This is a genomic window from Microcoleus sp. D2_18a_D3, from assembly GCF_036702455.1.
In the GTDB taxonomy this organism is placed as follows: domain Bacteria; phylum Cyanobacteriota; class Cyanobacteriia; order Cyanobacteriales; family Microcoleaceae; genus Microcoleus.
Window position 1 is genome coordinate 115,344 of sequence record NZ_JAUBTK010000002.1, and the last position, 57,671, is coordinate 173,014.

Annotated in this window: 53 protein-coding genes (1 of these 53 only partly in view); 18 read left to right on the forward strand and 35 right to left on the reverse strand. The window is 43.8% G+C overall.

What is annotated here, in order from left to right; translation table 11 throughout:
• Positions 1–143: 143 nt before the first annotated feature.
• From QUB06_RS01985 to QUB06_RS02005, 5 genes are all read left to right on the forward strand, one after another.
• A complete protein-coding gene (locus QUB06_RS01985; protein ID WP_333151679.1) occupies positions 144–704 on the forward strand; it encodes a hypothetical protein in 561 nt (186 codons plus the stop codon).
• Positions 701–1,372, forward strand: a complete 672-nt coding sequence (locus QUB06_RS01990) for a hypothetical protein (protein WP_333151677.1) — start codon at positions 701–703, stop codon at positions 1,370–1,372. Before QUB06_RS01985 ends, QUB06_RS01990 begins: the two co-directional genes overlap by 4 nt.
• Positions 1,373–1,664: 292 nt before the next feature.
• Entirely contained in the window at positions 1,665–1,886 is a 222-nt protein-coding gene (locus tag QUB06_RS01995; RefSeq protein ID WP_194008911.1) for a hypothetical protein, read from the forward strand.
• A 336-nt stretch (positions 1,887–2,222) separates the two neighbouring features.
• Entirely contained in the window at positions 2,223–4,310 is a 2,088-nt protein-coding gene (locus tag QUB06_RS02000) for a hypothetical protein (protein WP_333151675.1), read from the forward strand.
• 396 nt (positions 4,311–4,706) lie between these two features.
• Positions 4,707–5,342, forward strand: a complete 636-nt coding sequence (locus tag QUB06_RS02005; RefSeq protein ID WP_333151673.1) for a hypothetical protein — start codon at positions 4,707–4,709, stop codon at positions 5,340–5,342.
• A gap of 3 nt (positions 5,343–5,345) precedes the next feature.
• Here QUB06_RS02005 and QUB06_RS02010 read toward each other — a convergent pair whose 3' ends face one another.
• Positions 5,346–6,410 carry a DUF5895 domain-containing protein gene (locus QUB06_RS02010; RefSeq protein WP_333151671.1) on the reverse strand — a complete coding sequence of 355 codons (1,065 nt, stop codon included), beginning with the start codon at positions 6,408–6,410 and terminating at the stop codon, positions 5,346–5,348.
• Between the two features lie 82 nt (positions 6,411–6,492).
• Between QUB06_RS02010 and QUB06_RS02015 the strand changes: the two genes are divergently transcribed.
• Both QUB06_RS02015 and QUB06_RS02020 read left to right on the forward strand, forming a co-directional pair.
• On the forward strand, positions 6,493–8,427 hold the full coding sequence (locus tag QUB06_RS02015) for a type IV secretion system DNA-binding domain-containing protein (protein WP_333433933.1): 1,935 nt from the start codon (positions 6,493–6,495) through the stop codon (positions 8,425–8,427).
• A complete protein-coding gene (locus QUB06_RS02020) occupies positions 8,424–9,587 on the forward strand; it encodes a hybrid sensor histidine kinase/response regulator (RefSeq protein ID WP_333433934.1) in 1,164 nt (387 codons plus the stop codon). Before QUB06_RS02015 ends, QUB06_RS02020 begins: the two co-directional genes overlap by 4 nt.
• Positions 9,588–9,668: 81 nt before the next feature.
• Here QUB06_RS02020 and QUB06_RS02025 read toward each other — a convergent pair whose 3' ends face one another.
• The 3 genes from QUB06_RS02025 to QUB06_RS02035 form a co-directional block, all read right to left on the reverse strand.
• A complete protein-coding gene (locus QUB06_RS02025; RefSeq protein ID WP_333151665.1) occupies positions 9,669–10,346 on the reverse strand; it encodes a response regulator transcription factor in 678 nt (225 codons plus the stop codon).
• A gap of 273 nt (positions 10,347–10,619) precedes the next feature.
• Positions 10,620–11,330 carry a hypothetical protein gene (locus QUB06_RS02030; RefSeq protein WP_333433935.1) on the reverse strand — a complete coding sequence of 237 codons (711 nt, stop codon included), beginning with the start codon at positions 11,328–11,330 and terminating at the stop codon, positions 10,620–10,622.
• 128 nt (positions 11,331–11,458) lie between these two features.
• Entirely contained in the window at positions 11,459–11,890 is a 432-nt protein-coding gene (locus tag QUB06_RS02035) for a helix-turn-helix domain-containing protein (RefSeq protein WP_193975537.1), read from the reverse strand.
• Positions 11,891–12,244: 354 nt separating this feature from the next.
• On the opposite strand from QUB06_RS02035, the gene QUB06_RS02040 reads away from it, so the two are divergent.
• Positions 12,245–13,312: a hypothetical protein gene (locus QUB06_RS02040; protein WP_333433936.1), complete on the forward strand. Its 1,068-nt coding sequence runs from the start codon at positions 12,245–12,247 to the stop codon at positions 13,310–13,312.
• Positions 13,313–13,324: 12 nt separating this feature from the next.
• Here QUB06_RS02040 and QUB06_RS02045 read toward each other — a convergent pair whose 3' ends face one another.
• The 3 genes from QUB06_RS02045 to QUB06_RS02055 all read right to left on the reverse strand — a co-directional run bounded on the left by QUB06_RS02045 (position 13,325) and on the right by QUB06_RS02055 (position 19,025).
• On the reverse strand, positions 13,325–14,506 hold the full coding sequence (locus QUB06_RS02045) for a hypothetical protein (RefSeq protein ID WP_333433937.1): 1,182 nt from the start codon (positions 14,504–14,506) through the stop codon (positions 13,325–13,327).
• Between the two features lie 47 nt (positions 14,507–14,553).
• The gene (gene iscB, locus QUB06_RS02050; RefSeq protein ID WP_333151655.1) at positions 14,554–15,846 is read right to left on the reverse strand and encodes an RNA-guided endonuclease IscB; all 1,293 of its coding nucleotides are present in this window, start codon (positions 15,844–15,846) and stop codon (positions 14,554–14,556) included.
• Between the two features lie 554 nt (positions 15,847–16,400).
• On the reverse strand, positions 16,401–19,025 hold the full coding sequence (locus tag QUB06_RS02055) for a DEAD/DEAH box helicase (RefSeq protein ID WP_333151653.1): 2,625 nt from the start codon (positions 19,023–19,025) through the stop codon (positions 16,401–16,403).
• Between the two features lie 277 nt (positions 19,026–19,302).
• Here QUB06_RS02055 and QUB06_RS02060 point away from each other — a divergent pair, with 277 nt between their 5' ends.
• Together QUB06_RS02060 and QUB06_RS02065 are read left to right on the forward strand one after the other, a co-directional pair.
• A complete protein-coding gene (locus QUB06_RS02060) occupies positions 19,303–19,602 on the forward strand; it encodes a nucleotidyltransferase domain-containing protein (RefSeq protein ID WP_333151651.1) in 300 nt (99 codons plus the stop codon).
• The gene (locus QUB06_RS02065; protein ID WP_333151648.1) at positions 19,583–19,792 is read left to right on the forward strand and encodes a HEPN domain-containing protein; all 210 of its coding nucleotides are present in this window, start codon (positions 19,583–19,585) and stop codon (positions 19,790–19,792) included. The genes QUB06_RS02060 and QUB06_RS02065 overlap by 20 nt, the downstream gene beginning before the upstream one ends.
• Here QUB06_RS02065 and QUB06_RS02070 read toward each other — a convergent pair.
• Positions 19,767–20,030, reverse strand: a complete 264-nt coding sequence (locus QUB06_RS02070; protein ID WP_333151646.1) for an antitoxin — start codon at positions 20,028–20,030, stop codon at positions 19,767–19,769. The two genes, QUB06_RS02065 and QUB06_RS02070, sit on opposite strands and share 26 nt — an antisense overlap.
• Before the next feature lie 230 nt (positions 20,031–20,260).
• Between QUB06_RS02070 and QUB06_RS02075 the strand changes: the two genes are divergently transcribed.
• Positions 20,261–20,860: an alpha-ketoglutarate-dependent dioxygenase AlkB gene (locus QUB06_RS02075; protein ID WP_333151644.1), complete on the forward strand. Its 600-nt coding sequence runs from the start codon at positions 20,261–20,263 to the stop codon at positions 20,858–20,860.
• Positions 20,861–20,887: 27 nt separating this feature from the next.
• Here QUB06_RS02075 and QUB06_RS02080 read toward each other — a convergent pair whose 3' ends face one another.
• The 9 genes from QUB06_RS02080 to QUB06_RS02120 form a co-directional block, all read right to left on the reverse strand.
• Positions 20,888–21,301 carry an NACHT C-terminal alpha/beta 1 domain-containing protein gene (locus QUB06_RS02080; RefSeq protein ID WP_333151643.1) on the reverse strand — a complete coding sequence of 138 codons (414 nt, stop codon included), beginning with the start codon at positions 21,299–21,301 and terminating at the stop codon, positions 20,888–20,890.
• A complete protein-coding gene (locus QUB06_RS02085; protein WP_333433938.1) occupies positions 21,271–24,561 on the reverse strand; it encodes a HEAT repeat domain-containing protein in 3,291 nt (1,096 codons plus the stop codon). The genes QUB06_RS02080 and QUB06_RS02085 overlap by 31 nt, the downstream gene beginning before the upstream one ends.
• Positions 24,562–24,855: 294 nt before the next feature.
• Positions 24,856–25,284 carry a hypothetical protein gene (locus QUB06_RS02090; protein WP_333151831.1) on the reverse strand — a complete coding sequence of 143 codons (429 nt, stop codon included), beginning with the start codon at positions 25,282–25,284 and terminating at the stop codon, positions 24,856–24,858.
• A gap of 340 nt (positions 25,285–25,624) precedes the next feature.
• A complete protein-coding gene (gene holA / locus QUB06_RS02095) occupies positions 25,625–26,581 on the reverse strand; it encodes a DNA polymerase III subunit delta (protein WP_333151828.1) in 957 nt (318 codons plus the stop codon).
• Entirely contained in the window at positions 26,578–27,993 is a 1,416-nt protein-coding gene (dnaX, locus tag QUB06_RS02100) for a DNA polymerase III subunit gamma/tau (RefSeq protein ID WP_333151826.1), read from the reverse strand. Before dnaX ends, holA begins: the two co-directional genes overlap by 4 nt.
• A gap of 364 nt (positions 27,994–28,357) precedes the next feature.
• Entirely contained in the window at positions 28,358–29,863 is a 1,506-nt protein-coding gene (gene dnaN / locus QUB06_RS02105) for a DNA polymerase III subunit beta (RefSeq protein ID WP_333373201.1), read from the reverse strand.
• Positions 29,864–30,268: 405 nt separating this feature from the next.
• Positions 30,269–31,696 (reverse strand): AAA family ATPase, encoded by a 1,428-nt coding sequence (locus QUB06_RS02110; protein ID WP_333151822.1) that lies wholly within the window; start codon positions 31,694–31,696, stop codon positions 30,269–30,271.
• A 173-nt stretch (positions 31,697–31,869) separates the two neighbouring features.
• Positions 31,870–32,250, reverse strand: coding sequence for a hypothetical protein (locus QUB06_RS02115; RefSeq protein ID WP_172186651.1), 381 nt, complete (start codon positions 32,248–32,250; stop codon positions 31,870–31,872).
• Positions 32,251–32,451: 201 nt separating this feature from the next.
• Positions 32,452–33,687, reverse strand: coding sequence for a hypothetical protein (locus tag QUB06_RS02120; protein ID WP_333151819.1), 1,236 nt, complete (start codon positions 33,685–33,687; stop codon positions 32,452–32,454).
• A 206-nt stretch (positions 33,688–33,893) separates the two neighbouring features.
• Between QUB06_RS02120 and QUB06_RS02125 the strand changes: the two genes are divergently transcribed.
• Both QUB06_RS02125 and QUB06_RS02130 read left to right on the forward strand, forming a co-directional pair.
• A complete protein-coding gene (locus tag QUB06_RS02125) occupies positions 33,894–34,487 on the forward strand; it encodes a hypothetical protein (RefSeq protein ID WP_333121257.1) in 594 nt (197 codons plus the stop codon).
• Between the two features lie 23 nt (positions 34,488–34,510).
• Positions 34,511–34,657 carry a hypothetical protein gene (locus tag QUB06_RS02130; RefSeq protein WP_333339930.1) on the forward strand — a complete coding sequence of 49 codons (147 nt, stop codon included), beginning with the start codon at positions 34,511–34,513 and terminating at the stop codon, positions 34,655–34,657.
• A 192-nt stretch (positions 34,658–34,849) separates the two neighbouring features.
• On the opposite strand, the gene QUB06_RS02135 is transcribed toward QUB06_RS02130, so the two are convergent.
• The 7 genes from QUB06_RS02135 to QUB06_RS02165 all read right to left on the reverse strand — a co-directional run bounded on the left by QUB06_RS02135 (position 34,850) and on the right by QUB06_RS02165 (position 39,318).
• Positions 34,850–35,704, reverse strand: a complete 855-nt coding sequence (locus QUB06_RS02135; protein ID WP_333151816.1) for a PRTRC system ThiF family protein — start codon at positions 35,702–35,704, stop codon at positions 34,850–34,852.
• On the reverse strand, positions 35,670–36,308 hold the full coding sequence (locus QUB06_RS02140; RefSeq protein WP_333151815.1) for a hypothetical protein: 639 nt from the start codon (positions 36,306–36,308) through the stop codon (positions 35,670–35,672). The genes QUB06_RS02135 and QUB06_RS02140 overlap by 35 nt, the downstream gene beginning before the upstream one ends.
• 61 nt (positions 36,309–36,369) lie before the next feature.
• Positions 36,370–37,077 (reverse strand): prokaryotic E2 ligase family D protein, encoded by a 708-nt coding sequence (locus QUB06_RS02145; protein WP_216670293.1) that lies wholly within the window; start codon positions 37,075–37,077, stop codon positions 36,370–36,372.
• Positions 37,078–37,143: 66 nt separating this feature from the next.
• The gene (locus QUB06_RS02150; protein ID WP_332946642.1) at positions 37,144–37,500 is read right to left on the reverse strand and encodes a DUF3768 domain-containing protein; all 357 of its coding nucleotides are present in this window, start codon (positions 37,498–37,500) and stop codon (positions 37,144–37,146) included.
• Positions 37,501–37,581: 81 nt separating this feature from the next.
• Complete coding sequence (locus QUB06_RS02155; protein ID WP_332946641.1) at positions 37,582–38,373, reverse strand: hypothetical protein; 792 nt, start codon at positions 38,371–38,373, stop codon at positions 37,582–37,584.
• Positions 38,373–38,837, reverse strand: a complete 465-nt coding sequence (locus QUB06_RS02160) for a hypothetical protein (RefSeq protein ID WP_172186658.1) — start codon at positions 38,835–38,837, stop codon at positions 38,373–38,375. Before QUB06_RS02160 ends, QUB06_RS02155 begins: the two co-directional genes overlap by 1 nt.
• Positions 38,838–38,847: 10 nt before the next feature.
• A complete protein-coding gene (locus tag QUB06_RS02165; RefSeq protein ID WP_172186659.1) occupies positions 38,848–39,318 on the reverse strand; it encodes a hypothetical protein in 471 nt (156 codons plus the stop codon).
• A 243-nt stretch (positions 39,319–39,561) separates the two neighbouring features.
• On the opposite strand from QUB06_RS02165, the gene QUB06_RS02170 reads away from it, so the two are divergent.
• On the forward strand, positions 39,562–39,873 hold the full coding sequence (locus QUB06_RS02170; protein ID WP_332946638.1) for a hypothetical protein: 312 nt from the start codon (positions 39,562–39,564) through the stop codon (positions 39,871–39,873).
• Between the two features lie 624 nt (positions 39,874–40,497).
• Here the strand turns inward: QUB06_RS02170 and QUB06_RS02175 are convergent.
• Positions 40,498–40,815 carry a helix-turn-helix domain-containing protein gene (locus tag QUB06_RS02175; protein WP_333121269.1) on the reverse strand — a complete coding sequence of 106 codons (318 nt, stop codon included), beginning with the start codon at positions 40,813–40,815 and terminating at the stop codon, positions 40,498–40,500.
• Positions 40,784–41,134 (reverse strand): hypothetical protein, encoded by a 351-nt coding sequence (locus tag QUB06_RS02180; protein ID WP_333151808.1) that lies wholly within the window; start codon positions 41,132–41,134, stop codon positions 40,784–40,786. Before QUB06_RS02180 ends, QUB06_RS02175 begins: the two co-directional genes overlap by 32 nt.
• Positions 41,135–41,558: 424 nt before the next feature.
• Here QUB06_RS02180 and QUB06_RS02185 point away from each other — a divergent pair, with 424 nt between their 5' ends.
• Together QUB06_RS02185 and QUB06_RS02190 are read left to right on the forward strand one after the other, a co-directional pair.
• Positions 41,559–41,741, forward strand: coding sequence for a hypothetical protein (locus tag QUB06_RS02185; protein ID WP_333151806.1), 183 nt, complete (start codon positions 41,559–41,561; stop codon positions 41,739–41,741).
• Between the two features lie 74 nt (positions 41,742–41,815).
• The gene (locus QUB06_RS02190; protein WP_333085761.1) at positions 41,816–42,361 is read left to right on the forward strand and encodes a site-specific integrase; all 546 of its coding nucleotides are present in this window, start codon (positions 41,816–41,818) and stop codon (positions 42,359–42,361) included.
• 35 nt (positions 42,362–42,396) lie between these two features.
• Here the strand turns inward: QUB06_RS02190 and dnaB are convergent, their stop codons facing one another.
• A complete protein-coding gene (dnaB, locus tag QUB06_RS02195; protein ID WP_333151803.1) occupies positions 42,397–43,752 on the reverse strand; it encodes a replicative DNA helicase in 1,356 nt (451 codons plus the stop codon).
• A 116-nt stretch (positions 43,753–43,868) separates the two neighbouring features.
• On the reverse strand, positions 43,869–45,575 hold the full coding sequence (locus QUB06_RS02200) for a hypothetical protein (protein ID WP_333033767.1): 1,707 nt from the start codon (positions 45,573–45,575) through the stop codon (positions 43,869–43,871).
• A gap of 18 nt (positions 45,576–45,593) precedes the next feature.
• On the opposite strand from QUB06_RS02200, the gene QUB06_RS02205 reads away from it, so the two are divergent.
• Positions 45,594–45,884, forward strand: a complete 291-nt coding sequence (locus QUB06_RS02205) for a hypothetical protein (RefSeq protein ID WP_333033766.1) — start codon at positions 45,594–45,596, stop codon at positions 45,882–45,884.
• Positions 45,885–46,712: 828 nt separating this feature from the next.
• Here QUB06_RS02205 and QUB06_RS02210 read toward each other — a convergent pair.
• Positions 46,713–48,470 carry a helix-turn-helix transcriptional regulator gene (locus tag QUB06_RS02210; RefSeq protein ID WP_333033765.1) on the reverse strand — a complete coding sequence of 586 codons (1,758 nt, stop codon included), beginning with the start codon at positions 48,468–48,470 and terminating at the stop codon, positions 46,713–46,715.
• A gap of 20 nt (positions 48,471–48,490) precedes the next feature.
• Between QUB06_RS02210 and QUB06_RS02215 the strand changes: the two genes are divergently transcribed.
• Positions 48,491–48,673 (forward strand): hypothetical protein, encoded by a 183-nt coding sequence (locus tag QUB06_RS02215; RefSeq protein WP_333151800.1) that lies wholly within the window; start codon positions 48,491–48,493, stop codon positions 48,671–48,673.
• A 233-nt stretch (positions 48,674–48,906) separates the two neighbouring features.
• Here QUB06_RS02215 and QUB06_RS02220 read toward each other — a convergent pair whose 3' ends face one another.
• The 6 genes from QUB06_RS02220 to QUB06_RS02245 form a co-directional block, all read right to left on the reverse strand.
• Entirely contained in the window at positions 48,907–50,052 is a 1,146-nt protein-coding gene (locus tag QUB06_RS02220) for a ParB/RepB/Spo0J family partition protein (protein WP_333151798.1), read from the reverse strand.
• Positions 50,053–50,160: 108 nt separating this feature from the next.
• Positions 50,161–50,991, reverse strand: a complete 831-nt coding sequence (locus QUB06_RS02225) for a ParA family protein (RefSeq protein ID WP_333151796.1) — start codon at positions 50,989–50,991, stop codon at positions 50,161–50,163.
• Between the two features lie 307 nt (positions 50,992–51,298).
• Positions 51,299–51,922, reverse strand: coding sequence for a hypothetical protein (locus tag QUB06_RS02230; RefSeq protein ID WP_333151794.1), 624 nt, complete (start codon positions 51,920–51,922; stop codon positions 51,299–51,301).
• Positions 51,923–52,753: 831 nt separating this feature from the next.
• A complete protein-coding gene (locus tag QUB06_RS02235; RefSeq protein ID WP_333151791.1) occupies positions 52,754–55,141 on the reverse strand; it encodes an ATP-binding protein in 2,388 nt (795 codons plus the stop codon).
• 590 nt (positions 55,142–55,731) lie between these two features.
• Positions 55,732–56,535, reverse strand: coding sequence for a hypothetical protein (locus QUB06_RS02240; protein ID WP_333151789.1), 804 nt, complete (start codon positions 56,533–56,535; stop codon positions 55,732–55,734).
• Between the two features lie 109 nt (positions 56,536–56,644).
• A protein-coding gene (locus tag QUB06_RS02245; RefSeq protein WP_333151787.1) for a hypothetical protein crosses the window boundary here: on the reverse strand, positions 56,645–57,671 show its 3' portion. Its footprint extends 998 nt past the window's final position; 1,027 of the gene's 2,025 nt are visible here — the last part of the coding sequence; its start codon lies beyond the right edge, outside the window; its stop codon occupies positions 56,645–56,647.

Below are 57,671 nucleotides of genomic sequence, written 5' to 3' on the forward strand. Positions count from 1 at the left end.
TTTTACAAACGGCTGCGTTAGCGTCTGTACGATTAGCTTTTGAAAAAGATTTTTAGAGGGAGGTGAGTTGGAAAATATTGCTTGAATTGAAATTTTAAAATTATGACATATAATGTAGTTGTCACAATAATTAGGTTTGGCAATTGAATCGCCCTATCCAGCTTCTTCGAGTTCGAGATCGACAGGTAGTTAATGCTATCCTGACATCCGTTACTGAGAAGCATTTAGAAGATGCGACAACCCTGTGGCAACCAACGCTTCGAGGGAGTGGAGAAGAAGATGAATACTGGAATTGGGTTAGTAAAAGCTATAGAACTCAGTTTTTACCAGGAGATGAACTATATGCCATTGAGTGTGATGGCATAACTCAGGGTTTAATGACTATCGATATTTTAAAAAAACGCTGCTATATTGAGTCTCAATTGAGACGAAGATTGGTGTACGTCAAAGCCTTAGCAACGGCTCCCTGGAATCGACCAGCTATTAGCAATCCTCCCACTTATAAAGGAGTAGGTGGAACTCTAATAGATTTTGCGATTGCTCGTAGTGAGGAACTAGAATACCAAGGAAGGATAGGCTTCCACGCACTGCCTGGTGCGCTAGTATTTTATAGAAAGTTGAAAGTGGGGCTGCTAGACTGCGGTCCAGATCCTGAAGAACCCGACAATCTTAATTACTTTGAAACATTAAGGAAAGACAAATGAGTAACTCAATCCCCTCCCAGCCCCAATCCACAATAGATGATACAACCAGTTATCCGCGCTTGATGGAACTGATAGAAGCAGAAGATGCAGCTAATGGAGAAGTTGGCTGCGGTCGGAATTTGGGTAATAAACCTTCACTTTATCTAAAAACCTGCGGTATCAATATCTCTGATGAAAAGCTAAGAAATTTGTTAAGGGAGTATTTAGGTCATTTATTGATGGAGCTAGATTTTGACTCAATCATCAAGCAGGTGAGTCACTTCGTAGAGTCATTAGTCGTGCAGGAACACACTCAATTAGAGCAGACAAGACCAGCATTAATGCTCTTAGAATCAGTTGTTGAGCAAATCCCTGCGAAAGAACTCAAACAATGTATTGAGTCAGAATTGGGTGAGTTTTGTTCGGAAACTGCGATCGAGCAAATTGTTCAGTACACTGGTCAAGTGATTCACTATTCAATTCTCCAACCTCGACATAAGTGGCCCAAACCTATTTGGGTACTAAGTGCTCTTGAGAAGGTGTATATTGCTCAGGCATCTAGTTTAGATGCAGCAATTGCCCAAGTTAAAGCACAATATCCAGACGAAAGCGGAGAGCTGCAAGTAATAAAAGTCGGAGGTGTTCTCGCACCAAACCAAGTGATTTGCTTGGAGTTATTGAACAATTAATAAAAAATGCGGAAGTAATTTGGTAGCTTTGAACGCACCCCAACCTGCATCATATCCCCTCTCTTAAGCATGGGTATTCTTTAGCTTTTAGTTCCTACTTTCTCTTAAAAAACATTTTTCTCGACTTCGTATAATTGCCCAGTGCTGAGAGCCGTTAGGCAACCTTCCTAAAGCCGCCCCCTCCATTTAGAGGGGGTAATTTTTACTGAACGAAATCGCTCACAGGAATGAAGTTGCACGAACTCGATGCGATTTAAATTGGAATTGTTGACCACATAAACTAAGAAAAACCATGCACAATGCTTCGATCGAACCTAATTCCGGCTATAACAACTCCGGTTACGAATCAGCACCCGATTTGACTGTCGGTTACTCGTCATCTAAAGAAGTTCGCCAAGGTAATTTTGACAACGGTTACCAAGAAAATGTCTATGACTTGTCCAACCTAGCAGATACTCCTTGGACAGATTCAGCAGTCCGCCCGAATCCACAGCTTGAGCTGGAGCTTGATTAAAGAAAAAAGCGAAGATGGAGAAATGCAGTCCAGGACGCACTATCAACCTAAAAAAAACAGTTTCTCGTTCTCATCCTCAACCTAAAATGACGGAATTACATTCAAAAACCGGGTTTTTGGGTAATTCCTAAAATGGAGAGGGAGAGAGGAAGAGGGGGAGAAAGGGAGAGAGGGAGAGGGCGAGAGAGGGGGAGAGGGAGATTTAGCTGATGGCTAATTTCTGCAATACTGCTCTATTTTTCGTAATGTTTTAAAAACCATTTAACGTTTTTCCAAACTAGAGAGAATAGAGCAGCTTTTTTTACCCGCATTTGAGTTAACATCAATAGGATTCCCATGAACAGTCCAAAGCAGTTAATAAAATTAAGCCAGGTAGGATCTGCTTTAATAGCTGCCAGTACACTCTGCCTAATTTTTGCTTTCATCTGCATTACTTTCTTAAGCTTTCCATTAATTGCTAGCGCCAGTCCCTTACCTACTAAAATTTGGGAAAAAGAACAATCTAGAGTTTTGCTGCCAGATTGGAACCAGATTACCTTTAGTTCCCTGCCCGCCGTTGCTAGTTCTGGAAGTTCAGGCGGTCGAAGCTGGCAAGCCGGCACTTCTGTTGACAACATCTTGAAGCTGGGGGACATCAACGATGTAAAACCTGAAATTCTGTCTTTGCAAGCAATTGAACAATTGGCACTAGGGGATATCAATTTAGAAAATATCAGCTTGTCAGCATTTCCCTTAGCTGGTAAGCAAACTGTCGGTCACTTGGTTGAAATTGTTCCGAATCTGGGTCAATTTCAATTGAGCGATGTTCCTCCAATTGCTTCTTTATCTTCTCAAATAGCCGGAGTGAACCCTAACATCAACCAATTACCAATTGGTCAAGCTGTAAAACAAGTACCGCAACTAGCGCAGGCAAAACTCAACCAAATTGACCTATCTGAGTTTGCGATCGCCCAAATTCCCAATCTTAATAGCGTAAATTTAGAACAGTTCTCTGGCTGGTCAGAGGAACTCATCAGCAATATTCCGCTGCTGAGTCAAGTCCCGCTTTCTACTTTTCCTGTTCCTATTGCGTCTATTGGCAGCACAATCATGCGAATTGACACGATCTACAGTCGGTACGAGAACAAGCGCAATAACACACTTTCCGGTTCTAATGTAGAAGGATTTGCGGTAGCGTGCGAGAAAGATTGCGCTTATATCGAACTCGACGACATGGAAAACGCCGGTCGCCGCGCCACAGGGCCGCTAGAAGGCAAGCAGTGGATTAGCGGCAAATACCAGGAAGTGCGAGGCGGTTCTGGCTGTTTGACCGGTTGGGAACCGACGGGCCGGCATCCTTTTGGGGAAGTGTTTAAAGTAGTGGTAATGGAACCGTCAGAAACCAGCGATACTGTTGACACGGCTCTGTACTTCAGGTTTAGTTTGCCCTGCGGCAAATCGCCTTACATTATTGGTCCGGTTCCGTTTCTCAGTTACAGCGTTAATTCGCCTATGTTTGTCGGTCGATTGGAGGGCGGTTCTTCTAACAGTATTTCGCGTTCAAAAGGCGTCGCATCCGAAACAAAACCTTCAAAGCCACTGAGTTCCAATCAAGCTAAAGAAAACACTTTACCAACTCAGCCTCTACCTGAATCAAAGCGAGAGTGCGCGGGCCCCGCAACTTACGTTAACGGTGTGGATGTAGCTTCATTAGGGGAGGCGTTAGCAAAGCTTTCCGAAGGAATCGCCAATTTGGAAAATGCAGCCAGTGGCGATTACGAAGCTATTGGCGAGATGGTTTGTACCGAAGGATCTCGCAACTGCGGGCGGGCGATCGGTCGCTATCAGTTGATGAGTTACCGGGAAGAGGTGCAGCGTGCTGTCAGCTCAATTCCAGGGGGGGCTAACTTTATCCTGAACGTCAACAAAGGCCAAAAACCTACAAGAGACGAACTCTTCCAATATTTTCCTCCTGCTGTTCAGGATAAAGTCTTGCAAAATTCTCTAGCTGAGAACTTAGTCAGCAGCCAACAGGAAATTGACCCTAAAACTGGGCAGGTCTTCAAGGGCGATCGCTTAATTGAGCGAGTAGCGCAAAAACACTTTGGGGGTTCTGGCAGTAAAATTGATGCCAGCTATTCCAACATTTTAGGCGGCTACTCTCTCAAACAGTACGGGGAAAAAGTTCGAGAGCTTTATAACCACAATACCAGCGACAATTGCCAAGCTAATTCTGGTGACAGCAATGGCATCAGCAACTCTGTCGGCTCCGGCATTACTTTAAATGCTAGTGGGAGTATTAAGGTTGCGCTGTTCATTAGCTCTTTTTTGATGGGAATGTGGTTCTTAATTCGACTTTTTTACAAGCGAAAGCAGCAATTTTTTATGATTCTAATCGGTTTGGGACTAGCAATTAGTTTTGGCACGGCTGCACTCTCCCATTGAACCAGGGGAAAGAGGAGGTGGAAAAGCAAGTTATTAACAAGTCTAACAACCTTCTCTACAACCAGGACGTTTTTAATTGCTGAAACCATTAATTTCATGGCATTGATATCAAAATTGGTGGTATCGGAATGATTAAACCACAGAGGGCACAGAGGACACAGAGAAAGAGAAGAGAGAGATAATAATTCCGATGTCAACTGATTAGATATGACTTCTAAGCTGTTCAGGATATAAATTGTAGACTCGTTTTGTATTCCCCGAAGTCAGTCATAAAAATTGACTTTAAGATTTAGACATACAACAGCTTAGTTCAGCAAAACAATCTCTCTTTTATTGTCTTTTTTTTCGGCTTTAGTGTCCTGTTTTTTCTTGTATTTTGTAGGAGTGGAGTAACAAATGGTTAAACAAAATAGAGTTAAGCAACAAACAGCAGGCACCCAAAAGATTGTCAACCCCCCGGTTTGGTTAAATCAACTTGGTTACTGGTTTCGCATTGGTTTGACAGTTTTTACCGCCCTGTCGCTATTATTGGGGACAGTTGCTTGCACGAATTCTAGTTCAGCAACAACCGCACCAGCTTCTTGGCAACAAGCTTTGCGAGTCACTCCAAAAGAAACTTTAACCCTAATCGTAAAGGAACACAGCAGCCTTCCAGAACTCAAAGTAGTGGCTGGGCAAAGTGCAGCGGCGGAAGCGATTAAGAGAATGCGAGTGTGGCAAGTTAATGGCTCGGTAGGACGGCTGAACCTTTATGATTTCAATAATTCCGCTCTGTGCGGCACAAAAGGCTGCCTTTATGTTGGCTACTTAATTCCTAATGATTCAAGTCAAATGCCAACAGAAGTATTTGCAGCTTATCTCGATCCCCATAAACCGCCGAAAACTCCTTTGTTTGAGGCTGACAGTTCCTCGCACGAGGGTTTGCCTTGTCTAGGAGTGAATCAGCTTTCCAAAGAAGGCCGCCGCCAGCTTCAATTTTGCTACGACGGCCTTACCTATCAACTTGCTGACAGCCAGCTTTTCAGTAGTTAGTGTTTAGTAGTCTGCGGGTTCATCGAAGTCAAAATCTTCTTCTGAATCAACCTCAACTTCAACCTCAGCAGCCTCGGAAAATTCATCTAATTCCTCTAATTCTGAGTCTGTTCCTCCTTCAACTTGTGCAATTTTGCGAGGGGGTGACAATTTACCTCGATTTTTGCGGTTAGTTACGCTTTCTGGCAATGCCTGGACTTCAGGTTCCGCACCAGCAGCTATAGCTGGCAACCCGGCATCGCTAGCCTCAATGAAACCAGCAATGTTATTGTGCAGTCCCCAAATCAATTTTTTTTGTGGTTTTTGACCGAGAAATAGCTTGTGAAAATTAGCATCAGTTGGCTGAGTAATGCTGTGAGTTTTGCAGCAAAACGATTTATTTTTGCCTTCCCCTTCTTTAAGAGCTCTAAACTCGACATTCAACACTCCCAAAGAGCGCCACTTGTCATTTTTACCGCTGTAATCTCTCCCAAAGCAATCAGCAAATGCCCGTTCCAAATTGCGGTAAAATTCTTCTCTAGCGCTCTTAAAGCTCCAGAGGGCTACATTCTTGAAGCGGACGACAATCGGTACCTGATGCAGGGGTTGGTTTTTGGCATTTAGAAAGATGAGAGCGTGTTCGGAACACACTTCCTGCGTCTTTTTATCGAGGGAATCGCGATATTCGTCGTAAAGCCCAATAAAAGTACCTGCTAATTCTCCATTTTCTTCAATATCTTTGTAGCGGATGTACTCAGGCACAAAAGCTAATACCAACATTCTCGCTTTTGGGAGCAGCAAGCCTGTCACTTCTTCGCTTAGTTCGACCGTTGTCAATTCCTCAACATTAGGTATTACGTGCCATTCCGCTTTGACAAGCTGGTCGTTCGGGAGCAAAATACCTGCTGGGTTATCGTTAATCACGATTCCATAGGGCAAAGAGGGCTTGCGAGTTTGGTTGTAATCACTGTTGAATAGCTCCGGATCTATCTCGTAATAATCAGCACTCTTGTTCTTTTGCGTGTGGGACTTTCCACTAGAATTCTGTACTGTCTTACTGGGAGATTTCGCGTTATTGCTTCTTACCATTGTTTACCTATTTTTGTCATGGTTTCCCCCTTGAGGCGATAGCCGCTAGCTGAAACATTTAGTTTTTTAAGAGCTCAAAAAAATGAACAATTTGCAATTCTTGCCTAAAATTAACAAAGCTACCTTGGTACCAATGGCAGTTCAAGCTCCTAAACGTTCGTTAACTAGCATAGATTTTGGCGGCTTGTTGGGTCAGTTTATGAAGCCAGAGGGACTGGCAATGTTAGGGCTAATGGCAGGCTTACTTATTGCTTCCAAATTAGTTGGAAATGGGAAGGGTAAAATTACCTCCGGGCGGCTGTGCGGGACGGCTGAAAAATTGGCAGCCACAGGCTCTGCCCTCAAACAAATGAAAGAAAAAAAACGGCAGCCCGTCACTTTGTGGAGCGGTACGCCGACTTATTGGTTTAAAGGTTGTCAGGGATTGAGCGCTAGATTGCAAACGCTATTAGGTGCATCTCCTACAGTTTGGTTTCCCCACGCAGAACGCGGAACTTTAGTCATTGGCGCTCCGGGCTCTGGCAAAACATTCAGCGTCATTGACCGGATGGTTGAAAGTGCATTTCAGCAAGGGTTTCCTGTCATTATTTACGACAAAAAAGGAGACCAAATGAAACTGCTTGCACCCCTTGCAGTGCGCTACGGCTACGATGTGCAAGTGTTTGCACCGGGGGAAGCTTACAGCGGCACTATCAATCCTCTGGATTTTATGAGAGATGCACAAGATGCAGTAATGGCAGCAGAAATTGGACAAGTTATTGCTCGAAATGCTAGTCCGGGGGAGAGCAAAGGCAATGAGTTTTTCGAGAAAGCAGGCGAGTTGATGGCGAAGGGTTTAGTGCAGTTGGCAAAAAGCAGTCCTTACCCGGATTTAGCTTTTGTGTACGCAATTATTCAACTCCCAGATTTGGTCAAGCGCATCGACCACGCCGTTCATCGGCCCGACGGTCATCCCCTCAAAATGGACAGGTGGATTGCCTCTAGTTTTTCGCAGTTATTAAGTTCAAAAGATGCTGAAAAAACTGTGGCGGGCATTAAGGCAACCGCAGAGGCAACCTACTCCAGTTTCATTCAAAAAGATTTGTTGCGGGCATTTATTGGTCGCAGCACGATTCCAATTGCTTTAGAAGGCAAAAAGTGCGTTATTTTCAAATTAGATGACCAAAGGCGCACTGTAGTGGGGCCGCTGTTAGCTGCTGCTATTCACTTATGTGTGGTGTCTAATTTGAGTCGGGTACGTTCTGACCCATTTTTGTACTGCTTAGACGAGTTTCCATCTCTCAAGTTCGACAGAATGGATCAGTGGGCTAACGAATATCGTTCTGCTGGTGGCGTGCCGATTGTTGGGATTCAATCGCTCAATCAACTCTATAATTTATATGGGGATAAAAAAGGAGCTGCGATCGCCAGTGCTTTGTCAACTCATGTCCTCTTCAACCCCGGCGATTTTGAGACAGCCGAGAAATATTCTAAGCGGTACGGGGAAGTGGAAGTGCTGGTAAAAAATCGATCGACCGGCAGCTCGACGGGGCAGCAAACGAGCCGTTCTGTCAACTGGAGCGAACAGTTGCAAAAGAAACCGCTGATTAGTCCTGACGAAATTCTGAGGTTTCCTCAAGGCAAGTGCGTCATCACTTCACCGGCCTACGCAACGGGGACGGAAGCTTTATTTCCCTACCCTCTCAAGATTCCGGTGCGACCCGGCGACATAAAGCGAGCTAAAGAGTCTGAAGAACTGTGGGACAGCAGCATCAGACCGCAGCTTGAAAAGCGGGCAAAAGCTTTGTCAGTCGAGCAGCAGACGGGTAAACTGCTCAATATAGATGAAGAGCTGGATCAGCGGATTCGATTCGCTTACCAATTGCTGCCACATCCGAACGATCCAGAAGAACCCGTGACTGTGGCTGATGTTAAGTCGCCTGTTAATGCTGCTGGTGCGAACAGCGCGGCTGGGAAAATAGCGGTTGGCAATATTCGGAAAAAACTCAAAACTCTGTCCTTTGGTGGCGATAGATGATGGAGCAAACTAAACAATTTTTGGCTGATATTTTGATTGTTGACGATATTCCCGCTAACATTCAACTACTCTCTCAATTGCTAATTGAAAACGGTTACAAAGTCAGGAAGTTGATTAGTGGAGAGCGAGCTTTAAAAGCAGTAGAGTTGCAAGCGCCCGACTTGATTTTGCTAGACATAAAAATGCCCGGTATGGATGGTTATGAAGTCTGTCGTCAACTTAAAGCATCTGAAGCTACTTGTGATATCCCTATAATTTTTATCAGCGCTTTAGATGACGTATTTGACAAAGTAAAAGGGTTTGAGGCGGGCGGTGCTGACTACATTATAAAACCTTTTGAGCCTGTTGAAGTGTTAGCGCGGGTATCTGCCCAACTTAAAATGCAGCGTTTGCAGCAGCAACTTCGCTGCGCTAACGTGCAATTGGCTACACAAAATGTTCAGCTCAGCCAGGAAATTCAAGAAAGACAGCAAGCAGAAGCCAATTTAAGAATGCTGTTGCACGCTGTTTCGCACGATTTGCGATCGCCTCTATCGGGAATGTCGCTGCTGCTGCGAAGTCGCCTCAATGATGCTGGCAGTAACATTGCTATTGATAGGCGGACTATGGAGGTTATGGTGCAAAGTTGTTCGCGCCAACTCCAGTTGATTGAGTCACTAACAGCAACACAACAGTTTGATGTGAAAAGTGCTTCTTTAGCCATGAAGCCGCTGTCGCTGCCCGCTTTAGTCCAAAATATTCTTATTGAAAGATTACCAATTCTCAACCAGCATCGAGTCAAGGTTAAACAGCTTTTTGCAGCAGATTTGCCTTTAGTCAATGCTGATGCCCAGCAGCTATGGCGGGTGTTTGGCAATCTGATCGACAATGCTGTTAAATACAATCAGTCTGGGTTTATTTTGACGGTAGAAGCTAAAAAGGAAGGTGAGATGGTTCGCTGTACGGTTGCAGACAATGGGGCAGGAATTTCTCCTCAGCAATGTGCAAGATTATTCGAGCCTTATACGAGGGGAGTTGGAGTTAGTTTAAGGCAAGGATTGGGATTGGGACTTTACATTTGCCGGCAAATTGTTGAGGCTCACGGCGGAGATATTGGCGTTGATAGCGAATTGGGAAAAGGAGCGAGGTTTTGGTTGACATTGCCAAAGTTTGAAGATTGACAAGCTGTCATAATTTGCTACGCGATAGCTACGCCTCAAAAACCACTTTTTTTAGAACAATTAGAAGCTGCATTCCAACGGCTAAACCAGCCCCAAACGCAGTGCTTTAACGGCAGCCTGGGTGCGATCGCTCGCTTCAAATTTAGCTATAATCATCTCTACATGACCTTTGGCGGTGTGGACGCTCATTCCTAGTTGAGCGGCGATTTGTTTATTGCTTTTACCCTCAACTAGCTGCTGCAAAACCTGCATTTCCCGTTCTGTCAGCTTGATGTCGTCATTCGCATAGCTTTCGGGCAGTGGCGTTTTGAGATTTTGCAGCACGCAGTCGGCAATCTTAGGGTCTAGGTAACTGCCACCTTCTTGCACAGTCGTAATCGCTGCTAGAAGTTGTTCTGCGTTAGTGCCTTTAACGCAGTAGCCGTGAGCGCCGCTTGACAAAGCCGCCATTACCTGAGTTGGATTGCTGTGGTGGGTGAGCATCAGGATGCGAGTATGCGGCAGTGCGGCTCTGATTTGCTGCGCGGCTGCAATACCGTCGATTCCGGGTAAGTCAATGTCCATCAGCACGATGTCTGGTTGGTGTTGCAGTGCAGCACTGACGGCTTCGTTGCCGTTAACAGCTTGTGCGACAACTGTTAAATGGGGTTGGTTATTGAGGATATGCTGTAGACCGAGCTGCATCATCGGGTCATCTTCAACTATCAGGATGGTTTTTAGTTGGCTTGTTTTTGGTTGCGTGGCGGTAGTTGCAGTCACGGCTAAGATTCCTACTACATTTTATCCATAGTCTATTGTTTTTCCTCATATTAAAGAGTGTCATCCTCCTATGGAGAGAAGAAAAGTATTGATTTTTGGGCAATTTCGTCGGAAGGTGGATGTCTCTCGATAGGAGGATGGTAATAAAGTCGATTCTCCCGAGTTTTAGGTGATCAGAAAAATTCTAGTGATACGGCCCGAAAAGCCCGCGCGAGAGGCTCACACTACCGTTCCCTCCACAAATCCAGAAGAGCTATACACAGTCTGAACAGATTATATCGACACTTCGTTGACTTCATCCAAATTGATTTCATCCAAATTGACTTCATCCAAATTGATAGCTGTTGCTACTTCCTTCGGTTGAGGTGTTAGATGACCATTGAGCTTGATAACTGTTTGTTCTCTCTCTCGTTCAATGGTAGTCAAAAGCCAATTTTGAGTGTGTCGGTGTTGCTTGCTGTCCCAGGCAAACAGAACTTTTTCTGCAGGTTGAGTCGGGTGCAGTGCCAAAATAATCAGTTGTAGCTTGTGAGGCTCGATCTCGAAGAATTCGGCAGCTACCCATAACTTAACTCGGTCTTGCCAAGTCAGTACAGGATGGCGAATCGCCCACTCAAATAGTTTGGGCGTCCCTTTGACTAGACCCACATTTGTACGGACTTGTATCACTTTAAATGGAGGAGAAGGGGAAGAATTTTCTTCTGTCACTCCCCTTTTTGTTCGGTCTAGTTTTGTTTGAAGTGGAATGTCAACAAACAGTTTTCGCTGGGGTAAAAACAGTGATGGCGATAGTTCTTTGAGCTGGAAAACCCACTGCTGGAACTGGGGGTGACTGTTGAGAATTGGCTCGACAGGTAATCCCATTAAAATTTGCTTGACAAGCAGTTGCAAGCGTTCTTGCAGATAGGAAGGAACAAGAGGTGGCTCTTGTAGTGGGCTAGTATGAATAGTTTGATTGAGGTCTGATAGAGTAAGGAGGTACATTGCTCAGAGCATAAAAGACTGAGCAATAGCGGCGATCGCCAGAAGTCAGGGGGGAATGGAGAATGAGACGCTGACTTTTCCGGCTTCTCAACCGAAAACCGTGAGGGTGTAGGCTGCTTGTTACCTAATTATACAAGTTTGGCTAAAAATGCTACTGATGAAGAAATGATATCGGCAATATCATCTGGATCGAGGGAATAAATCTTTGCTAAAACTTCTTTTTTAATTTTTTCAGAGCCTATCCTCTTGCTGCCACTCACTTGACCGATCGCCACCTCATCCAAACCGCGTTGATAAACTGATAAGGATATTTCTCCATCCAAATAAAGTTGCAGAGTCTTGGTACTGCCACCGCTTAACTTTGCCAGTTGCCGAAAGTTCTTAGAATCGGATTCGGGTATCGTTTTCCCTTTTAACCACCGATATACGGTTGAAAAATCTACTCCGATAGCGGACGCTAAAGCACTTTGAGTCCAGCCTTCTTTCAGCAGCAGCTCGATCAACTGAGTCAGCCGCTTTTGGCGATCGAGTATAAGAGAAGATACAGAGCTAACAGTCACAATTGCTTACCGAAAATTTAGGTTTAAAGTCCTGGGGCACACGGGAACTAACGCCCTTGCGAGACACCGACAAGAGTTTGGCTGAGGATACTCCTCCGAGTGTAAGCCGAGTAGTGGAAAGAGGAAGCCCAAAGAGTGGTCTTGGGAATCCCCGCGCACGAACGCACCCGGAGGATGTCAACTAACGCTTTTACCGTACACTATTTTACTTTCTGCTGCGTTGAAGCCGATACTTTTTCGCTATTTTACGCCCTTTCTACAAAATTTGAGCAATCACAGCCTTAATCGATTACGCAACTACCCTTGCAGTATGCAATACTTAATCTTGCACCGCGCAAGACGGACGGAACATCAATGTCATCCTCCAACACAGTTCGCGGTTCTGATGCACATAACTTCTCTGTTGTTCGCAGCGCTGAACTCACTGCGAGAGTTGCACAGGACTGCCACCTAAACAAAGCCGACGCTAAAGATTTGTCTGCCCACAGCAGTACGCTCACTGATGCTGAAGCATTAGAATTAAGCAGCTTGGAAGCGAAAGTCGAACGGAGCTTGAAAGCTTTCTGGGAAATAGGGCAAGCTTTGCGCCAGATCCGGGATCGGCGCCTCTACCGACAAGACTTCTCGACGTTTGAAGACTATTGCACTAATCGGTGGGAAATGTCTCGTCGCTGGGCTTACCAATTGATTGAAGCGGCAACCGTCTATGAAAATGTGCGCCATGGCGCACAAATCCTTCCCGCCAATGAGCGCCAAGTTCGCCCTCTAACAGCACTACCCTCCCAAGAGCAGCCTAGGGCTTGGGCCCAAGCCGTTTCTACTGCTCCGAACGGCAAACTTACGGCTTTTCACGTTGCCCGAGTTGTTGAAGAACACCAGAAAAAAATTTCGAGGAATAAGTCTAACAACGAAAACAGTTCCAAAAACCAACGAACTCAAACAGCCAATCATCCATCGTCAAACCGTGAAATTTCAGCAGCCACTCAAGAGAATGCTGAGGGATTGGGAGCAACATCCAGTCAGACAGAAACTCAATGCCGAAGCTGCTGGAACTGCTATCATTGCAGTTTTGAGCCTGTTCAAGACGACCCTCACAGTTTTTATTGCCACAAGCTAGGCAAACTAAGCTTTATTGAGAAAGATGGTAACGAACGGGGCTCTAAATGTAAATTGTGGCTCGATCGATGGATCGAGCCAGAGTTAGTCAAAAAGGCAAGACGAGCCCAACGAGATACTTTTACCTTAACTCTACAGCTCCCGATACACCTGCAAGCCCAGATGCAAGATGCGGCTAAAACTCAAGGTCTGGCTGTAGCAGATTGGGCGGAACAAGTCCTCAAAGCAGCAGTTTCTACAATCAGTTTTGCTTCATTAGTCCAGCCTACTCATAACATTACGCCCGCCGCCACAAGTGAGAATTAGGTACGTATTGGGCTAGAAATCGTCCAAATTAAACAGCGTAAATTGGTGAGGAGATGTTGTCGTTTTTCTGGATCGGCGTTTGCCCTTAACAACTTCTTGAATTACTGGATTTGAGTGAATTGATGTCTTCTCATTCAAGTCAATAACTTCTGAGCTTTCTCCTGAACTTATTTCATGTTCGACAGGACAATCAGTATCATTTTCAGCCTGGGACTCGACTGGCTCAAACCACTCATTATACCAGTAAGCAGCGTTTATTGATTGAGGTCGATCGCTACTTAAAGTATTGCCAAGGAGCAAATCAGTTTGACCCAACCACCAAATCGGAACAGCCAGCCAAGGTGAAAACATATAAAACTGAAACAAAGCGCATTTTAACAGAGTAGGGTCTATATCTTGACCGATACCGCTCAGACAGTAATTCGACTGTGTTAACATTAAAGCACCCGTACCGCACGCAGGTTCATTGAAGCTGGAAATTCGCTCTGTTTTATCACCACTGACTAACTTAGATATGAACTGACACAAAGCTAAGGGTGTCGGATAAAATCCTGAACTTTTTTGAGCAGTCTTTCCGCAGATTTGGGGTAGCAGTCTGCCCATATAATCTTCAGGATATAGCATGAGAATTGACAGGTCAAACATCTGATAAAGGCGCATTGATGCACCTTCACAGTCGGCGGGTTCTTTGGGTAAAATCTTGTAAGCTGGATGTCCGAATGCGAACAAAACCCAGTCCAAGAAAAACTCCAAATAGTCCCAAGCTGACCAAGTTTTCCATTCTCCATGTTTGGGAATGCAATTGAGGCTATTATCTAACATGGCTTCTGCGGTAGGAGAATGCTGCCATTCAATTTGGGGAATCGGTTCTGCTGGCAAAGTTTCCTCAATTACAAATTTGGGTAAAATTTCTGGTTTTCTGTTCTCCAGAATGGCTAGCATTGGCTCCATCTTCCACCGCATCCAGGCATGACTAGGGACAGCTTGACACAAAGCCCAATAATCCCACCTTCCCCACAAACATCGGTCTATTTGTGCGAGAATTGTTAAAAGCCAGCCATGCTTTAAATCTCGTGTGAGGTTGGGGATTAAAGCTTGCTTTTTCTTTGGTTTATAGGGTTGATTTCTGAAATGTAACAGCGTTGACTCTCTAATTTTGGAGTTAATGATTGGCAAGACAAGCTTATTTTTCATCAAAATAATGGGTAGAAACCCCGTCTTAAAAGACGGCTTTACTTGAGTTAAAATTGGTATGAATATCCATCTTTCCTCTGAAGAGTCTGACAGTATTTATGGCTAATACCTTGTACCAATTCTTTTGCCGAAATATTGAAAGAGCCACTGCTGCGAACAGCCACTCGACCAATATATTGACCAACTTTCTTTCCCCTGGTTACTACTGCTTTAACAAGGTCGCCAGTTTGAAAACCTTTGACAAATTTGTCACGAGGTACATAACGAGATGGAAAACCAAATTTATCAGTGCGGCACATTTGTCGAGTGCCGTGACCGTTGGCCTTGATTAACAATGGTTGAGTGGTTAACACAATTAATTTATCAACCTTGCCAACACAAGCAGCGTCAAAATAATGAGTTTTGGGCAACTCTAATCGAGTGCGATTGTATTTTGTCTGCCCGCCGGAACCCGTCGTAACAGGTAATCCCGTTAGCTTGAGTTGATTAAACAATGCCCAACGGGTTGAGTTGACGGCGGTAGCATCTTTGAGTGGTTGTTTGACTTGTGCCATAATTTGCTTGAGCAAATCTGGCTTCTTTAAAAGGAAGTCGTTAATATCTTGAGTACCTTTCTTGAGATTACATTTTTCGCAAGCTAGACACAGATTAGAGATTCGATTGCTACCTCCTTTTGCCTTGGGATGAATGTGCTCTACCTGCAAAGGAATATTTTCTACCTTGCAGTAAGTACATTTTCTCTCCCATTTGTTGAGCAGATATTCTCTGATTTCGTACCCAAGTAATTCGCCTTGCTGATATTCGACCCCAGAAATTTCAGGTTTCTCTAGTTGTTGAAGGTCGAATCGAACTAACTCCATCGCAATACTATTTACGGGTGCAAATTTGATGAATTTGTTGACCCAGGTCAGCGTAGTATCTACTCGATGTTTTAAGCTAGGAGCTAGCCAACCTTTCGGACGAATGCGATTTAGGAAACGCGCTTGACGGTAGCGGGTATGTCTAGCTCGACGACTTCTACGGATAGCACGACGAGAATCCAAGCTAGCTTTAATTGCTTGTCCTCTGTGATTTAGCTCACCTACGAAGATGATATTTTCACCTTTTAGTAGCGCAATTCCCGTAGTTTTACTACCGGGATCGAGTTTGATCTCGTAGCTTGCGGGGCGGAACGCCATCGACTGTTCAGTTGTATTGACAGCACGTTTAAGAATGATGGTAAATGGGTATCTACGGAAGACCGCAGCTTCGCCATTCGAGAGTAATCTTCTAGCCACGGCAGGATGAACGGGATGTAGTGGTTGTTTATTTGGATCCAGTACAAAGGTATAGTTTTGCATGAAATTCTCCCTTGCGGGGTAATGTTTGCTTCGCCAATATTTCAAGAGCTTGTTAAGCTAACAACACTGTTTCAGTGACCGTAAAACTGTTTAATTGTTAGCGACAGAGCAGAAGACTAGCACGCATCTAAGGGTGTCGTGACTCTCGAAATGTAGTCAGTTAAGACTGTGGCTGGTCAGAATGGCTTACTGGATTTTTCCGGCAAGCCTCATGCCTTTAGGCTGAGGTTCCTGACGAGTACAAGTCTGAAAAATGCACCTCTAAAAACCGCAGTAGCGGTTCGCACATTTTAAGAAGGTGAAGGGGAAGGGGAAGGGGAAGGAGACGATAAAGGACAGATTAAATTTTGCTTTTATTTATTAAACCAAATGTATAAGAGTGAGAGAGAAGCAAAAAAAATATATTAATTTTTGGAAAAGTATTTGCAACTAAATGTAAATGTTTAGAGGTAATAAAAGGGAAAACAGGTTATTGTTTTCCCTTCTACCCCCTTTTACCTCCCCAAATAATTAGCTTTTTCTATCCTTCCCCTTCCCCTTCCCCTTCCCCTTTCTTAAAATGCTTCGCACAGCAGCAGCCCCACCTGCTTGAGTAAAGCTTTGTTACCATCAGGGCATCCCGACTGAATCAAACATTTAGGACAGCCAGAACTGCAAGAACAACTGCGGGCTAACTCAGCAGCCGCATGAGCTAATTGAGGGAGAGAACGAAAAATAGCTTCCGAGGTTCCCGAACCTCCTTCTGCTAAATCGTAAAAGAGTCCTGCATAGTCATTTGCACCTCTCTTCTCTACTAGAAAATTCACATCATTAGGTGAAGCCAAAATAGTCAGAGGTAAAGCTGCTAAAATTTGATGGCCGAAACTGTGAATAGCCAACAAATTCGCGGGGTACTCCCACAACTGCTGATATCCGGGCTCCATCTGCTGTTGAGATTGAAGCAATTCCTGGCGAGTAGCTGTTACTACCTGTTGCAGATAACATTCAACCGGGGAATTAAAACTAATTTGCAGTACAGGAGTCGCAAATTTTATTTCGTAAGGTTGCTCAAAGTTTACCTCATTAAGAACCGATGTTAGCTCAGCAGAGCGAGTTCTCTTGCCACAAACAGGACAGGCAGTACATTTTGGTAAATGCTCTTTGTAATTGACACACTTTCTATTGAGACAAGTTAACTCGTAATTGCGAGTTAATAATTGATAACCAGTGACGAGTTGGCTAATTTCTCCCCAAACCAGTTCCAGAATAGCTTGAGCTGGAATTGCCTTACTATCCGTTGAATTGGTTTGAACATTTCCTTCAACTTCTGGAATGACCAACGGGATTTGTTGAGGCAAACTCAAATTCTGCTTGAGGCTGGTATGAGTGTGGCTAATCGCTACAGTAAACAGTCGAGTTTCAGGGGTGTTTTGCAAAATAGCTTTGCCATTCAAGAGTGAGCGCGAAGTATAAGTCACCAAACAGCCGTCTGAGTTTTGCGTGCGGTAAATAGCACCAGGAAATACCTCTCGATAAGCAATCTCCGCACTGAGGAGTTCAATCTCTTCTTGAGTCTCCGCATCCACCAGTTGTATCGTGCTAGAACCCGTTCCCCCTCGAAAGTTTACATCTTTATGGGGAAAGCCCTTAGCCCATAATTTATCCCGGCTTCTGTGAAGAACACCTTGCTCAATTAAAGCCGTTGCAATTTGAGGAGCGCTCTTGCCAAAGTAGTGCTTGAGCTTACTGGCAGGAATGCCTGTTTCGACAGCCGCGCACATCAAATGTTTGGCAATATCTATGGGATAATTGGCATTAAAGCTCACCAATTCAGATTCGGCTGACACCAACAATTCAGGGCGCTCGGCAAAATAGTTATCCAAAGGTGATTGTGCAATAGGAATGAAGACAATTAAACCGGAGTTTGCGCGACCAGCCCTGCCAGCCCTCTGCCTAAAAGCTTGCAAGCTTCCCGGCCATCCACTAATAATAGCAAAGTCAAGTTGAGGTAAATCAATTCCTGCTTCGAGAGCGCTAGTGCTGAGGATACACTTAACTGTTCCTGACTGCAAAGAGTTAATAATTTCCATGCGGCGCTCGCTTGTTAAACTGCCGTAGAAAATTGCTACTTGCGACTCAATTCCCGAGTTAGTTTGAGTTACAGCTTCTTGCTTAAAAGTTGCCCACAAGTTCTTAATTGCTTGTCTGCCGTTACCGAAGCAAATTCCGCTTTGCCCTTGCTGCAACAAAAACATAATGATGCGAGCAACATCTGAATTAGCATCATGAGTCGGTTTAGTAACAATTAATTGCCGTTCTGGGACAGCAGCTCCGCTAGAGTTAATCCAAACTAACCGCTCGGGTTCATTGATATTTCGCTTTCGACTTCTACCAGATAGTAACTTCGCTAATTTAACGGGATTGCCAACGGTAGCACTCAACATCAGGAATTGCAGTTTTTGAGAACAACCTCCGCGCTCGTCTACTGCCAATTTTAATCGGCGAATTAAGCTAGCCATGTTAGCTCCGTAAACTCCGTTAAAAGTGTGAGCTTCATCTAGGACAATATAGCGGAGGCGACTTAAAAAGTGCTGCCAAGGCTGACTCCAGTGAACGCCTTTCAGCGCATAGTGAATTAACTCTGGTGTGGCGCTGATTATGCTGGGATTTGCAGCTAATAATTGTTCTCGGGTTTTGGGAGGAGTATCTCCAGTTAGAAGGGCAAGGCGCGGGCGCGCAGGCTCAGGAATCAGTTGGAGCAAATCGGCAAGTTTTTGACTTTGGTCGGCTGTTAAAGCTTTCAAGCCATAAATAGAGAGTGCAGTAAATTGATGTTGGAGAATGCCCTCTAAAATAGGCAAGTACGCACTTAAAGATTTGCCAGAAGCTGTTGCTGTGCTGAGGATGACATCTTTGCCCTGGCGCACGGCTTTGAGTGTTTTAATTTGGTGCGAATAAAGCTGTTGAATGCCTTGGCTGTGCAAAGCAGAAATTATTGAAGGCGGCAAGTCTTGAGGAATTTTGTAGAGCTTAGGAGTTGTAGCAGTCGCGATTGTCTGATAAATAACCTCTTCGCCTAAAAACTCACACAAATCGGCTGTTGCAGTTGGCTGCAAGTGGCTTGCTTCTGGGAAGTTATTTTGGTGAAAATCATGTCTGGCTATTAGTTGGGAAAGAAGGTTGATATAATTGGGAGGCATTGGTCACTCTAAGAATGAATCTTTTCTCTCTTACTACCGATAGGTAGGAAAAAGAACGAGAGAGGAAATTAATAAAAAAACCAACTGGGAGTCGGACTGCTTTTGGTAGGAGTTACAACCTTTTAGAGTTAAGACGATCTTGACAGACTTTACAATTATGCTAGAATAAATTTAATTGATTAAACTAAATGCAATTTATTCCTATTTGAGACTGGTCTTAATTACAAAAAAATCAATAAAGGAGCATTTATTGAGTATGATAGAAAGGGAGAACATCATGCAATTAAGTCAGGCTATTGTCAATGAATTTCAGCCAGAAAAAATTATTTTATTTGGCTCCTATGCTTATGGAAACCCTCAAAATGACTCGGATGTAGATATGCTAGTGATTTTGCCATACAAAGGGAGCAATTTTCGCAAAACTTGGGAAATTTTAAATAAAGTTCAACCAAAGTTTGCCATAGATTTGTTAGTGCGAACTCCTGTAGAGATTGAGCAACGCCTAGCCTGGAATGATTTTTTCTTGCGAGAAATTATAGAAAAAGGAAAGGTGATTTATGAATCCGCTAACAGTTGAATGGGTTGATAAAGCTGAAGGGGATTTTACTACGGCTTTGCGGGAATTACGAGCGAGGAAATCTCCCAACTATGATGCGGCGTGTTTTCACGCTCAACAATGTGTTGAGAAATATCTAATGCTACTATTATACCTCATCATCCGCAAGCGATCGCACCCGGTCGCTAATTCAGAGATAATTTACGCTTAGAAACAACGCAGTCTTGCAAATAAAGATTAATTAGTTCCTGGGAAGATATACCTTTTTCCTGAGCCATTGTTTCAAAATATTCAATCACATCAATTCCCAGAGAAATCGCGATCTGTTTTTTTAACTGTTTAGCAAAAGGATTCGGTCTTTTTTTCATTTTTGACAGATCGTATTCCGGTTCCATTTGTTGATTAATTTTGTTTTTTTGCTCATCCCACTGAAAGGTTATTTTATTCATTCTGCCAAAAGGTCATTTATTAGCCAGTCAATCGATTTTAGATTTTAGATTTTAGATTGACTTTCATTCCCTGATTTTGGGGTAGCCACTTGGAAGCTGATTAGCCCGATAGTGGAAGTGATGAAATCATTGTCATTTTAGCCAATTAATACTATAATATAGATATAGCTGATTGATGATTTACAGAAAACCGGGTTTCTTCAAGAAACCCGGTTTCTAAGGATAATCCCATGCCTAATATCAATTCAAATTCCCAGGAGCAAAACCTAGAACTGAATAATGCCGAAGTAATTTTCTATCCCGGCCTATTTCAACCTCCAGAAAGTCAGCAACTCTTTACCGAATTATTGAATCAAATAGCCTGGAAAGAAGAACCGATAAAAATCTTTGGCAAATCGGTGCTTCAGCCTCGGTTAACCGCTTATTATGGAACTCAGGCTTATACCTATTCCGGTGTGACCATGCAGCCCTTACCCTGGAATGAACCGCTATTACAAATCAAAGAAAAAATCGAGCCTTTAGTTAATACTCAGTTTAATGGAGTTATGCTGAATTTATATCGCAATGGTCAAGATTATATCGGCTGGCATAGTGATGATGAAAAGGACTTAGCCAAAGGTTCGGTAATTGGTTCTCTCAGCTTGGGAGAAACCAGGCGTTTTATCTTTAGACGTAGGGACGATCATCAAAACAAAATTGAACTGAATTTAAGTGATGGTGATTTTTTGGTGATGGGGAGTGGTACTCAGAAGTTTTGGCAGCATCATGTCCCGAAAACGGCTAAATCGACTCAGCCCAGAATTAATCTAACTTTTCGGGTGATTAAATAAATTAATGTGAGAAACCCGGTTTCTTCCCTAAAATTCCTCTAACCAAGTTTGAATTACTCCTAACAAATTATCCTGACTGGGGGGAAAACCGCGCAGAGGTGCTTCGAGGGGTTCATCGGTTATCCAGATAATGTGCAAACCCAGTTTAGTATCGGCGATTTTGCGATAGCAGGTGAGGAGTGGGGGATGAGGGTAACAGTCGTGTAGAATTAGGGCAAGGTGGGGTTTTTGCAGTTGGCGTTTTACGGTGATAATCTGTTGTTTGAGTTGGGCAAAGTTGCTAACAGTGGGGATGTCTGTATCGGGAAGTGCGAGGGAGTAAATTAGGGTGCAAAGTTCTTGACAAATAGTGCTGGGTTCTGTTTCATCGGCTAGAGATTGAATGTTGAGAGGTAGGGGTAAGTTTGGTATTAAAATATGGGGCGATTTAAGTGTTTCCATAAAATTTTCCAGATGTTGCTTTTTTCACTATGCCATGCCATATAGAATTCTGGATAAGTGAGGTTTTGGGAGCAATACCAAGTAATTTGGTAGAAAAATTCCTTATGGTAGAAAAATCTTGAGGTTAAATTAAATTTCAGGGCAGAAACCACTTGGTTATATTGCTGTTTAGTTGCAATAATTTTACCCAAACTATTGGCAATTCTCTGACGGGTATCTTCATCAGAAGTTTCATCCAGCAGTTGGATTAAACGGTTGATCGCCCCCTCATTTCCCACTGCTATATTACCCAAACTCTCGGCAATTATCTTACGGATATAATAATCAGAAGTTTCATTAAGCAGCAGGATCAAACGGTTGATTACCTCCTCATTTCCCACTGCTATATTACCCAAACTATCGGCAATTATCTTACGGATATAATAATCAGAATATTTATCGAGCAGTAGGATTAAACGGTTGAGTGCCCCTTCATTTCCCACTGCTATTTTACCCAAACTCTCGGCAACTCTCCAACGGTTATTTTTGTCAATTTCATCAAGCAGTAGGATTAAACGGTTGAGTGCCCCTTCATTTCCCACTGCTATATTACCCAAACTATTAGCAACTTTTCTACGGGTATATCCATCAGAAGTTTCATCCAGCAGTAGGATTAAACGGTTGATCGTTCCCTCATTTCCCACTGCTATATTACCCAAACTATTGGCAATTATCTGACGGGTATCTTCATCAGAAGTTTCATCCAGCATTAGGATTAAACGGTTGATTACCTCCTCATTTCCCACTGCTATATTAGCAAAAATATTGGCAACACTCTGACGGATATATTCATCAGAAGTTTTATCGAGCAGCAGGATTAAACGGTTGATTACCTCCTCATTTCCCACTACTATATTACCCAAACTATCGGCAACTTCCCTACGGATATATTTATCAGAAGTTTCATTGAGCAGCAGGATTAAACAGTTGATTACCTCCTCATTTCCCACTGCTATATTACCCAAAATATCAGCAACTTTTCTACGGGTATATCCATCAGAAGTTTCCTCCAACAGTAGGATTAAACGGTTGATTGCCTCCTCATTTGCCACTGCTATTTTACCCAAACTATCGGCAACACTATCATGGGTATTATAATGAGAATATTTATCCAACAGCAGGATTAAACGGTTGATTGCCCCCTCATTTCCCACTGCTATATTAGCAAAAATATCGGCAACACTCTGACGGGTATATTCATCAGAAGTTTTATCGAGCAGTAGGATTAAACGGTTGATCGCTCCCTCATTTCCTACCGCGATTTTACCCAAAATATCAGCAACTCTCCCACGGTTATAAAAACCAGAAGTTTCATCCAGCAGTAGGATTAAACGGTTAATCGTCCCCTCATTTCCCACTGCTATTTTACCTAAACTCTCGGTAACACTCTCATGGGTATAATAATCAGAAATTTCATCCAGCAGTAGAATTAAACGGTTGATTGCTCCCTCATTTCCCACTGCTATATTACCCAAACTCTCGGTAACTTTTCTACGGGTATCTTTATCATAAGTTTCATCGAGCAGTAAGATTAAACGGTTGATTACCTCCTCATTTCCCACTGCTATATTACCCAAACTCTCGGTAACTTTTCTACGGGTATCTTCATCATAAGTTTCATCGAGCAGTAAGATTAAACGGTTGATTACCTCCTCATTTCCCACTGCTATTTCACCTAAAATATTGGCAACACTCCTACGGGTATATTCATCATAAGTTTTATCGAGCAGTTGGATTAAACGGTTGATTACCTCCTCATTTCCCACTGCTATTTCACCTAAAATATTGGCAACACTCCTACGGGTATATTCATCATAAGTTTTATCGAGCAGTGGGATTAAACGAGAGATCGTTCTTTCCCTATCGGTTTCTGCTAATACTGCCTCTGCCCCTTGTCTAATTGCTGCAATAAAAGGAACGCAACTCCATTTAACAATTTGACTAACAATTAGATCAGCAAAACGACTCTCCTTAAACTCAGGAATTATTAGCCCCCCGAAAAAATAAGCACGATACTCATAAAAACCTCTATCCACTTTCTGATAACCCCACCTTTTCCGATAATTCCAACTGCCACAACCATCATCAAAATTAATCAACTTTTCAATAAACGCCTCTTTCTTCTCCTTCTGCACATTCTCCCGCCCAAACCACAGCAAAATCACCTCTTTCCACTGCTTCTCAAAAATCCGATAAGTACCTAAACTCGGATTATCTGGCCCATGATGCAAAAAATAACCCCAATCATCCACCGCCAACGCTGCAAAATACTCCTGAAACGTCGGATGATAAAACGCATAAACCCGCTCATCGGGATTTTCTACCGCCACCCCCACCAAATTCAACCAACCCAACTGCAACGCCAACCGACACAAAGGCTCATCAGTTTCCCCCAAAACCTCCGTTAACAAACCTTCCCTTAACCGAAACCGAGACTCAGATTGCTCCATCCCCCGCAGCGCCAACCTTCCCAACCCTGCATTCAACTCCCGTCGCTGCTTGGATTTCGTGGGAAAAGCCTCCTGCTTCCACACATACAGCGCCTCGGCAAACTGCTCATAAAGCCCCGCCTTCGTTTCCGGCAAACCCCCCTGCCGAATTTGCCAAGCGCGACACAACAGCGCCAACCGCAGGGGATTTCGCACCGTATCCCGAATCCGCTCTTTTCCAGCTTGGGCTAATTCTGCCAGCAACCGCTCCCCTAACTCTCCTTGACGCGCAAACCAGCGTTGAATAAATTGCCCCACCCCCTCCGGGTAGTCAAAATCGAGATTGCGATAAACATCAAACCCTTCCAGGGTATTTTTCCCCGCATCCCAAACATTCTGGCGACAAGTCAGCACCGCTCGCCCTTGGGCAACCCATCCGGTAATCTGAGCCGCAACAGTCGCCAGGGGGTTGCCACCCGCCGCCATTTCATCCACTCCATCCAGCAAAAGCCACACTCGCCCACTGTTAAACAACAACGCCAGCGCGTCTTCCATTTCCGGCGTTACCCGCACCGCACCCAGAGCATCCTTAAGCCACTTTTGCAACAGATACTCCTCAACACTTCGCCCCTGCAAATCTGCCAAAGACACCCAAATTGCCACATCCTGCTCTGTTTCTGTCGCTACCCATTGGGCAATTTTCTGTAACAGCGTCGTTTTTCCTGCCCCCGGCTCTCCCGTCACCGCTAACCTGCGCCCTTGACTTTTCGGACTTTGCCCCTGTTTCAGCACTTGCGCGAAAAACTCATCATTTTTATAGGTGCGGGTGACTTCTTCATACTCCTTTTCTGGCTGATAAAATTGGGAACCTTCCTCTGGCGAAACTTCCCCAGAGCGTTTTTCCTTCTTTACCCGTTCAACTAATCCCAGAGGTATATAAATATCATCAAAAGCAAACTCTACCCCGTTGCCAGTGGTGAGGGGATTTGTTGTTAGTCGTCGTTGCTTTGCTAAAGCTTCTTGACAGACTTCGTGCCAGTCAATATTGGGAATCGACTTTGCCCGGTTCCCATCGGGCGAGTTCAGTCAATTATTAATGGTTAAGGTGCTGTTATTAAAGGTATTTCCTTGCAATACCTGTTTGATCTCATCAGCTAGTTTACTATTATTAACAATAGAAGGGTTAGCTCTGAGATGAGTCTCAATTTTTTGAATATAGGGATTGATTTTAGGTTCCTGTTGCCCTAATTCCGCTAACTCTTGAATTTGTGTCCATAATTCGGGTCGTTTTTCGGCTGCGGCTTGAATATCGGGAATGACTTGACTATAATTTAAAGGCCGATCGGGTGTATGTTCAATTGCCGTTACTGTAGTGGGACTTTCTTGGTTAAGATTTGTTAAAAATTGTTGCGTTTTTTCAACACACATCTCACCGATTTTTTCACCTGTTTTCTCTAAGGCTTTCGTTCCCATGACTGTTCCTAACGCTAACGCGGCTGCCAATAAAGGTTCCATAATCTTAAAATATAGATAAAGAAAACTATTTCTGATTGTAATATAACATATAAAAAATCGTCAAGTCATCGGCTCTGTGTCTCATCGCTGGTCTTCCCCAAATTTTGAATCGCCTGTCCTTTAGTTTTTCTTAGGAATACTCTTGGGCATATTTGCTTTAATTGCGATCGCCTAACAGGAATAGTAATGTCAGTTGCGATCGCACCCGCCATTGCATTGCAGCACCAGTAGTCGCTGTTGGAGCATTAATTTGGTGGTTAGCGCGTGATTAATTCTCGCTAAAATACCGATCGAAGCGGTCAATGAAAGACTGCCGAATTAACTCGGCAGCGCTTTCCTGTTATTTAAGGTGAGTGAGTTGAGTGATGCTGAGCAAAGCAGGCAACATCGAGTCAGGCTTATCTCCTGTTTTGAGAGCAATTTCTAAATCAAACAAAATGGAGAGCGATCGACTTAAGGAGTTCGCAGATACTTCCTTAACCTCCTGCTTAAGGAAATACAGCCGTTTCGGGTTACTAATTCCGCACATACTAGCAATTTCGCTATCAGAACGTTGTTGGTCGGAATTGATAGTAGCTTTTACCCACAGCCAAGTTTTAAACTGAGTTTGGAGAGTGGCAATAATTGCTAAAGGAAACTCTGCCCGAGATAGCAATTCATCAAGCACCTTAATTGCCGCCACTGCTTGACCTTTTAAAAGAGCTTCGGCAAGTTGAAAACAGTTGGCTGTGGTAGCTGGAACGAGGATTTTAGCAGCTTCTTTCGTAATGCGAGCGCCTGCTGCATAAATGGCTAATTTCTCTAGTTCACTGACTCTTCTAGCAGAATCGTTGCCAATCGCTACCGCTAGATAACTGCCAGCATCTCGGGCAATTGAGAGATTCATCTGTTTAGCAGTAGCAGCGATCGCACTTTCAATCAAATCGGTACGCCAAGGAGGAATGAGAGTAAACTCCTTGAGGTTACCAAACTGCAACAAATGCTTGACTACCTTGAGCCGTTTGTCGATAACAGCAGCAGTGAAGACTAAGTGCGTTGTAACAGGTAATTGGGGCAAAATTTGCAGCAATTCTAGCCCCATTTCTCCAAATTGCTTGAAATCGCAATTTTCAACGACAATAAGTTTGTTTCCACCGCCGAAAGGAACTGAAGCAGCAGCAGAGAGGGCTGCATCCAGGGAAGAAGCATCGAAGCGGTGGATGTTGAAATCTCGCCAGAGAGGATGAGTTTGAGTCTTAAACTTTTCAACTTCTCGTTCAATTGCGTAGGTATCATTCCCAATTAGGATGCTAATCATGCTGCTAACTCTTCCTGTTGTTTGACAGTTACAGTAACAGAGCGGCCTAAAGCTTTAGTAACGATCCGCTGCACGGATTCAAGGTGACTCTGAAACTTATTCGCGTATTTTCTTTCTACTGCTAACACACATGAATCAGCCGAAAGTTCGGCAATTTGAGCGCGGTTTAAGAGGCTACGATTGCCTGGTTTCGCTGCTGCTACTACTTGCGCCCAAGTTGTCTCAAAGTCAGGAGAATCTGCCTCTATTTTTTGAGGACTTTTATCAAAATTGTCAGGCTGATTAGATGGGAAAGTTGCCGGCAATCGCGTTTCGGGGGCAGCGGGTTTGCTTGACAGCATCAAGTTCAGCAGACAGACTTCTAACCAAGTAGCAGCATTGGTGCTAGTTCTCAATTGAAATTCTGATTTTTGCAATTGTGTACAAGCCGCATCAATTGTTTCAAAATCGAGATGAAGAGCGAGCGATCGCAGTTGTGAGTAGCCTACTGGCCCTGCAATTAAATTCTGGCAGTGGCGCGTTGATTTGACAATGAGCAAATCTCTCATTGCTGCTAGCAAGCTGCTGAGAATAAGTTTAGGGGTTTTGCCGCTGTCAATGAGCGTTCTCGAAGATTGCAGTACGCTTAGGGTATCGCCAGAATGAATGGCTTTGAGAAGGGCGATCGACTCTTGCTCGCTGATACTGCCAGATACTTCTGCAACTTGAGTTAGGGTAATCTCTGAGTTTAGCAGTGAAAGCTGAGAAAGTAATTGTAGAGCATCTCTTAACCCCCCGTCACAGGTACGAGCGATCGCCCGCATCGCCTCACTTGCGATCTCAATAGATTCAGTGGAGCTAATTTTGTGCAATTGTCCGATAATAGCATCAACTGACAAGGCTCGGAAGTTAAAAGTTTGGCAGCGGGAGATAATTGTCGGCAGGACTTTATGTGCTTCAGTCGTACAGAGAATAAACACCACATGAGCCGGAGGTTCTTCAAGGCATTTGAGGAGAGCATTTTGAGCGCTGGTACTGAGTTGGTGGCACTCGTCTAAAATCCAGATGCGGTAAGGGCTCATCGCTGGCGCAAAGTTGCTGTGTTGTATTAATTCTCTGGCATCATCCACGCCATTGTGAGAGGCCGCATCGATTTCAGTTACGTCTAAGCTTGAACAGGAGTCAATGGTTTTGCAGCTTGAACATTCTCCGCAAGGAGTGGCGGTTGGCTTTTTGCTATTCAAACAATTGAGGGATTTAGCAAGAATGCGAGCGGTTGAAGTTTTGCCTGTTCCTCTGGGGCCAGTAAATAGGTAAGCTTGAGCAATTTTGTCGGAGGTGATGGCATTGGTCAAGGTTGTTTTGATGGTGTCTTGACCCACTAATTCTTGTAGGTTTTTGGGGCGGTATTTGAGGTGCAGTGGTTGGTACATTTTGAGTCGTTAGAATACTTCTGGTAACTATTCCCCGATAGGGGAGGCATGCCTGAAGTTATGCCATTTCTCAAAAATCTTGCTACAGAATTGTTAGCTTTGTTTGTGGGCTCTGTTTGTCAGGTGCGGCTCTGTGAGATTGTTTGTCTAAATTAGGAATTTTTAATGGCGACACACCCTACGGCTACTATTGCATGAGTCTTGATAATTAGTATTAATATAAGTTGTTGGTGCGACAGTATTGAACACACTTGTAGATAATTTTTATGTTAAAATAGGAATTTAAATTATCCTAATTTATACAGTAATAGGCTCCGAATTGGGGCAGGAGAGGGCATCAAATTTAGATGCCGCTCCCCACCTTTTATTCTTGCGGAGCGATAATGTATTCGCACTCTAAAGCCTCTGTACCCGACGCTGGTATTCCAAACGGTGCAATCAGTATGGGAGCCGTAGGAGTTGCCATTAACATCCGCAAATCCGAACTAGAAACAGCTTTAACTGTATCAATTAAATAGCGGATGTCGCACTTGATCCGAAAGTCACAACCGAATAGTTTGGCATCAACTATCTCAGTACCAGAACTGAGAGTATTATTTAGTGAAATTCGCACTTGTTGACTATCTAAATCGAATTCAAAAATTGCTGTAACATGGGACTTATCGCTGTGAGAAGCTAACCGCTCTAAGGCTTTTAAAAAGCTGAGCTTCTCTACCACAATTTGATGGCTAAGTTCATGCCGATAAGGAGCAATAATCTGGTCGCACTTCGGGTATTTTCCTTCTAATAACTGCGCTGTCAGCCGCCAATTGTTCCACTCAAAAGCAACAAAGTTATTGCTATTGTCAGGCTCAGTCTCATAGTAAATAGCTACTCTGTCAGTGGGATTCAAAGTCCGCTCTAATACCCGGAGTACCTTAGTGGGTACTGTAAATTGCACGTTTCGAGTGTTCAAAATATCGGAATCACTGCTTTCACTGAATCCTACAACCATTGCTATCCGATGTCCGTCTGTTGTCCAAACTCTCAATTGAGAAAGTCCCCTTTCTGCGTCGTGGCTTAGTTGAAAGTTAGCTCCAGTTAAGATACGTTTGGTTTCTTCAGAACTTACAGCAAATAAGCTGGCTTTGAGGACAGCAATTAACACGCTAGCAGGAATGGTCACAAGTTTTTGTTCAAGGCTCTTGATAGCAGGGAATTCGTCCGCAGTTAGCCCACGAATGACGTGCTTGCTCCTTGATGCAGTCAGAGTGGCACTGACTGATGGAACGTCACTTCCTTTGATAATTTCCCAAGAACTCTTTAAGGTAACGCGACTTTTCGGAAATTTTCCGAGAATGTCTGCGAGTATGGTTGCAGGGAGAGTGAGCTTTCCAGATTGATTGATATTAGCTTCAAAACTCGCTTGTATCCCAAATTCCAGGTTATAAGCAGTTAAATGCAATTGTCTAGTTGCGGCATCTGCTTCTATGAGAATATTGGATAAAATGACATGGTTGTTATTGCTATAAATGCTGCTTTTGAGAGTTTGGATGTAATCATTTAATTCTCTGGCATCACAGGCAAATTCAACGATTGAAGGGGAAGGGGAAGGAGAAGGCTCCGGCAATGTCTCATCGTTTGATTTAGCTCCTAAATCAGAAGCATCTGTGGCTGAAACTGGTGTATATTCTGTGGATTTTTCAGAGGGTTCTACTTGTTCTGAAAGTGCTGTTTCCGGTTCAGAAGTTGAAGAACCTTTTGTGATTTTTGTAACAGATTTTTCAGCCTTAGCGGAATTAGTCGCTGTTTCAGGAGATCGTTTTTTCTTGGTTGCTCTCTGTACTACTTTTTGCTGAGGGGGTGTTTCTGTAAGTCTAGATTTTGCCATAATTAGTTGTGTGTCAGAAGTTCGATTTGCCGCTGCGGTAGCAGCACTCGCGAGCGGTGGCTGAAAAAAGAGAGTCGAAGTGTGGAAAGAGTGGAACCAATATGGTTGAGAGCAGGTGGATTATTGTAATTATTTTTTAACAATTAAAGGTAATAATCAACCTTTATTTTAGGATGATAAATTTGAGCTTGTTGATTAATAAAATCGTAATCTAAGTAGCAGTTTTTGGGAGTGCATCTTGTCGAAAAAAAGAGAGCGAAGCATTCCGGCATATAAGTTATTGGTGAACGTCTTATATTTACGGAGGTCATGCTTCGCCCTACTGATATATTATTCTAAGTGAGATGTCGCCTTTTTCACAAACCGATTTATTGCTATTTTCTCCCTACTTTCTACTGCCTATCATCAAAAGTTACTTGAACCAGATTTAGTTAAGTATCCTAATGCAAGTTGAACTCGGGATGAAATTGGAGGAACAAATAGTATCCGTTGGCGGCAGCGACTCGTTCCGACATACAAGAGGCGGTGGTATTCTTTAAGTTTCTGTTTGCTGCTCATTTCTTTTCCCACCAATAGCCGAGTCAAAATGTCATTAATGTCCAAACCCACTTCATCAAAAGTGCTGCCTTGAGAATTGTGAATAGTCAGGGCAAAGCAATTGTCAATTTCGGCAAATATGTCGTCCTTAAACCAATAATACTTGCGCCATAAAAATCCGCTGCGCTTGGCACTCTTGAGTTTTTCCTTAAGTTCAGCCTGGTAGCGTTTATTTTCGGATTCATGCAGCACAAAGATTTGCCGAAATAAACCGTCATCGGTCACAATCTTTAAAAGCCATACTCGATAGCCGTAGTGTTGGCTCGTTTCAACTTCTTTAATGGTAAATTCAGTTGAAGTGGGCAAAATAACGGTCTTACCATCAGGGGCCATGATTGGTTTCTTAGTAATCAGCCTTTCTCCCGGTATGAATCTGGGGGCTGTTTGACCGTAAACTTGTTCTCGGAGGGCCTGATTGTAATAGTTGACTTGCTTGTTTGTCCAGCACAGAATCCGAAAGCAGTCAGGGTTGGAAGTGAATTCGCGCTTGATGGTTTTGAGGGCGTATTGCAGGAGTGTTTCTGGCTTAACTTTGAATGCACCGTTAGATTTGTTCCCTTGAGTGTAGGTAGAATGTGGCAAGAACATATCGGTTTTATTCTTGACACAAGAACGGCATTCGGTGATGAAGTCGAGGACGGGACTTTCTCCAGCTTGCCTGACAACTTCGGTTAGCATAGTTTTATTGGTAATGCTGAAGACAGGCGAGCGTTTTTCTCCGACGGGGTTAAGCTGAGCTGGGTCGCCCATGAGAATTAATTTGCGGTGGTTGAACAGGGTACGTTCAAATCTACGCTCAATCCAAGACCATAATTGAGTTCCAACCATCGAACATTCGTCAAGAAAAATGATATCGTAGAGGTGGAGGTAACAACAGCTTGTCTGTTCTAAGACTTTCTCTTGTTCTTTGCGAACTATGCCTAAGCCTAAAAGTTGGTGTATTGTCAGAAAGTCTACTCCGAAAATACCTTGAGAGGCTGCCATTTTTCTGAGAATACCGACGGCTTTGTTAGTAGGTGCAGTGAGGACAATGCGCTTGCTTTGAGCCAAGAGTTCTTTGATTAGAAGAAAAATAAGTGTGCTTTTTCCTGTGCCTGCATAACCGCAGAGCAAAAAGAATGACTCAGTGCTGCTTGCAAATGTTCTCAATTTGTCGAGTGTTTGCTGCTGTTGTGGTTTGAGAGTGAAGGGAATTTGTTTAAATTCCTGCGGTCGTTCTAGTAAGGTTTGAATCATTATTAGTGCTAGATAATAACTCTATCGCCTCCCTAATAAGCGTTAGCTTGAGTGCAAGACTGTTTCACGAAGCAGGTTAAATCAACAAAAAAAAGGCGATAGCGCTCTGGTACACTAGAGGGCGATCGCTGATTTATTTGTTGATTAATAATATGAACAGTGGTTGTTGGTTTTTAAACAATAACAACTTTGGTCTTCTTAACTCGCTTGATATTAGCTACTGTTCCTTTGCTTTGTCCGTCCCAGATGGCTAGTCCGTAATCACAATGCGAACACATTTGGATGTCGCGAGCGCTATAGTTTCCGGGAATGCCAATGGTGGGATAACCAAAAGTATTCCTAGGTTTGCCATTGCCGCTAAATAAGGCATAGTAAACCAAGACTTTCTGGTAATTCTTAGACTGCAAATACTGCTGAACTAAGCTATCAATACCAGAAGCATCACCGACTATAACTTCAAATCCTAGTTCAATGATGCGATTGAGAGATGCGATTGCTCCTAAAGGCAATTCATTAATGGAACGACTACCGGAAATCATTACTGTTTTGTTCATGCGATCCTGGAATTGTAGGGTCAAGGGTGAATTGAATAGCACTCAAACTCAAAGATTGTTCCTTGAGTTGATATTTACGACTAGAAAAAATCAACATTTTATGCCATTAGGCAATTTATATTTTGGATTAGTAACAGAGTTGTTTATCGCATTTACACTGTCATAAACTAGCCAATTATATTTGATTTCCCATTTGTTCCATCATCTTGGCATCTTTTCTAAATCAAATTCAGCAACTTTTCGGAGAGTTTCTAAGCGCTTACTTAAAGTTTTATGCCGGGGAGATTCTACAGCGTATTCGTATTTAGAGCCTGTATGTTGAATATCTGGAACTTGGCAATCAATTAAGTTGCTAAGGTAGCCGACTAGCTTTTTGACAGGTATTAGCCAAGCCTTAGCTAACGCTTTAGTACGGAACCCAATCCAAGCTCTAAAGTAGGAGCCGTCTTCGCTAATCTGATAAGCCACATTGGGGGATAATTTAACAATAGATTCGATACGAGCTATACCCAAACCTTTGAGTTCGGTCAAACTGTAATTTTGGATTTCTCCGCTGTTCCACTCGATTTGGAATGGACGTAGATTTTCAACGTTCAAGCGTTGGACTGTCCCCCTTTGTTGAACTCCTTCTCGGCATTTTAAAATGTAATCTCCCTCTTTAAATCCGTATAATCCTTGTTTCTTGGCTAGGTTTTCTAGGTGCTGCTTCCAGGTTTCTTCCCAAGCTATGTTAAAGTCGAGAAGTTCGTAATTTTCTTCGCTCAATTGTCGAGCCAGTTTTTCTTTGAATTGCTGTTTTTGAATTGGCATAGCGAATTCTAAGAAGTTGTCGGGTATTTCGAGAGCTAAATACGTCTTAGCTCGGATTTTGAGGTCAGCAACAGACAAACTGCGAGCGACTTTTAACTGCTGAGGTGCAGGAATATCTATGGTACAACTTGTCGGGAAGCCTGGAAACAAGTTAATGGGAAAGAGATAAGATTGGTCGAGAGTCGAGATGAAAATGTGGTGTTCAGTCAGCGATTCTACTTGGAAAATAGTTGTGTTACTGAATTGTACCTGTTGCGAATTAGCAAGTACGATGGTTGTGCAAGCTGGAAGTTCTCCAGTAGTTTTTTGAGGAATAAACTGAGGCACAAGGGAGATTTTGAGGACACGAATTTCATCAAGTGTATAATTCCAAGAAAAGCTGTCTTCGCTGTTACTAGCATCCCAGGTAATTCTTACAGGTCGATCGGTTTGATTTAGAGAAGTGACAGTACCGTAATGCTTACCAGTTTTGATGATATCGCCTACTTTAAAGGGAAGTTGATCGGAAGGATGCGGAGTGAGAAAAGGGAAAATTACCGCTACCACTTCTTTAACTTCACTGGGGGGAGTGTTGTCAGATTTAGAGCAAATATTTGAGAGACCGATTAAAGCGGTGTTAGAGTCCATAACCTTTGAGAAGTTAATTTTTTTTCAACTTCTCCCGTTAGGGGGTATCTTCTCGAACAGAAGCCTAAAACTTTCTAGTTTTCGCTAGCATCTTTGGTGCATATAAAGCAAATTTAGGCTTTATTTAGGCTTTAAATTTGTTTAAGTCCCGCTAGATATATCGCCATGCTGTCAAGATCACGATATGGAAAACTAAGCGAGCAAAGATGCCCACTTCTGAAAAAATTGCTGCCGCCATAGAGACGATAGACCACTTGGTAGCTTGGCTACAAGATACCGGACTGAGTGCGTCCGCGATCGCCCAGTTTAAATTCAACTCGCTGGCCTCTATGTACCCAGAACTCAAAGGGGTAGCAGAGACGGCAAAACAACTGATTGGTGCAGCTTCCCCTTTGACAGAAGTTGGGATGACAGTAACGGAACTAGCAGCAATACTCACAGATAACTTAGAGTGCAAAATCAAGCCAGATTTAGTCAACAAAGCTCTAGTTTCATTGGGGTATCAAGAGCGTAATGAAGCCAAGCGAATTTGGATACTGACACAAGCCGGCTCAGCTCATGGTATTTCCTTGCTGGCTACTTCAACAACAAACAAATGGAGTGGTTCTCAAATAAAGTGGTATCGCTCTCTAATTCCCATCTTAGAAGAATACTTAACAAATACAGGAATTTTAGAGAATGGCAGCAGTAGCGATCTCACTGCAATACAAGATACAGAACACTCTGAAATTTCCGAAAAAAGCCTTGCATCAATTACTCAAAATGGTAACTCTCCTAGTATTGACTACTCTCAGGGCTGAAGCACCTGAGTTTCCCGCGTATCGTGAGGCTCTATGAAAAGAAAGCAACTTGGACAGTGCCTGAGCGAGTCAAGGTCTGGGAAATTACAGTCAATCCTAGTCAGATTGAGCTGATTCAATCCTTTGCCGACGATGCCTACACGAAACGCTACAACTCAACACAGTATTAAACCAAAAAAAATCTTAATAAAGTTAGCAAAATAAAGGGAAGGGGAAGGGGAGGGTAAAGGTGTATTGTTCAACCTTTACCCTCCCCTCTACTCTCTCAGATTTTTCAGATGGGTATGAGGGCTATGTCCTTGATTTTATCAAGCTTTTGACGGGGTTGTTATCCCGTTAGGTGTAGCTAACCAGGATTTGTATCAAGTACAACTAAACTTTATGAGAGATGAACAACTGATAAATTCTGAGCGCATAGAACCAGATTTAAGGTTAAGGAAAGTGGCAAAATTACGCAAGTCCTTTGTCAAACTGAGGCGGAATAGATAGTCAGTAACGATTGAGGCAATTGTTTGATTAATTGTGAGACTCTGAGCGTTAAGATTAGCCAACTCAGCACAAGATAAATGGGTATTTCCCAATTCTTCAGGTCGCAATTCTATCAAATTGGGGCATTGTAAAACAGGAGAGGGAAGCGCTCCCATAATGCCTGTTTTCTTGAACTTATCCAGGTGCGGAGTTAGCTCTTCAAGGCTATTATGGCTGCCCAGTAGAATTTGACCGCTATCAAAGTTATTGCCAGCATCAAGATACCAGATTCTAGGAATCTCAGCGTGGCGGTTATTCTCTAGCGTTTTGCCCAAGGAACGGCGAGCAGCACTATTGTCAACGCAGCCAATGATAATTACCAAATCATTCCAGTATGATTTTACCAATTTGGGGTCAAAATAGTCAGGAATTGCACTAATTTCTAGCCCCCAGGTAAGATTGTAACGCAAGGCAAGAGTAGTGGCTTTATTCAGTCCAAGTTCAGATTGACAAAATCTCTGCCTCCCCAAATTTTTCCCTTCCACAATATCGGGATCTACAAAGGTAATATTGACATTTTTCCCAACTTGTTTGAAAACGTAAGCTAATCGTGCTAAACTTTCAGCTACATAAGAGCCAGTGCCGCCACAGCCAACGAGCCATAAGTGAAGGTGAGAGTAATCTTTGAGAAGGAGAGGTGTGGAATTTGCGTACTCAAAGTCGAGGTTTAAGGGAGTTTTGGTAAGCATCAGTGATAAAATGTGGATCTTCAAATACAGAATTAGCTTTAATTAAGCTATAGTGTCCGAAAATTCCGATTCTCACTAAAATCTCAGGAGTCAAGGTATTAACTTTACCCAAGACTGCATAGAGGCGAAAACCCCGCTCATCAGCATCATCTGTGCTGCTAAAGAAAGCAGGCAATTCTGCGTGAGAGTGGCACTCAATTAAAGCAGTTGAGTAGGATGAATTGTCAAAAGGCTGGCAGCTCGTTCGTGTAGTCAATTGGACTGGAATTGTCAGTTGCCATTGATTACTACTGTCAAGGGATAGGTGAAATAAAATCTCTGTGAGATTGCCACTGCTATCTTTGGTGAATACAGCTTTTGTCAATATAGAAAGTAGCAGTTCTGATGGTACTAAACGAGTCTCAAGGTGCAAGTATGGTTCTATAGGTGGCAACCCTTTGATAGTATTGGGCGTTGAATTTGCAACAGGAATCATGGCCTCTAGTCCGGGGCGAACTGAACGCACAAACACGCCGTTAGAGGCTGTAACGTATTCGCAGAATACCCCAGTAGCAATGGGAGGCAAGGGAATAGAGGCATGAATGTGGTTAAAAAGTTTTAGCATTAACTTAAACTTTGTGTTGAACAATAAATATTGAGTGCAGTCCCTACATAGAAGTTTTGATTTAGGTAGGGTTAGCAATCAATAGGAGGTGTTGCACTAAAGAGTCAATTGAAGGACTGTACCTCACTTCAACTAAATCTTTAACAGGATAGGTACGCCTTTTTCTCAAGGCTAAACTTTTCAGATGTTCTCTGACATCTTGGGGAAACTTTCGGCTTTTTTGGCTTGATAAGTCAGCATTGAAAGGAGTGGTTATGAAGCTCTGCCAAGCAATATCAATGGTTTGAGTTGAAGCAACAGGTGGAGTATTTTTACCCCAGCAAATTAAACCGTTTGGATGGATGTTTGGTAAAGGAGTGTGGTAAGCTTTCGACTCTGGGTTGAAAGTAGCAAAATCAGTTGCAAATACCCAATATTGAGTGTTTTGTCCTACAAATACCAAGGCAGTTAGTGGAATAGTAATGGGTTTACTCTCATCAAATTGGAGGTTATATTGGGCAGGAGATATGAATTTTACTACCCAATTTCCTTGAGAGTTAGTTCCCCACCTTATGACTCCTGGGGGCATCCAATCCGTATCAATCGGCTCGTGAGAAAATGCAGTTCTCAAACTGACAGAGGAGAGTAGTTTGTAGTGTTCCTTTGTTCCTTCTCGATAATGGAACAGATATTGTTCTTTGATGAACAGTAATTCAGCATCAATTTCTGCTAGCTGTCGGGGAGCTGTTTGCAGAATTTCACGAAAGACTTCTCCTGACAAATGTTGCATAATAACTTGAAATCGATAGAGGTTATGGAGCTAACCCGATAGGTAAGGTTAGCTCATGCTTGAAAATTAATATTCGTTCGACTGCATTAGGGTAGCAACTCTCCAAGTTTTGTCGGGGTCTTCTGGACATTGTGAACTAACTTCCTGATTTTCCAGCCATGCTTTCCTGTCAAAATAATCAATTTTGAAAAAATAGCTTTTACTGTCAAGTTGAATGCTAAGAAAATCTCGTTCTCCGTAGGGGTTGTTGCCAGCTTCAAAGGTGTTAAAATCTCTTAGTAATTGCAGTAACTTTTGTTGCTGTTCGGGAAGAAGAGCTTTTACAGCTTGAGTAATCCGAATTTCACCAATTTTGGTATCTCCTTGACGTAATTGGTCATTAAGACGTGCAATTCTTTCGGCTGTTGTTAGAGTTTCAGTCATAATTAAGGCCTCAATTTCCAACAACTACAACCGCACTAGCGGTTGCTGGTTCACTCGTAATTATTCGGATTCAGGGGTAATTCAAATTGACAAGGTGCTTTTGTTCCAGAGTTCAAGAATTTGCTGAAAATGTCGATGGCGGTCAGTAGCAAGCCAGTCAATGACCTGTTGAGCCTGGGTTATTAATTCTTTAGCACTTTGCCATTGTTCTGATAAAAATATCAAGTTTTCGACTGTCCATTCTCCAAATTGATACTCGTGTTGAGCGCAGCCGTCAAGCCAAATATTACCCGTTGAGTAATTGAGGAAACTCAGTACAATTGGCATCCCTTTTACGGGAAATTCAGCCAGAGAGCAAAACTGTTGGAATTGCTGATGATTGATCCTATCTGGTGGTAGAATCTGAGAAAATGAAACTTCAAATTCTTGTTCATACCAATCTTTCATCTCATTTTCAGTTAGCCAATTTAGTCCTTCAGAACTTAGAGAAAGCAGGATTTGCCATTCAGGAGCTAAGGAATCAATATCTTCATAGCTCAACCAATCCAACCCCCAAGACTCAATCAGGAGTTGGTCGAGGCGTTCTTCTTGTGCTATTTCTAATTGCCAGGGGCTGATCGGGATAAGTTCTGTTTCGTCAAGAAGACGGAAGAATTCTAATTCGCGGGGGCTATGATTATCAGGAGTATCCGAGTAAATAGAACTGGTACTGGTAGCAAATTCAGTTGAAAAAAAGTGCTGGTAAAGATTGAGAAGTTGAGCGCTATTGAGCGTTTGTCTGAGAAATTCAATCGCTTCAAGTGGCTTAGTTACTGGGTAGGAGTGTCGCAAAGCGGCAATGGCTTGCGACACAGACAAAATAGTTGCAGGCATTAAAAATTAAGAGGAATTTGGAGACAAGCAATAGCTGGCGCAAGTTGGAGTTTTTTGAGAGTGTCTCTAAATCGCTGTAGTTCTTGCTCACCCAGAGCGATCGCGTCAGAGAGTTCTTGAGCCCGACTTGCCAAGGTTAGCGGAGTAACACAACCGCTGATAGAGTCGCATTGCAGAGCCCAAGTGAGTTGGACAGCTTGATTCGGTTCTTCCGGTGCGGAGACAAGTGAGGGGAGTGGGGAATGGGGAGTGAGCAGTACGCATAGTTCTTTTTTCCAATCTTCTTCTACACCCTTTGTCTTGGCTTGTTTGATGATTTTAATGGGTTGACCTGTTTTTCGTTCAATTGTAGCGGAGCTTAATTCAGGGAAGTAAGGAAGTAGGACTTCTAGCAATTTTTCATCATTTGCAGTAATTTCGTTGGGCAGTTCGATTTGCCTGCCTTCATATTCTATTAGACTCATTGTTACCTCTTTAAAACAGGGGGATTTGTACTCCAGCTTCACCTTTGTTGACGGGGTGGTTAGCAGGATTTTGAAGATTTGGTTTGGCTTTTTTCCGGGGTTGACCAACAGAAGAACGAATTTGAGCGCTCACTTTTCGGTTAGGTAGGTTAGAGGCTAACCGCTGGAGCAATTCTTGTAAATGGTTTGGCCAAGCTCCAATCGAGTTTTCTCTAACTTGTACTAATAGTGGTAAGTCGTCATGGCTCGTTGCTGTAATTTCTACGATTCGCCCTTCTGGATGCCCATCGTCTGGTCGCATAACAATGTGGATTTTGATTGTACAAAAATTGAATTCATAAGGTTCTGATTCTCCTTCATCAAGTAAGTCAGGACTCTGTGAAGTGTTCTCAGTTTTGTTGATGGTTTCACCCACTTTTTGAGTAGCTGAAAGTGGAATATCCTCTCCAGTTGGTTCGGAATTTGGTTCTATTTGGGTCATGGCTGGATTCGCAGTACAAGCAAGTGCAGCTTATTCTCAAAAATTGCCGCGATCGCGGCCTTGCTTTTAACGATCTATTTTTTGTAAAGTTTTAACGGTAAGCGTGTTTCCCAAGAAATTTCTTAATTAATTCCCATTAATTATCTGTCCGACAAGATGCGGTCGCACTTGTCTCTATTGATTCTTTGATTGTAATTGCTCAACCCCCTTGACAAGAAGACGAGATAGACATTAGATAAAGGAATGGAAAAACTACCCGGCTTAAAGCAACTATTGAACGAGGCAAAAGAAGCCTTGATAGTAGAGCTATGGCAAGAAATCCAAAAACTCAGCGCAACATTAGCCACCTACGAACCTTGCGCCAGAGCCATCTCCCAAAAAAACTCTTCAAAATTCCGAAGTATTGATAGAGAAGGAATATCTATTGCGCTCGCAAGCTATATTACTATTAGCCACATCTACGATTGCACAGCTATCAATCAGAGCATATTTACTTATGCAATTGTAACTATCCGTACAAATGCGATCGCTCTAGAGCGTCAATCAATACTATGATAAAAAGTTGTAGTTAGTAGAGAATCAGTAAAATATATAAAAAATTCTCCCAGCTATCAGTAGGTTCTGTCGCTGGGAGAAATCGCTGGAAAGTCGGTTTATTCAACTAACGCAGGTATCTCGATTAATTCGATTTCAAACCTTCGCTGCATTCGCCGTTATTCTTTAGGCACAGTAGGCTTTGGTTGCATGTCAAAAATAATCACAAATGTGCGCGTTTTCACTAATCGCTGCAAAACCCGTAGATGATCATCTGCATCGTTTCTCTTACGAAATCGTGCCACAATAACACGCTGACAATTAGGAAGCAGGCTAATGATACACCACGGGTGCAATTTTTCAGAGTAGGTCATTTTAGTACCTCAGCAGTAAAAGTAACAGATTGTGCTCTTGTTTCATTGCTTGCCAAGACAGTAATTGAATAATCTTGTCAAAGACAGGTCACGGTGACATTGATATTTGATGAGGTTTGTGCTAAGACAAGCTCAAATTATCTTTTGATGCTGAAAAAGCTTGGTGTATGTATAGCAGCCACCAAAACTGTTGGAACAAGTCAGCAGTATATGATTGCGACAACGTATACAGTCGTTGCCCTGAACAGTCTTTCCGTTATACCCGCCACTATTAATCCAGGCTATTCTCTTCGCAAGGCGGACACAGGAAAGCCACCAATGTCTCTGGAATTTCCTCAAAGTGTTCCAGCAGAAAATCCATTAAAGCCAAATGACGCAAATCGACAGCAGTAGGAAATCTGCGATTTTTCCCCTTTCTAAACCAACCCCGCACTGTAGAATCAGAACGAGAACAAATAAAAGCAATTTCCTCATAACTCACTCCCCACTTTGCATAAAACTGCCTCGGTGTCATTCCGAATTGGCATTGACTGTAAACTGCAATCAAATTGCGTTCTCTATCGGTCAGATTCTGCTGCTTTTTTATCATCCTCAAACTTCTCCAAATCTTCCTCCCAGGCAGTATCAAACTGACACCACGTTGCACTTTTGGAATCAGGAGTAAGGCAAATTATGTAGCACCACATCCAACAGCATTGACACTGTTCGTAATTGTAAAATTTGCCGATAACCATTCCTCTGTCAGCTTCTTCGCTAACACCCGTCCAGCGCACCATCTCGCCGCACTTAAAGCGCGGGAGATGAATTTTGGCAAAGTTTACAGGAAATTCAATTGCAGGCGGCATATCCTTCAACTGTTTTAGTGGCAGGGTCGAAATCAAATCTCGCTTTCCTTTTGAGATTGACATGAGTTCTTAACTGTGCATCGACTGCAACAGATTTGTTTTGATAGGTTTTTATGCCAATTTCTTGATAAAGAAATTGCAGCGCGATATTTCCTTAAATCAATCAATTGGAATCTATATTTGACGAACTATTCTCAAAGCCCAACTCGGGCTAGGCTATCAGTTTTTTGAGATACCCCCCAATCGCGTTGATGTCAAGTCCGGTTGCAGCCGACTTGTATAGTAAAGGTGTAGTTGCTTTCGTCAGCGAGGTGCGATGATGGACAAACGTCTCCAAATCGAACCACACCGGGAAGTAGAAGGGTTATTGGAGAATATTGATGACTTGTTCTTCAGGCTCTAACTGGCCGCAAAAAAGGTTGCAGGTAGAATCAAACAATAGTATAATTAGATTAGTGAATAATAATTTTATTGGTAGCGCGGTGTTATGAACGCCCAAAAACCTGTTACTTTCAGAGACCTCATAGACGCGATCGCCACCTTACCGATTATCAACTTTTCCGAGAATTCGAGTCAGTTGAATAGCAATAAGCGGGAAGTGAGTTGCAATAAGCGCCTCCGATTGCCCAGAAAGCGATTGAGCCGGATTTGGTTAGCCATCAAAGAATAGAAGCCAGTTAGCCTACTTGACGTAAACCCCCTTTCGTCCAATAATGAAGGAATTTACGCTAAGAGGGCTGCGCCGTGAAGGTTCAAGGGAATGGGCGCGCTAAGATTTTGACGCCCGCAGAAATTGACCGACTGTTTGACCGGGGTTTTATTACAGCAAGGGACAGGCTTTTGTTTGCTGTAACTTTTTACTGCGCCTGCCGCATTTCAGAGGCGTTAGCTTTAACAACTCACGACATTGTTGGGGGGTCAGTCACGTTGCGGAAAGCGACGACAAAGGGGAAATCAGCAACGCGAACGCTGCCGCTCCATCCTATGCTGGCTAAGTATTTAAAGGCTTACAATCCAGATGTAGGTTTTTTGTTTCCGGGGCGAGACAATACGAAGCCTTTGACTCGCGCCGCATCGGATGTGATTTTTAAAGAAGCTTGCAAGCGGGTAAGAATTAAGGGGGCTTCAACACATTCGATGCGGCGGACGGCGCTGACTAATTTGAGCAATGCGGGGGTGCCGCTGCGGGTGATTATGGAGATTTCGGGACACAAAAATTTGTCGAGTCTCCAGCGCTATTTGGAGGTACAGCCGGAACAGCTTGTCAAGGCGATTGGACTTTTGAAGTAAGGCGACAGAGCTCAATATTTTCCTGTCCTTCAATATTACCGGAGTTTATAGATATTCCGAAACCGACAGCATTCAGCCTCAAACAGCAACTTAACCGTTCCCGTTCCGCTATTGCGCCCTTTCAATCCAATAATTTCAGCGATTCCCCGATCGGGAGAATCAGGATTGTAATAATCGTCCCTGTAAACTCCAAGCACAACATCCGCATCCTGTTCAATTCCACCAGAGCCACGCAAATCCGATAAACTTGGACGCTTGTTCGTGCGAGTCTCTACCCCCCGATTGAGCTGAGAAAGCAGCACAACCGGCGCGTCAACCTCGCGAGCCAAAATCTTCATCTGCCGCGTAATTTCGCTAATTTTATTGACAACATTTTCATCCGCCGAATTCACCATCAATTGCAAGTAATCAATAATTACCAAACCCAATGGGCCGCGCTCACAAACAAACTCCCTAACTCTGGAACGAATCTCCAAGGGAGACGGTTCCAAACTTTCGTCTATCCAAAAATCAGCATCGCTAACTTTCCCTAAAGCCGAAGCTAGGACTTCGTACTTACCAGCTAGGTTAACTTTCCTGATATCTTTCACCGACACCCCACTCTCAAGTGCCATTAGTCGTGCTGCCAAGTCCCGACCTGGCATTTCCATCGAAAACATCAAAACTCGACCGTTCGTGGAAAGGGAAGCAATGTTGTAGCCAAGGGCACAAGCCAAAGCTGTTTTGCCGCTGCCGGGGCGACCTCCTATGACAATCAATTCACCTCGGTAAAATCCCCCTCCCAAGAGGTCGTCGAGGTCGTAAAACCCTGTGCTGATTCCAGGAAAGTAGTTAGCAGTCTCCAAGCGCTCTTCCTCAATTTCATCTAGATATCGCCAAAGCTCTCCGCAGTATTCGGAGAGAGGTCGAATAGCTTTTTGTCGCTCTTCTCTGTACTTATTGAGGGCAAAAATCTTTTCCTCGGCTTTATTTAGTATCGCATCCAATTCGGTGGAAGTCTCGTAGCCAAGCTGCACGATGTCATTGCCAACTTTGATGAGTTCGCGCCGGACAAACTTGTCCATGACTAGCAAGGCATACTGGTCGATATTGACGGCTGAAACAGTTCGGTCTACCAGCATTACCAGTTTGATTTGACCTCCTACTACTTCCAGCAGGTTGTGGTCGTCGAGGAAGGTGGTGATGTTCATCAAATCTGTGGGCTGTTCTAGAGAATGCAGCACCAAAGCGGCCCGATAAATATGTTGGTGGACTGTAATTGCCAATGCTTCGGGACGCAGAATATTTGCGATTCTTTTAATGGCTATTGGATCGATCAGAATTCCGCCTAAAATTGCTTCCTCTGCATCAATATTGCTCGGAATAATTTTGTCAACTAAACTGACTGCCATGTCTGGTATTCTCCTTTGATCTTGTTGCTAATTCAACTGTGCGAAAAGTTGTCTAAAAGATGAAAAGCTGTCTAAATGGGTTGGACGATAACTGTTTTCACAGCTAAGCTAAATAGCTAAGTAGTAGACAATTTGTTCACAATTTGTTTTGCTTGCTGAGGAAATCGCTGTATCCACTGCAAGTAAATTTGCTGCTGAATACCTAGCGCTGCGAAAGCTTCTTCGCCTAGTTCTTGGAACTGTTCGGATAACTTTCGGTGAGTTGTTAATGGCATATACTGAGGGTCAATATAATCCTCAGTTATTCTTGTTGTCTGTGCAGAAGGAGAATTTTTTGGAGTTGGAGAAGAGCCTGCTGAAGCTGGAGACGAAACAACATTTGTTGGGTTCGAGTTTGGAAAACCATTAGTTTTTCCCCACCAACGACCGCGCAAACAGTCAACAATCCATCCTGAAGGGTTAGATATTTGCTTTGTTTGGCTTCTGATTTGCAGCAGGTTTATGGCTGCTTGAATTTCTTCTAAGTTGTACTGGAGGACGCAAACTCTCAATTCGGGATTCATCCCTCCTGTGGCTTGCATAACTATCTCGACAATCTGAGTCGCATCGGGGTTTGTAATTGCAACCGCTTCAGAGTTAGCAATCGCAACTACTTCGGCAATTTTAGTCGTTTCGGAATTGACAATTGCAACCGCTTCGATAATTTCAGTTACATCAGGATTGGAAATTGCAACCGCTTCGGAATTGGCAATTGCAACCACTTTGACAATTTCAGTTGCTTCGGAGTTAGCAATCGCAACCGCTTCGGCAATTTCAGTTACATCAGGGTTGGCAATTGCAATCGCTTCATAATTGGCAATTGCAACCACTTCGGCAATTTCAGTTGCTTTGGAATTGGCAATTACAACTGTTTCGACAATTTTAGCGACTTGAGGATTAACGAACGAAGATGTTTCGAGATTTAACCGGACAGCTTTGTTGGTTATTGTTGGTTCGGCGCCAGAGATTCTTTGATGGTCGAGGCTGTCGAGTTTTGTGGGTAGTTTTTGCGGGGGTTCAGAGGTTAAACCTGTTTGTTCTGAACTGCAAGGTATTGTCGCATCATCGATCGCTTGAATTTTATCTGAATTAGTATTCAGATATTCAGCGGTTGGGGCGGAATATTTATCCTCAGTTAGAATTTTTAGTCTTTGTTGTGAATTTTTATTTGACTGACTGTCTTTGGTCTGGATTTGAGTAGCAGGTTTTGGTTCTACATTTTTTGGTTTTACATTTGTCTTGGCTAAATTTTCTCTTTCTTCAAAAAAACTTAAAAAAACAGCAGCAACATTTTCAGTGCTTTGCTGTCCTTTCTTATCCTCTGTAAAGAGTACGGCGCCATCAGGGTTTGAACCCTCTATTTGCTCAATTTTTGACTGTTGACGTTGATTTTTTGATGAGTTGCTCAGTTTTTGGAATTTTGAGTGGGTATGAGTGAAGGGGCGAACGTCGCCCAGGTGCTGCACTGCTATGCGAAAAATGCCGCGTCCGTAGTTTTTCAGGATTTTGACCAAACCGAGTTTTTCGAGCTGTCTGAGGGCTGTCCGCCTGGTGTTGGGGCTGTAGGGCTTGCCATTGCGGACTCTTGTGGCTCGTTTTTCGCCCAAGGGGATGTCATAGATGTCGATTTCCTCTGGTTTGCCGCCGATGCAGGTTCTGTACAGGTAGAGGGCGAGTTTGATGGCGCTGGGGGTAGCGCCTTCGAGTACGTCGGCCAGGGCTTCGTAAATTGAGGCATATCTGGTGAGTGGTGGTTTGTGCCAGGTAGTTGTATCTGCAACCATTTTTTGTTCGCGGTAAAAATGAGCGTGTCACTTTTAGCGGCTGTGGTAGCTACTAGAAGCGTGCGAGAGGGGTTGTTATGGATTTGGTCGGATTTGGTCGCGGGGTATCCGCTCGTGCTTGCAGCAGGAAGGCGAGATGCGCTCCATCGCGCTGCATTGGCGATCGATCGTCGAGCCCGTGCGATTATTTTTTCCATCCTGCCAGGTCGATCGTCGCGGGATGTGGTGGCGGATCAGTCTTGTCAGACTTATAAGAGTTGTAATCAAAAGCTGAAACTTATATATAGCAAGAGTTTCAAAAAATCATAATCCTGGGATGTGGATAAGATTATCCTGGGATGTGGATAAAATTGTCCTGGGATGTGGATGTTTTTGTAATCAAGCTTAAACCCATATACTGTAAGGGTTCAAGCTCGATTTTTTAAGTTTTTTTTATGATTACACGGCTGCTGTCAGCTTGATTACGGCAACTAGCCCTTTAGGCTCGCTGGATCTCGCTAATTCTGAAAATAGGAGTATTTGAATGCGTTCACCTGCATAGCTATCCGCGAGATACCGGACAAAACTGGACAACCAGCTCAAACCAGTAAAGATACAGCCCGGTAAAGTCTGGACTGAGGTTGCGTTAAGAAAGTCATGGCACCCGCAAGATACGCAGCCAGCCCCAGGCTCTGTCGCTGCGATCGCTCAAATTGAATAACAACTTGAATAACCAATCTTTTATTGATCGGGCGTAAAAAATTTTTGCTTGCTGTTGATTAGTAAGGCTTTTGCTGGGTAACATCAAAATTCTCTAACGTGCCTAAAATCGACACAGCGCAAGGTCAAAGTTTTTTATCTGCTTGAAGTCACGATCGTAGGATAAAAAACACTAACCCAATCTATGAGCAGCTTTGGGTAATACAATTTCTCTAAAATGCTGCTACAATGCGGGTCGAGTACCCAATACAATTAGATTCGAGCGGTACAAACTACTGTTGCATTATTTTGGAGAAATGGTATAAGTTTTCCGAAGCAGCGACCAGTGAGGCGACGAGTCAGTTTGGTACGAGTACCGCGCCCCAAAACTGAATTCAACAGCCGACAAGTTTCAAACCCCCATCGATCTAAAATCTCCAATCTCAAATGCGATCGACTTCACTCAGCGATATCCAATAGAGCGAGCAATTTAGTCTCTATTTCCGGGCTGACAGTCCGCTGACCACGCTCTATCTGAGCAATCAGCGACTGTGAAACCCCCAACCAACCAGCTAATTTTCTCTGAGTCCACCCCTTACCTTCACGGGCTTTTCGCACGGAAGCACCTGCTATCGAGAGTGGTTTTGCCGAAGCGCGCTTTAATTGTTTGGGTTGGGTCTTCTTTGAGATTAAAAGTGGGATGGGTTCTGGCTGAAGGATGGTAATTTTGGCCGCCAGCCAGCATTCCAGGTAGCCTTTTGGGTTTCTTTCTTTGTTCTCAGGCTGAAGTTTATCTGGATAAGTTTCCGGGTCAAATTCTATTTGCCACTCCAGATTCATTAATAGTTTTAAGGCACTATCCCAGCTCTGCTTTAATTTGTAGGCTTTGCGATTATCGCTGCGAGCTGAGTCAATTTGTGGAGATGGTAAAATCGCTTTTAGTAGCGTTAAAACTCGGTATTCACCACTGGCGTGAAATCGGCTTTCTATGGTGACATGAATTGCTAGTCTTAAGGCAAATTCGTTATGGTACGGATCGATTCTCAGCACTTGCTGGGAAAGATAGCCAAACTGATATAACGCTTCTCTCGACTTGGCTCCAGCTCGGTTCAAAAAATCCTGAGTCCACAATCCGGGTTGGACTGTGATGTAGATTTCATGGGGGTTGTCTATCTTACCTTCAAAATTTAACTGACCTTGGGGTTTGATGTAGACATTCCACATTCTCCCTACAGGAGCACTAGCTATAATTTGCCCTTTCTTGTTCATTCCCTCAATCCAAACAGCTTTGACCAACAAACAATCAAGGGCAAATGCTGTATTAGCAATCTCTAGCAGTTTTTCTATTTGAGTTTTTTTGTGATTTTTATCCCATCCCATTTCCTTAACAATATCGCTGGCTTTTAGTGTAAAGCTGCTGTGCCAAGGAGTCTCTTGTTTCATGGTGTGAGCTGCAAAAATAATGTGCAATTTTGCGCTGGTAAACCCAAACTTATCAATGATTTGCTGGGCTTCGTTCCAAGGCAGCAGGGTAATGTCACCTGGGCTGGAAATGTAATGCTCGATATAATTGTTTGAGTTACCCTTTGCTTCATGTTGAAAAACAGCAATACTGCTGGCAGCTTCATACCACAAATCAGGTCGGATCTGCGCGCGGAGACTGGAAGCCATCAGAGCTGCTGTTGGAACAGCTTCTACAGATTTATTCTTGAATAATGGGGGTTCGGTTACTGGAATTGGAAGGGGTGCAAGTTCTAAGATTTTTGCCAACTGAGCTGCTGATAGATTTTGTATATTTATTTGTTGTAGTAATTCATCGGCAGCATGATATCCACACGCACTAATTATCTGAGATTCTGTCCGGGATTCGGATTTGGGTAAGGATGCGTCAGGGTGAAAAGCGATCGTTCCAGGCAGAATATCCGATAGGTTTTCTCCTCGCTCGCAGATATCTAATTGATTCAGTATCCACTCTGCATTCTTTTCCAGAAAATCAGATATAAAGTATTTCTCGAATGTTTTTTCAATAGTTCCTAATAATTGTGGGGTGATTTTTAAATCGCGATACGGTAAGTGTTTTATTCCACTGTTTTGAGATATAATTGTTTTCAAAACATGATGCAATCGGGTAGCAATATTCACTAATATTGAAGATAGGAGTTTACCTTCTCTACCTAGTTTGAGAGCGTATTGTTGGATGCGATCGCGGTCTCTCATAAGGACAATGTGTTTTCAGGTTGCCACATATATCGAATCAAGCAAGATTTAACCCGCCGACTATTAATGGTAAAATCCTCAAGGCGATCGGTGCTTGCTACAACCAACAAAAAGCTGTTTTGCGATCGAAATTACCGTCAGACAGAACAACTTATCAAAAAATTCAAAAACTGACTCACAAGCTTGCATTGCCTCATGGATAACTACCTCCACAATGCAATTCGTTTATTATAGATTGTCTGGCAGCTAATCAGATCGAAGGCGATCGATAAAAACGATGGGTAGAAACAGTCGATCGATTTCAGCAGACAGCCCCATCGAAACTTTGTTGTTATACCAAATTCATAAAATATCGCTAAATATCTACCCCCTCAACTCCCCCGTTCGAGGGGAGGAGTTAGAACTGCCTCTGTAGCAGAAATTTATGAAATTGGTATTATTCCCCACCATTTTGTTTCAAAACCGCCTCAATTTCCGCCAGCTTTTGGCGCAAAACCTCCTGCAACTCCACCAGTTGTTCAACCTCAGCTTGCTCCAACACTTGCGGTGACAGCTTTTTCAAATTCCCGGTTGCCAACTTGACCTGCTTGAACGGGCGGGCTGCTCCTGGGAAATCATCCAGAGTGGAACTGATAATTTCTTGCACCAATTTACGAGTTTGGGTCACTGACAATTTATCGGCAATAACTTGATTAGTTGTTTTAACTCTAATCGGCAGCGCTTCTTCCTCTGGCAAGACTAAATTTTTAGCAGAGAGTTTAGAAAGAGCCATTGCATGAACCCCTTTAAGTCCTAATTGCCTGATAGCAGTCTTAAGGTCATCAGCCAAAGACAGCATCGGGAAAATGTTGGCATCGATAGAAGCGGGATTGAGCTGCAAATCCAACAGTGTCCGCAAAACGGCCAACTCTTGTTCATCCAAACCCAAAGCGGCCAAACCCTGTTGCTGCTCGTCAGGTGCCACCGTCACCAACTCGGAAACCAAGTTCATCCGTTTTTGCGCGTTCAAGCGTCGCACCACTGTCGAGAGAATGCGGGGGATAGTTGCAGCTTCCAAACCCGTATTTTCAGACAACTCCCGCACAATAGCTTCTGCTTTATCGAGGGGATTGAGATCTTCCCGGTGCAGGGAAGTCAGCAGTGCTTTGCGGTGCAAAGCCGCGGGTTCTGGAACGATCACAGCTTGTAAAGTTTCCCAGCCCAGATTTTTAGCGCTGCGCCAGCGCCGCTCTCCATCGAATATCACCAAATCCCCCCGTTGAATCAAGATAATGGGTTGCAGTTGTCCGTCACTAGCAAGGGAACGGGACATGGACTCGATACTTTCCGGCAAAAATGTCTGTCTGGGTTGTTCAGGATTAGGCTGAATTTGGTCTAGTGAAATGGAGAGGATACCGCTGGCGGATTCTAGTTGTTCTCGCAGTGCAGTCAATTGAGATTCCAATTCCGTTGAACCCGATTTTCGCAGTTCTTCAATTTCTGCTTTGAGTTCCTGAATCTCGGATTCAGCTTCAGAGAGGTGCATTGACTGCTTGGCGGATGAAAAATAATTTCCCAAGTCGGGAGCTTTACGGGTGGCCATAGCGATTTTAGATTTTAAATTGGGGATTGGAAGAAGTCAGTTCATGGCTATAAGCCAAAAACGAAGGATTCGTTTTCGCCGGCGCAAGTTGTGACTGTGAATCAAACACTATTTCTTTTTTTTTCCTTTTTTGGCAATAGCCGGAGCAACTCCATTTCCCATTAAAGTAGCTAGGTGCTTAACAATTTCTTTGAAGTCGCCTAAAGCTGGGTGAAGCGGGCGATAAAGGTGTAATGGCAACCCTTGACCGCTGGCATTAACAAATTCTGCACTGTCCCGAATAGGTGGAAAAACGCGGATATTCATCTGCTCTAGCTGGGCTGGCAAGGACTCTAAAAGTTGTCGGTGGACGGCTCGTTTCGTATCGTATTGGTTGGGTACAAACCCTAAGATTTCTGGTTGCGGCTTGAGGCGTAATTGTTTGCAATGGTGGTAGTACCACTCCAGCAGGTGAGCTGCTCCTTGAATTGATTTTGGTTCGAGCTGTACGGGCACTATTATATGAGTGCAAGCAGTTAGTGCCATCAAGGGCAAGGGGCCGAGGGTAGCGGGGCAGTCGAAGATAATTAGGTCGTGATCCATTGGATAGTCACTCAGGCAATCGCCCAGAAGATAAGCGCCACGCTTGTGCAGAACTAACTCGTCTGCTGTTTGCGTCAGCGTCATTCCGCCTTGACAAACGGTTATATTATTGGTGTGGGAACTCCAGCCTTGAGTAAGAGGCCAAGAGCCATTGAAGCTTTCTCGCATTATGGCGGACAGTGTGTGTTCTGGCTCTGGCGGATTTAGACCGCAAAAAAGGGTCAGGGAGCCTTGGGGGTCGAGATCCATAATGGCTACTTTCAAACCCCTTAACCCCAGTTCGTAGGCGAGGTGAACTGAAAGTGTGGTTTTGCCAGTGCCGCCAGCATTGCTGATGACTGCTAGTCGAATTTGCATGGTTTTGAATTAAGTAGATGATTTAAGTATGATATATCGAGAGTCGGCATCAGATATCGATATATGAGAGGGCATCGCCGCTAACCACCGTTCTGCCTTACGTTGATCCAGCAAGTTAATATTTAGTCTGACGAGTAGATTATCGTCAAGTTTAGTACGGGGAAGATTGTTGAAAAGAATTTAAGTTCGATCGCTAGACTGAAACACGGAACGTCATATATCGATATCTGAGGTATGGGATCTAACCGCCGAGTTAACTTCGATCGCAGTCTTGCGACGGTGCGAGCGTACAATGTACTAGGGAACTTCAAAGGCACGGAAGGGTTGGGCGAGTCAACTGAACAATTTGCATTAAAATACCTAGAATTAGTTGAATGTTTTCAATAAAATGCTCTGTTGTTTCAATATAAACCGTCCTATCTTCTAGTTTCATGAACCTCCAGATACTGCCTGTTGTCACTGCACCATAAACACAGGAAATGCTGTTATCTTTTTGAATATTAAAAATCTGGGCTGCCAACATTTCTGCAATGCACTGGGCAATTCCCGATTTGATATTGTCATTCTTGGCTTCGACAAGTGTAAACACGGGAGCATTTAAAGATAATTGTTCTGGTGAATGACTAATCATAAAGTCACAAATGCCATTCAGTCCTTTGACTCGATCAATATTAAATTCCGTACCGGAAAAGAGGCTGATTTGACGATCGCACCGCCTGCGGAGTTCAATCAATACCGGAGCGACTATCATCTCCGATCGCGCTTTTTCCGTGTCAATTCCCAAGGCTAAGGGAATATTTTCGGCTAAGGTTTCCTTTAAAAGCTGACTGGGTGCGATCGGTTCTACAGCCGTAAAGACTTCAGATACTTCTCTAATTGTTAAGCCGAGTTTATGCTTAATATCATCTAGGGAAAATTCGCTATAAGACATAATAGTTGCACCTTTCACTCCGTCGCTCTAATTTTATATTTAGATCGCGTTCGTTAAGCCAGGAAGCTATTCATAGCTTTGTCCCGATTTTGGTAGGTTTTTACGAACGGATGTTCCCAACAGATATGACCAATAATAACCTTTGTTCCCGATCCCAGCTCGCTCTGAATCTCCAACTGAGCGCTAATCTGCTCGACCCGCTGCCACATTCCACCCAGACCAAATCCGCTGACTTGCTACTGCGGATCGAACCCGCATCTGTCGTTACGTACAGACAGGTACAGCCGATAGCATGGAGTAAACAATCAAGTGAGCGTGAGTTTTTAGCAGATTATCGGCTGTACCTCTGCTCGGCATTGCTCTGTCAAATCGTGCTGCTCTGAACAAAATCGTCCTAATGCTTTGCGATCTACCGAACGTCATATATCAATATCTGAGGTACGAACTCTAAAAACCGAGTTAACTTTGATCGCAGTCTTGGGATTTGGTGATCGTACAATCTGCCGAACGTCATATATCGATATCTGAGGTACAGACTCTCACCGCAGAGTTGATTTTGATCGCAGTCTTGGGATTTGGCGCTCGTACAATCTGCCGAACGTCATATATCGATATCTGAGGTAGGGTTGTAAACACCCGTCAACTTTGATCGCTATCTTGGGATGGTGAGTTCGCCTAATCTACCGAAATGCACTCGGTGAACGTCATATATCGATATCTGAGGTACGATTCTCAAAACCGAGTTAACTTTGAGAATAGTCTTGGGATTTGGCGATAGACTAAGGTTGAACTTCATATATTGATATCTGAGGTACGAATCTAAAAACCGAGTTAACTTTGATCGCAGTCTTGGGATTTTGCGCTCGTACAATCGGCCGAAATGCAATTCTGAGTCAAATCGCTGATAATATCTAAACTCATATTTTCCACTAACTTGGTCAAAGCCCCAGCAATTTGTTTCTGGGAGCGAGGAATTCGCTCAATCAACAGCCTTACCGCTTGCTCGTCTCCACAAGCGGCTGCTTTATAAAGCTTCTTAATCGACTCCCTCGGCAACACAGACAGCGACTCAGAAGTCAGTTGCACAACAGGCTCATCCTGTTCGGACTTCCTAGACGACTCCTCTTCATAGATATAGCGAACTCCCAAATGAAGCGCCATCTTCTCAAAAATTACTGTTTCTCGGAACGGTTTGGCAACAAAGTCATCGAAGCCATTCGACAAAGCGAGTTTCTTGGTTTCAACAAACGCATTAGCGCTCAAAGCAATAATTTTTGTATTGGAGCCGTCAGGCAGAGAACGAATTTTTCGAGCAGCTTGAAAGCCGTCTAAAAGCGGCATTTTCAAATCCATCCAAATTAAATCCGGCTTGTACTTTTGCCACAATTTAACAGCCTCAGTTCCGTTATCCGCAAACCACAAAAGAAAGCCGGCTGACTTCAATATCTGAGTTAGTAGCAACCGATTTGCCGACTCATCGTCCGCTACCAGAATGCGATAATTTTGTTGGTTGGGTGCCAGTCCATTCACTTGTTTTTGAGGCTGGATGTCACGGACTTCGCTCTGTGTTGCACGACTCACTTTAATGTAAAAACTGAAAACCGTTCCTTTCCCCACAGAACTTTTGACCTTGATATCGCCACCCATCAGCTTGACGAAAGAGCGGCTGATGGGCAATCCCAAGCCCGTTCCCGTTTGTGATTTCCTGCCAGTTTCAGTTTGGACGAACGGCTTGAACAAACGGCTAATCTCTTCAGGGGCAATACCAGGGCCTGTATCCTTCACTGAGAACTGGAGAAAGAATTTGGGTAACGGTTTTTTTGCCAGCGGCTGAAGGCATTTTACAGTCAGCTTCACCCTACCCGCCTCAGTAAATTTAACAGCATTACCCAACAGATTAATCAAAACTTGGCGCAGCTTGCTTTCATCAGTTCGGACGTATTGCGGTACATCTTTCCGGAGTTCAAAAACAAGTTGCAATCCCGACGACTGAGCTTTGAGTTGGAACATCCGTTCTATGTCCTTGAGCAAACTGTACAAGTCAACAGCAGTTTCTTCGAGGGTGATTTGACCTGCTTCAATTTTGGACAGCGACAAAATATCGTTGATTAGTTTCAACAAATGCTCGCCACTGCGATTGATAATATCTAAACTCGACTGCTGTTCCGGTGCAGTTTTTTTAGAGTTCACAAGCAAGTGAGCAAAACCGATAATCGCATTCAGAGGCGTTCTCAATTCGTGGCTCATGTTAGCCAGAAAGGTACTTTTAGCGCGATTGGCGCTTTCGGCGGCAATTTTAGCTTGTTTTAGTTCCTTCGTTGTCTGTGCAACTTGCCGCTTTAAATCGCCGGAATATTCTTCTAGCCGCTGGCGAGATGCTTTTAACTGGCAATTCATGCGCTCGAAAGCACAGGCTAGGGCTTCGAGTTCGGCAACGCCGCTACCTGAAACTGTTGAGTCGAAGTCGCCGCCAGCTATCGCCTCTGTTGCCGAAATTAACCGCAGCAGCCGCTGTTCTATTCTTAGGGAAATGGACAGCAAAAGGCAGATAGAAAGAATCAAAGCCAGCAGCACGAGCAAAATAGTGTTGCGAGTATTGGCCTGAACTTTTTCCGTGAAGTCCGTTTCGGGTACAACTGCCACAATCAGCCAATTTAAGCCTTTCGAGTTTTCAAAAGGTCTGACTTGCAGCAAGTATAATGAGTTGCTGGCAGTAAAGTTAAGATTTTGGCTGCTGTTAATAGCAGCGAGGCTGCCATAATGTTTAAGCAAATACTCTGTGGAAAGCTGGATTACTTTTTGTTGCAGAGCTTGGGCGCGAATTCGCTGCTGGGAGTCAACAGAAATAGACGGTTTTAGTTCAGTTACCTCGTTCCAAGCAACTAAGTGTCCCGAACGGTCTAAGATAAAGGCTTGACAGTTAGGGCTGATGTGGAAATCGTGCAAGTTGAATGTTGAGGTTGGGGTGGGAAAAGCAGGATTTGTTTTTTGTTGAGGCAATATTGTTTTTGGAGAGTCTGACCCATTTCTTTTCCCATTTGGTTTGATTGTGACTCCGGCTGTTTGACTTGGGCGAAGTTGGTTTACCGAACCAGTTTGCATTTTTTTATAAGTCCCTTCTCCTTTCCCAACCCCAACCCCTTCTTTTAAGTAGTTGTCAAGGCGGTCAGAGATGCGGCTCGTTGCTTCTCCCAATAGCTGTGCAACTAAGTCATTCATTGTCTGCCGCCCTGTTTGAAAAGAAAGCCATCCGGTCAGACATAGTAAAGTCGAAATCAGGAGAGCGTTGGGGACTGTAAGCACAACGCGCAGCGGGAGGGCAGACTTTTTTTGAACTGAGCTTTTTGGGCGGAACATTGGTTAAAAAAAGGGAGTGCGAATGAGGGAAAAAACGTTCTTCCGAGAAAGTATTACTGCCGAACCGTTCAAAAAATACCTATTTAAGATGTCTTTTCAAAACTGATAACTCAGCTTTGCGTTGAGTAGGAAGTAAAAGAGTTATCCCCTCTCACTCACCATCCCTGCTCACTCTCATTATGCTGTTTCACTAATTGCTATTATTAATAGCGCAGCTTCAAAGCAATCAGAATCAGTCAAAAGCCATAAGTTCTCAGAGCGAGCGGTTAGTGACACAGGCTCCAACCTGACTCAGCGCGGGCAGTATTGAGGAGAGGATTCGCATCTCAACTTTTCGATAATCGGATGGGTAATAGGAAGTTAGGAGACAGTCAGTCAAATTCTCTCCCACTCCCTATTCCCTACTCCCCATTCCCCATTCCCGTTACCTATTCCCGCAGCTCCGGCTCCAATCAAAAAGCAGAGCGACTTTTAAGAAGCCGAGTAGTTCGGGCTGTTGGCGGTTGTCGCTGTTGAAATCTTGTTCCAGGGTAGTTCAATTCTTCTCGTGCAATGCGGCTCAGCTCGACAATCACAGACAAGTCTACTCCGGCTCGTGCAGCAGCATCTGCCGCCGATAGATTCTGATTTCTTACCAGAGCTAAAAATTGCCGCACGCTGTAGACTACTGGGTCGTTGGCTGCTGTGTAGCCTTTTTGAATGGCAATCAGCAATCCTTTTTCGACATCTGATACTGCGGGGGCGCGACCTCTATCAACGTTCACAGTCGGCTCCATTCTTGGGGTGAGGGGAGCGATGCGAATTCCTAAGTGTTCTGGTTCTTTGTTGGTAGGAACGATGTTGAAGTTGTAAAGTCGCTGTTTCCCTTTTGAATCTACAGTTTTGATTGAAAGGTTAGTGATGGTAGCTGTGGTAGCTCCCGGAAAATTGAGCGCTTGAATGGGACGCAAGAAAACAGTTTTGGCTTGGCCGCTTGCCAACTGTGCATCGGTGCTGAAAACTATTTTTGAGGGGTCGGCAATTAAAACGTAGGCGAGAGCTTCATCGGTTGAGCTGAAGTCGATCGCACTCGCGCGACCGGGATAGACTAAAATATCGATCGCACTATTGACGGCAATATCTCGACCCACAGTTTGATAGCCTGTTACTCTTGATTGAGCAAAAGCACAGTTGGGGTAGCTTGCAGTAGCGAACACTGCTGTGAACAAAAGCCCTCCGAGGGAAAGCATTCTTGGGGATTGGATGCGATTCGTCATGGCAGTTATTCGTTGATGTGGAGAAAATTGTTGACAGTAGAAACGGGGATTTCCTTTACTAATCGCCGCAGTCGCGTTGGGGCGACTTAACCGTTTACCGACGGTTTGGTTATCGGTAAATGTTGAGAAAGCTGTTAACAGTAATAGAAACCGGGGTTCCTTTATTAACCACAGCTACATTGGGGCGGTTTAAAAGTTCTTCAGTTGCTCTATCTGAGCGGCTTTCCATCCGTTTTGCCAGGGGGCTGAAGAAGCCATCGAGGACGGCTGACCAAATTTGGGGGTCTCGACTTTCAACGGTGGTTGTACTGCTCCCAAACCTACCGCTAATACTGCTAGAGCTCCTGACTTTAGGGTCTGCGAACACTTGACCGACTCGTCCAACTCCCGACAGCACTGCGGTAAGGATATCCTGTCCGGCAATATCTGAACCTGGGTCGAAGTAGCCTGAAGCAATCAGCGGCTGTCCGCCCTCTCCTGCAATCAAAATTGCGCCTTCTGGAATGGGCTGCTGTTTAATCTGACCGTTTCTATCAGAGTAGACGAGCGCCACAGCAGTAGCTTGTACCATGCGATTGGTCTTGCTGACGGTGCTGGCTTTGGCAATGACAACCGTGCCCGCAGGAAAGGCAATAGAGCCGTCAGTTGCCGTTACGTCGGCTGTGAGAGTGACGGCAAATTTGTCGTAAAGCTGTTTGCCTGAGCCTTCATCCCACAGCAGGGGAACCGAAACTACGCCGTTGGCTGTGGTTCCAAGGGGAACCTGAGCTGTTTGGGAGGTTGAGGAACTTTGGGGCGTGCGGTTGAGAATGCCTTTTGCCCCTGGGGAGTTTACTTGTTCCAGAGTTGGGGAATTTGTTAAGGCAGAAGCCTCTGGAGCAGCTTCTGGGGAAAGGGTTTGAAATTCTGTATCAGGCAAGGATGTTCGGCTCGCGCTCAGTCGAGCCGCAGTCTCGATTGGGCTATCGGTAGAATCGGAACTTGTTTGGGGAGAAAGGGCAGCCGGAGTTAATTGGTTGGTGGGGTTTTGGGAGTTGTCGGTGGTTTCGAGGCTGTCCTCTCCTGCGGGAAACTCCGGGTGTAGCCTTTCCCCGGTGGCGTTATTTGGGCGGTTATAAAATTCTTGTGGGATTTGT

Bases quoted from the DNA above. Each gene is read 5' to 3' on its own strand.
- QUB06_RS02120 (WP_333151819.1), bottom strand. From the start codon at position 33,687: ATGGACTCTAACACCGCTTTAATCGGTCTCTCAAATATTTGCTCTAAA.
- QUB06_RS02045 (WP_333433937.1), bottom strand. From the start codon at position 14,506: ATGAAAAATAAGCTTGTCTTGCCAATCATTAACTCCAAAATTAGAGAG.
- dnaN (WP_333373201.1), bottom strand. From the start codon at position 29,863: ATGGCAAAATCTAGACTTACAGAAACACCCCCTCAGCAAAAAGTAGTA.
- QUB06_RS02140 (WP_333151815.1), bottom strand. From the start codon at position 36,308: ATGCTAAAACTTTTTAACCACATTCATGCCTCTATTCCCTTGCCTCCC.
- QUB06_RS02125 (WP_333121257.1), top strand. From the start codon at position 33,894: ATGCCCACTTCTGAAAAAATTGCTGCCGCCATAGAGACGATAGACCAC.
- QUB06_RS02220 (WP_333151798.1), bottom strand. From the start codon at position 50,052: ATGGCCACCCGTAAAGCTCCCGACTTGGGAAATTATTTTTCATCCGCC.
- QUB06_RS02075 (WP_333151644.1), top strand. From the start codon at position 20,261: ATGCCTAATATCAATTCAAATTCCCAGGAGCAAAACCTAGAACTGAAT.
- QUB06_RS02015 (WP_333433933.1), top strand. From the start codon at position 6,493: ATGAACAATTTGCAATTCTTGCCTAAAATTAACAAAGCTACCTTGGTA.
- QUB06_RS01995 (WP_194008911.1), top strand. From the start codon at position 1,665: ATGCACAATGCTTCGATCGAACCTAATTCCGGCTATAACAACTCCGGT.
- QUB06_RS02060 (WP_333151651.1), top strand. From the start codon at position 19,303: ATGCAATTAAGTCAGGCTATTGTCAATGAATTTCAGCCAGAAAAAATT.
- QUB06_RS02160 (WP_172186658.1), bottom strand. From the start codon at position 38,837: ATGAGTCTAATAGAATATGAAGGCAGGCAAATCGAACTGCCCAACGAA.
- QUB06_RS02185 (WP_333151806.1), top strand. From the start codon at position 41,559: ATGAACGCCCAAAAACCTGTTACTTTCAGAGACCTCATAGACGCGATC.
- QUB06_RS02155 (WP_332946641.1), bottom strand. From the start codon at position 38,373: ATGCCTGCAACTATTTTGTCTGTGTCGCAAGCCATTGCCGCTTTGCGA.
- dnaX (WP_333151826.1), bottom strand. From the start codon at position 27,993: ATGTACCAACCACTGCACCTCAAATACCGCCCCAAAAACCTACAAGAA.
- QUB06_RS02115 (WP_172186651.1), bottom strand. From the start codon at position 32,250: ATGAACAAAACAGTAATGATTTCCGGTAGTCGTTCCATTAATGAATTG.
- QUB06_RS02235 (WP_333151791.1), bottom strand. From the start codon at position 55,141: ATGAATGACTTAGTTGCACAGCTATTGGGAGAAGCAACGAGCCGCATC.
- QUB06_RS02165 (WP_172186659.1), bottom strand. From the start codon at position 39,318: ATGACCCAAATAGAACCAAATTCCGAACCAACTGGAGAGGATATTCCA.
- iscB (WP_333151655.1), bottom strand. From the start codon at position 15,846: ATGCAAAACTATACCTTTGTACTGGATCCAAATAAACAACCACTACAT.
- QUB06_RS02090 (WP_333151831.1), bottom strand. From the start codon at position 25,284: ATGGAACCTTTATTGGCAGCCGCGTTAGCGTTAGGAACAGTCATGGGA.
- QUB06_RS02040 (WP_333433936.1), top strand. From the start codon at position 12,245: ATGTCATCCTCCAACACAGTTCGCGGTTCTGATGCACATAACTTCTCT.
- QUB06_RS02020 (WP_333433934.1), top strand. From the start codon at position 8,424: ATGATGGAGCAAACTAAACAATTTTTGGCTGATATTTTGATTGTTGAC.
- QUB06_RS02175 (WP_333121269.1), bottom strand. From the start codon at position 40,815: ATGATAAAAAAGCAGCAGAATCTGACCGATAGAGAACGCAATTTGATT.
- QUB06_RS02030 (WP_333433935.1), bottom strand. From the start codon at position 11,330: ATGTACCTCCTTACTCTATCAGACCTCAATCAAACTATTCATACTAGC.
- QUB06_RS02135 (WP_333151816.1), bottom strand. From the start codon at position 35,704: ATGCTTACCAAAACTCCCTTAAACCTCGACTTTGAGTACGCAAATTCC.
- QUB06_RS02180 (WP_333151808.1), bottom strand. From the start codon at position 41,134: ATGTCAATCTCAAAAGGAAAGCGAGATTTGATTTCGACCCTGCCACTA.
- QUB06_RS02005 (WP_333151673.1), top strand. From the start codon at position 4,707: ATGGTTAAACAAAATAGAGTTAAGCAACAAACAGCAGGCACCCAAAAG.
- holA (WP_333151828.1), bottom strand. From the start codon at position 26,581: ATGATTAGCATCCTAATTGGGAATGATACCTACGCAATTGAACGAGAA.
- QUB06_RS02170 (WP_332946638.1), top strand. From the start codon at position 39,562: ATGGAAAAACTACCCGGCTTAAAGCAACTATTGAACGAGGCAAAAGAA.
- QUB06_RS02070 (WP_333151646.1), bottom strand. From the start codon at position 20,030: ATGAATAAAATAACCTTTCAGTGGGATGAGCAAAAAAACAAAATTAAT.
- QUB06_RS02210 (WP_333033765.1), bottom strand. From the start codon at position 48,470: ATGAGAGACCGCGATCGCATCCAACAATACGCTCTCAAACTAGGTAGA.
- QUB06_RS02110 (WP_333151822.1), bottom strand. From the start codon at position 31,696: ATGATTCAAACCTTACTAGAACGACCGCAGGAATTTAAACAAATTCCC.
- QUB06_RS02230 (WP_333151794.1), bottom strand. From the start codon at position 51,922: ATGTCTTATAGCGAATTTTCCCTAGATGATATTAAGCATAAACTCGGC.
- QUB06_RS02205 (WP_333033766.1), top strand. From the start codon at position 45,594: ATGAGCGTGTCACTTTTAGCGGCTGTGGTAGCTACTAGAAGCGTGCGA.
- dnaB (WP_333151803.1), bottom strand. From the start codon at position 43,752: ATGGCAGTCAGTTTAGTTGACAAAATTATTCCGAGCAATATTGATGCA.
- QUB06_RS01990 (WP_333151677.1), top strand. From the start codon at position 701: ATGAGTAACTCAATCCCCTCCCAGCCCCAATCCACAATAGATGATACA.
- QUB06_RS02065 (WP_333151648.1), top strand. From the start codon at position 19,583: ATGAATCCGCTAACAGTTGAATGGGTTGATAAAGCTGAAGGGGATTTT.
- QUB06_RS02000 (WP_333151675.1), top strand. From the start codon at position 2,223: ATGAACAGTCCAAAGCAGTTAATAAAATTAAGCCAGGTAGGATCTGCT.
- QUB06_RS02200 (WP_333033767.1), bottom strand. From the start codon at position 45,575: ATGGTTGCAGATACAACTACCTGGCACAAACCACCACTCACCAGATAT.
- QUB06_RS02010 (WP_333151671.1), bottom strand. From the start codon at position 6,410: ATGGTAAGAAGCAATAACGCGAAATCTCCCAGTAAGACAGTACAGAAT.
- QUB06_RS02225 (WP_333151796.1), bottom strand. From the start codon at position 50,991: ATGCAAATTCGACTAGCAGTCATCAGCAATGCTGGCGGCACTGGCAAA.
- QUB06_RS02055 (WP_333151653.1), bottom strand. From the start codon at position 19,025: ATGCCTCCCAATTATATCAACCTTCTTTCCCAACTAATAGCCAGACAT.
- QUB06_RS02080 (WP_333151643.1), bottom strand. From the start codon at position 21,301: ATGGAAACACTTAAATCGCCCCATATTTTAATACCAAACTTACCCCTA.
- QUB06_RS02150 (WP_332946642.1), bottom strand. From the start codon at position 37,500: ATGACTGAAACTCTAACAACAGCCGAAAGAATTGCACGTCTTAATGAC.
- QUB06_RS02145 (WP_216670293.1), bottom strand. From the start codon at position 37,077: ATGCAACATTTGTCAGGAGAAGTCTTTCGTGAAATTCTGCAAACAGCT.
- QUB06_RS02240 (WP_333151789.1), bottom strand. From the start codon at position 56,535: ATGACGAATCGCATCCAATCCCCAAGAATGCTTTCCCTCGGAGGGCTT.